The 54,884-nt window shown below is 71.3% G+C and carries 57 protein-coding genes (2 of these 57 cut by a window edge); 18 read left to right on the top strand and 39 right to left on the bottom strand.

Annotation, left to right across the window (positions count from 1 at the left end):
* The 4 genes in view from purU to FGX59_RS08305 are tightly spaced (at most 39 nt apart) and all read right to left on the bottom strand, a layout consistent with a single transcriptional unit that may run on beyond the window.
* Positions 1–496: the 5' portion of a formyltetrahydrofolate deformylase gene (gene purU, locus FGX59_RS08320; protein ID WP_138466060.1), read on the bottom strand. Its footprint begins 449 nt before the window's first position; only the first 496 of its 945 coding nucleotides appear in the window; it begins with the start codon at positions 494–496; its stop codon lies beyond the left edge, outside the window.
* Positions 497–499: 3 nt separating this feature from the next.
* Positions 500–1,669 carry an NAD(P)/FAD-dependent oxidoreductase gene (locus FGX59_RS08315; RefSeq protein WP_138466059.1) on the bottom strand — a complete coding sequence of 390 codons (1,170 nt, stop codon included), beginning with the start codon at positions 1,667–1,669 and terminating at the stop codon, positions 500–502.
* The gene (locus FGX59_RS08310) at positions 1,666–1,980 is read right to left on the bottom strand and encodes a MocE family 2Fe-2S type ferredoxin (protein WP_138466058.1); all 315 of its coding nucleotides are present in this window, start codon (positions 1,978–1,980) and stop codon (positions 1,666–1,668) included. Before FGX59_RS08310 ends, FGX59_RS08315 begins: the two co-directional genes overlap by 4 nt.
* Before the next feature lie 39 nt (positions 1,981–2,019).
* Positions 2,020–3,159: a fatty acid desaturase family protein gene (locus tag FGX59_RS08305; protein WP_138466057.1), complete on the bottom strand. Its 1,140-nt coding sequence runs from the start codon at positions 3,157–3,159 to the stop codon at positions 2,020–2,022.
* 176 nt (positions 3,160–3,335) lie between these two features.
* Between FGX59_RS08305 and FGX59_RS08300 the strand changes: the two genes are divergently transcribed.
* The gene (locus FGX59_RS08300) at positions 3,336–4,376 is read left to right on the top strand and encodes a LacI family DNA-binding transcriptional regulator (RefSeq protein WP_138466056.1); all 1,041 of its coding nucleotides are present in this window, start codon (positions 3,336–3,338) and stop codon (positions 4,374–4,376) included.
* On the opposite strand, the gene FGX59_RS08295 is transcribed toward FGX59_RS08300, so the two are convergent.
* From FGX59_RS08295 to FGX59_RS08265, 7 genes are all read right to left on the bottom strand, one after another.
* Positions 4,355–5,179, bottom strand: a complete 825-nt coding sequence (locus FGX59_RS08295; protein ID WP_138466055.1) for a 3-methyl-2-oxobutanoate hydroxymethyltransferase — start codon at positions 5,177–5,179, stop codon at positions 4,355–4,357. The genes FGX59_RS08300 and FGX59_RS08295 overlap by 22 nt on opposite strands.
* A gap of 63 nt (positions 5,180–5,242) precedes the next feature.
* A complete protein-coding gene (locus FGX59_RS08290) occupies positions 5,243–6,256 on the bottom strand; it encodes a sterol desaturase family protein (protein ID WP_138466054.1) in 1,014 nt (337 codons plus the stop codon).
* A 51-nt stretch (positions 6,257–6,307) separates the two neighbouring features.
* The gene (locus FGX59_RS08285; RefSeq protein ID WP_171060562.1) at positions 6,308–7,141 is read right to left on the bottom strand and encodes a TIM barrel protein; all 834 of its coding nucleotides are present in this window, start codon (positions 7,139–7,141) and stop codon (positions 6,308–6,310) included.
* Between the two features lie 4 nt (positions 7,142–7,145).
* Complete coding sequence (locus FGX59_RS08280; RefSeq protein WP_138466052.1) at positions 7,146–8,342, bottom strand: Gfo/Idh/MocA family protein; 1,197 nt, start codon at positions 8,340–8,342, stop codon at positions 7,146–7,148.
* A gap of 13 nt (positions 8,343–8,355) precedes the next feature.
* Positions 8,356–9,147 carry an ATP-binding cassette domain-containing protein gene (locus tag FGX59_RS08275; protein ID WP_138466051.1) on the bottom strand — a complete coding sequence of 264 codons (792 nt, stop codon included), beginning with the start codon at positions 9,145–9,147 and terminating at the stop codon, positions 8,356–8,358.
* 11 nt (positions 9,148–9,158) lie between these two features.
* The gene (locus tag FGX59_RS08270; protein ID WP_206078322.1) at positions 9,159–10,232 is read right to left on the bottom strand and encodes an ABC transporter permease; all 1,074 of its coding nucleotides are present in this window, start codon (positions 10,230–10,232) and stop codon (positions 9,159–9,161) included.
* A 70-nt stretch (positions 10,233–10,302) separates the two neighbouring features.
* Positions 10,303–11,271 (bottom strand): substrate-binding domain-containing protein, encoded by a 969-nt coding sequence (locus FGX59_RS08265; RefSeq protein ID WP_138466050.1) that lies wholly within the window; start codon positions 11,269–11,271, stop codon positions 10,303–10,305.
* 778 nt (positions 11,272–12,049) lie between these two features.
* On the opposite strand from FGX59_RS08265, the gene FGX59_RS08260 reads away from it, so the two are divergent.
* From FGX59_RS08260 to efeO (FGX59_RS08235), 6 genes are all read left to right on the top strand, one after another.
* Positions 12,050–12,298 carry a hypothetical protein gene (locus FGX59_RS08260; protein WP_138466049.1) on the top strand — a complete coding sequence of 83 codons (249 nt, stop codon included), beginning with the start codon at positions 12,050–12,052 and terminating at the stop codon, positions 12,296–12,298.
* Between the two features lie 2,854 nt (positions 12,299–15,152).
* A complete protein-coding gene (locus tag FGX59_RS08255) occupies positions 15,153–15,620 on the top strand; it encodes an aminoacyl-tRNA deacylase (RefSeq protein WP_138466048.1) in 468 nt (155 codons plus the stop codon).
* A gap of 2,497 nt (positions 15,621–18,117) precedes the next feature.
* Positions 18,118–18,966 carry an iron uptake transporter permease EfeU gene (gene efeU, locus FGX59_RS08250; protein WP_138466047.1) on the top strand — a complete coding sequence of 283 codons (849 nt, stop codon included), beginning with the start codon at positions 18,118–18,120 and terminating at the stop codon, positions 18,964–18,966.
* Between the two features lies 1 nt (position 18,967).
* Positions 18,968–20,134 (top strand): iron uptake system protein EfeO, encoded by a 1,167-nt coding sequence (efeO, locus tag FGX59_RS08245; RefSeq protein ID WP_138466046.1) that lies wholly within the window; start codon positions 18,968–18,970, stop codon positions 20,132–20,134.
* 1 nt (position 20,135) lies between these two features.
* Positions 20,136–21,440 (top strand): iron uptake transporter deferrochelatase/peroxidase subunit, encoded by a 1,305-nt coding sequence (efeB, locus tag FGX59_RS08240; protein WP_138466045.1) that lies wholly within the window; start codon positions 20,136–20,138, stop codon positions 21,438–21,440.
* 37 nt (positions 21,441–21,477) lie between these two features.
* Positions 21,478–22,305: an iron uptake system protein EfeO gene (efeO, locus tag FGX59_RS08235; protein WP_138466044.1), complete on the top strand. Its 828-nt coding sequence runs from the start codon at positions 21,478–21,480 to the stop codon at positions 22,303–22,305.
* Positions 22,306–22,411: 106 nt separating this feature from the next.
* Here efeO (FGX59_RS08235) and FGX59_RS08230 read toward each other — a convergent pair whose 3' ends face one another.
* Entirely contained in the window at positions 22,412–23,290 is an 879-nt protein-coding gene (locus FGX59_RS08230; RefSeq protein ID WP_138466043.1) for a LysR family transcriptional regulator, read from the bottom strand.
* A gap of 136 nt (positions 23,291–23,426) precedes the next feature.
* On the opposite strand from FGX59_RS08230, the gene bla reads away from it, so the two are divergent.
* The 6 genes from bla to FGX59_RS38120 all read left to right on the top strand — a co-directional run bounded on the left by bla (position 23,427) and on the right by FGX59_RS38120 (position 27,550).
* Positions 23,427–24,311 carry a class A beta-lactamase gene (gene bla, locus FGX59_RS08225; protein WP_138466042.1) on the top strand — a complete coding sequence of 295 codons (885 nt, stop codon included), beginning with the start codon at positions 23,427–23,429 and terminating at the stop codon, positions 24,309–24,311.
* 282 nt (positions 24,312–24,593) lie between these two features.
* Positions 24,594–24,815 (top strand): biotin/lipoyl-binding protein, encoded by a 222-nt coding sequence (locus FGX59_RS38140; RefSeq protein WP_206078321.1) that lies wholly within the window; start codon positions 24,594–24,596, stop codon positions 24,813–24,815.
* Between the two features lie 242 nt (positions 24,816–25,057).
* Positions 25,058–25,516, top strand: a complete 459-nt coding sequence (locus tag FGX59_RS38135; RefSeq protein ID WP_206078320.1) for an HlyD family efflux transporter periplasmic adaptor subunit — start codon at positions 25,058–25,060, stop codon at positions 25,514–25,516.
* A gap of 465 nt (positions 25,517–25,981) precedes the next feature.
* Positions 25,982–26,428 (top strand): hypothetical protein, encoded by a 447-nt coding sequence (locus FGX59_RS38130; protein ID WP_206078319.1) that lies wholly within the window; start codon positions 25,982–25,984, stop codon positions 26,426–26,428.
* Complete coding sequence (locus FGX59_RS38125; RefSeq protein ID WP_370295888.1) at positions 26,365–26,685, top strand: hypothetical protein; 321 nt, start codon at positions 26,365–26,367, stop codon at positions 26,683–26,685. The genes FGX59_RS38130 and FGX59_RS38125 overlap by 64 nt, the downstream gene beginning before the upstream one ends.
* A gap of 400 nt (positions 26,686–27,085) precedes the next feature.
* On the top strand, positions 27,086–27,550 hold the full coding sequence (locus tag FGX59_RS38120) for a hypothetical protein (protein ID WP_206078317.1): 465 nt from the start codon (positions 27,086–27,088) through the stop codon (positions 27,548–27,550).
* On the opposite strand, the gene FGX59_RS38115 is transcribed toward FGX59_RS38120, so the two are convergent.
* Both FGX59_RS38115 and FGX59_RS38630 read right to left on the bottom strand, forming a co-directional pair.
* On the bottom strand, positions 27,543–27,857 hold the full coding sequence (locus FGX59_RS38115) for a hypothetical protein (RefSeq protein ID WP_206078316.1): 315 nt from the start codon (positions 27,855–27,857) through the stop codon (positions 27,543–27,545). The two genes, FGX59_RS38120 and FGX59_RS38115, sit on opposite strands and share 8 nt — an antisense overlap.
* Before the next feature lie 11 nt (positions 27,858–27,868).
* Complete coding sequence (locus FGX59_RS38630) at positions 27,869–28,111, bottom strand: hypothetical protein (RefSeq protein WP_240722321.1); 243 nt, start codon at positions 28,109–28,111, stop codon at positions 27,869–27,871.
* Positions 28,112–28,584: 473 nt separating this feature from the next.
* On the opposite strand from FGX59_RS38630, the gene FGX59_RS38625 reads away from it, so the two are divergent.
* Together FGX59_RS38625 and FGX59_RS08205 are read left to right on the top strand one after the other, a co-directional pair.
* A complete protein-coding gene (locus FGX59_RS38625) occupies positions 28,585–29,052 on the top strand; it encodes a hypothetical protein (RefSeq protein WP_240722319.1) in 468 nt (155 codons plus the stop codon).
* A 122-nt stretch (positions 29,053–29,174) separates the two neighbouring features.
* Positions 29,175–29,990 (top strand): universal stress protein, encoded by an 816-nt coding sequence (locus tag FGX59_RS08205; protein WP_171060561.1) that lies wholly within the window; start codon positions 29,175–29,177, stop codon positions 29,988–29,990.
* 1,018 nt (positions 29,991–31,008) lie between these two features.
* Here the strand turns inward: FGX59_RS08205 and FGX59_RS39625 are convergent.
* The 6 genes from FGX59_RS39625 to FGX59_RS08190 all read right to left on the bottom strand — a co-directional run bounded on the left by FGX59_RS39625 (position 31,009) and on the right by FGX59_RS08190 (position 33,910).
* On the bottom strand, positions 31,009–31,464 hold the full coding sequence (locus tag FGX59_RS39625) for an aspartate/glutamate racemase family protein (RefSeq protein WP_370295880.1): 456 nt from the start codon (positions 31,462–31,464) through the stop codon (positions 31,009–31,011).
* 14 nt (positions 31,465–31,478) lie between these two features.
* The gene (locus FGX59_RS39620) at positions 31,479–31,712 is read right to left on the bottom strand and encodes a hypothetical protein (RefSeq protein WP_370295879.1); all 234 of its coding nucleotides are present in this window, start codon (positions 31,710–31,712) and stop codon (positions 31,479–31,481) included.
* A complete protein-coding gene (locus tag FGX59_RS39615) occupies positions 31,712–31,885 on the bottom strand; it encodes a hypothetical protein (RefSeq protein WP_370295887.1) in 174 nt (57 codons plus the stop codon). The genes FGX59_RS39620 and FGX59_RS39615 overlap by 1 nt, the downstream gene beginning before the upstream one ends.
* Before the next feature lie 14 nt (positions 31,886–31,899).
* The gene (locus tag FGX59_RS08195; RefSeq protein WP_370295878.1) at positions 31,900–32,670 is read right to left on the bottom strand and encodes a M24 family metallopeptidase; all 771 of its coding nucleotides are present in this window, start codon (positions 32,668–32,670) and stop codon (positions 31,900–31,902) included.
* A gap of 78 nt (positions 32,671–32,748) precedes the next feature.
* Entirely contained in the window at positions 32,749–32,874 is a 126-nt protein-coding gene (locus tag FGX59_RS39610; protein WP_370295877.1) for a hypothetical protein, read from the bottom strand.
* On the bottom strand, positions 32,867–33,910 hold the full coding sequence (locus FGX59_RS08190) for a pyridoxal-phosphate dependent enzyme (RefSeq protein WP_138466040.1): 1,044 nt from the start codon (positions 33,908–33,910) through the stop codon (positions 32,867–32,869). The genes FGX59_RS39610 and FGX59_RS08190 overlap by 8 nt, the downstream gene beginning before the upstream one ends.
* Positions 33,911–34,086: 176 nt before the next feature.
* On the opposite strand from FGX59_RS08190, the gene FGX59_RS08185 reads away from it, so the two are divergent.
* Entirely contained in the window at positions 34,087–34,548 is a 462-nt protein-coding gene (locus FGX59_RS08185; RefSeq protein WP_138466039.1) for an Lrp/AsnC family transcriptional regulator, read from the top strand.
* 7 nt (positions 34,549–34,555) lie between these two features.
* On the opposite strand, the gene FGX59_RS08180 is transcribed toward FGX59_RS08185, so the two are convergent.
* Positions 34,556–35,572 carry a GlxA family transcriptional regulator gene (locus tag FGX59_RS08180; protein WP_138466038.1) on the bottom strand — a complete coding sequence of 339 codons (1,017 nt, stop codon included), beginning with the start codon at positions 35,570–35,572 and terminating at the stop codon, positions 34,556–34,558.
* A 113-nt stretch (positions 35,573–35,685) separates the two neighbouring features.
* Between FGX59_RS08180 and FGX59_RS08175 the strand changes: the two genes are divergently transcribed.
* Complete coding sequence (locus FGX59_RS08175) at positions 35,686–36,849, top strand: S-(hydroxymethyl)glutathione dehydrogenase/class III alcohol dehydrogenase (RefSeq protein ID WP_138466037.1); 1,164 nt, start codon at positions 35,686–35,688, stop codon at positions 36,847–36,849.
* A 9-nt stretch (positions 36,850–36,858) separates the two neighbouring features.
* On the opposite strand, the gene FGX59_RS08170 is transcribed toward FGX59_RS08175, so the two are convergent.
* The 7 genes from FGX59_RS08170 to FGX59_RS08140 form a co-directional block, all read right to left on the bottom strand.
* Positions 36,859–37,923 (bottom strand): GTP-binding protein, encoded by a 1,065-nt coding sequence (locus tag FGX59_RS08170; protein WP_138466036.1) that lies wholly within the window; start codon positions 37,921–37,923, stop codon positions 36,859–36,861.
* Complete coding sequence (locus tag FGX59_RS08165) at positions 37,920–38,270, bottom strand: VOC family protein (RefSeq protein WP_206078315.1); 351 nt, start codon at positions 38,268–38,270, stop codon at positions 37,920–37,922. Before FGX59_RS08165 ends, FGX59_RS08170 begins: the two co-directional genes overlap by 4 nt.
* Positions 38,271–38,323: 53 nt before the next feature.
* Positions 38,324–40,270, bottom strand: a complete 1,947-nt coding sequence (gene thrS / locus FGX59_RS08160; RefSeq protein ID WP_138466034.1) for a threonine--tRNA ligase — start codon at positions 40,268–40,270, stop codon at positions 38,324–38,326.
* A 34-nt stretch (positions 40,271–40,304) separates the two neighbouring features.
* Positions 40,305–41,645, bottom strand: a complete 1,341-nt coding sequence (gene cysS, locus FGX59_RS08155) for a cysteine--tRNA ligase (protein WP_138466033.1) — start codon at positions 41,643–41,645, stop codon at positions 40,305–40,307.
* 79 nt (positions 41,646–41,724) lie between these two features.
* The gene (locus FGX59_RS08150) at positions 41,725–42,783 is read right to left on the bottom strand and encodes a GTP-binding protein (RefSeq protein WP_138466032.1); all 1,059 of its coding nucleotides are present in this window, start codon (positions 42,781–42,783) and stop codon (positions 41,725–41,727) included.
* 378 nt (positions 42,784–43,161) lie between these two features.
* Positions 43,162–44,106, bottom strand: a complete 945-nt coding sequence (locus FGX59_RS08145) for a glyoxylate/hydroxypyruvate reductase A (RefSeq protein ID WP_138466031.1) — start codon at positions 44,104–44,106, stop codon at positions 43,162–43,164.
* Positions 44,103–44,996: a polysaccharide deacetylase family protein gene (locus FGX59_RS08140; RefSeq protein WP_138466030.1), complete on the bottom strand. Its 894-nt coding sequence runs from the start codon at positions 44,994–44,996 to the stop codon at positions 44,103–44,105. Before FGX59_RS08140 ends, FGX59_RS08145 begins: the two co-directional genes overlap by 4 nt.
* A 117-nt stretch (positions 44,997–45,113) precedes the next feature.
* Between FGX59_RS08140 and FGX59_RS08135 the strand changes: the two genes are divergently transcribed.
* Entirely contained in the window at positions 45,114–46,082 is a 969-nt protein-coding gene (locus tag FGX59_RS08135; protein WP_171060560.1) for a LysR substrate-binding domain-containing protein, read from the top strand.
* Here the strand turns inward: FGX59_RS08135 and FGX59_RS08130 are convergent.
* The 11 genes from FGX59_RS08130 to FGX59_RS08080 form a co-directional block, all read right to left on the bottom strand.
* Complete coding sequence (locus FGX59_RS08130; protein WP_240722317.1) at positions 46,059–46,925, bottom strand: aspartate dehydrogenase; 867 nt, start codon at positions 46,923–46,925, stop codon at positions 46,059–46,061. The two genes, FGX59_RS08135 and FGX59_RS08130, sit on opposite strands and share 24 nt — an antisense overlap.
* Positions 46,922–47,899 (bottom strand): substrate-binding domain-containing protein, encoded by a 978-nt coding sequence (locus tag FGX59_RS08125; RefSeq protein ID WP_138466028.1) that lies wholly within the window; start codon positions 47,897–47,899, stop codon positions 46,922–46,924. Before FGX59_RS08125 ends, FGX59_RS08130 begins: the two co-directional genes overlap by 4 nt.
* Before the next feature lie 30 nt (positions 47,900–47,929).
* A complete protein-coding gene (locus tag FGX59_RS08120) occupies positions 47,930–48,391 on the bottom strand; it encodes a Rid family hydrolase (RefSeq protein WP_171060559.1) in 462 nt (153 codons plus the stop codon).
* A gap of 37 nt (positions 48,392–48,428) precedes the next feature.
* A complete protein-coding gene (locus FGX59_RS08115) occupies positions 48,429–49,406 on the bottom strand; it encodes an ABC transporter permease (RefSeq protein WP_138466026.1) in 978 nt (325 codons plus the stop codon).
* 4 nt (positions 49,407–49,410) lie between these two features.
* Entirely contained in the window at positions 49,411–50,919 is a 1,509-nt protein-coding gene (locus FGX59_RS08110; RefSeq protein ID WP_138466025.1) for a sugar ABC transporter ATP-binding protein, read from the bottom strand.
* A gap of 291 nt (positions 50,920–51,210) precedes the next feature.
* Complete coding sequence (locus FGX59_RS08105) at positions 51,211–52,263, bottom strand: serine hydrolase (protein ID WP_171060558.1); 1,053 nt, start codon at positions 52,261–52,263, stop codon at positions 51,211–51,213.
* 174 nt (positions 52,264–52,437) lie between these two features.
* A complete protein-coding gene (locus tag FGX59_RS08100; protein ID WP_138466023.1) occupies positions 52,438–53,043 on the bottom strand; it encodes an ATP-dependent Clp protease proteolytic subunit in 606 nt (201 codons plus the stop codon).
* Between the two features lie 58 nt (positions 53,044–53,101).
* Entirely contained in the window at positions 53,102–53,446 is a 345-nt protein-coding gene (locus FGX59_RS08095; protein ID WP_206078314.1) for an SRPBCC domain-containing protein, read from the bottom strand.
* A complete protein-coding gene (locus FGX59_RS08090; protein WP_138466022.1) occupies positions 53,443–53,757 on the bottom strand; it encodes a helix-turn-helix transcriptional regulator in 315 nt (104 codons plus the stop codon). The genes FGX59_RS08095 and FGX59_RS08090 overlap by 4 nt, the downstream gene beginning before the upstream one ends.
* 138 nt (positions 53,758–53,895) lie before the next feature.
* Entirely contained in the window at positions 53,896–54,366 is a 471-nt protein-coding gene (gene cynS / locus FGX59_RS08085; RefSeq protein WP_138466021.1) for a cyanase, read from the bottom strand.
* 98 nt (positions 54,367–54,464) lie between these two features.
* Positions 54,465–54,884, bottom strand: the final stretch of a protein-coding gene (locus FGX59_RS08080; RefSeq protein WP_138466020.1) for an ABC transporter ATP-binding protein. It continues 486 nt past the right edge of the window; the window shows 420 of its 906 coding nt (coding positions 487–906); its start codon lies beyond the right edge, outside the window; it ends in the stop codon at positions 54,465–54,467.

The following is a 54,884-nucleotide window of genomic DNA, read 5'->3' as shown; positions in this document are numbered from 1 at the left end:
TGTCGGCCTTCGTCACCTCGACATGGTGGAAGGGGATGTCGTGGTTCACGACCAGCTTCTGGTAGGTCATGTGGTTCGACACCACCCCGGCGATCTCGACCGGCAGCGCGCCGATCCGCCAGCGGTAAAGCAGGTCGTTCAGGCAATGGCCGAAATTCGACACCATCAGCAGCACCCGGACCGGCTGCGCCTCGTCATGGATCCGCGCCTCCATGCGGAAGCGCGCGGCGGTTGCGGCGAAGCTGCGGGAGAGGGACTCGGGGCTGGCGCCGTCCCCCGGGGCGAAGGAGATGCGCATGAAGAAGCGCCCGGTGCCGGGATCGTCGAACTGCGCGCTGTCGGTGATGTTGCAGCCCGCCTCGGCCAGGAAGCCGGCGATGGCGGCAACGATGCCGCGCTGCGCGGGGCAGGTCACGGTCAGGCAGTAGCTCGGCGCGGATGCGCTGCCGCTGCGGGCGGCGGCGGGGCGGGGGGCTTCGGCGAGGGTGTCGGTCATGGCTCAGAGCCTCTTGAGGGATTGCGCGGGATCGGCGAGCGCTTCGGGCGCGGGGCGGGCGCCGCGCAGGATCAGCCGCTCGGCCAGCTTGATGTCCTTCGACAGTGCCGTGCCCGTGCCCAGCCCCGAGACCGAGGCGAGCCGGCCGTCGGGGGCGGTCTGGAACAGCAGGCGCCCGCCGGGCAGCGTCCGGGCGACCGAAGGGGCGGCGGGATCGGGCAGCCCCGCGACCTGCAGGCACAGATCGTACTGGTCGGACCAGAAATAGGGCAGGGGCGCGGCCATCGCCGCGGCGCCGAGCATCGCGGCGGCGGCGCGCTCGCCCTGGTCGCGGGCCATCCGCCAGCTTTCCAGCCGCAGGCTGCGCCCGTCCTGGCGGATCGCGCAGCAATCGCCGGCGGCAAAGACATGCTCGGCCGAGCTCCGGTGCCCGGCATCGACGAGGATGCCGTCGGCGACCTCCAGCCCCGCCGCCTCGGCCAGATCGGTCCGCGGCGCGGCGCCGATCCCGGCGACGATCATGTCGGCCGCGACCATCCCGCCATCCTCGAGCCTCAGCCCGCCCGGAACGGGAACCGCGCCCTGGCCGGTGACCAGGCGCACGCCCTCGGCGGCATGGCGCTCGGCCAGCAGCTGCGCGAGCTCGGGCAGGACCGCGCGGCCGAGGATGCGCGGCGCCGTCTCGATCACCGTGACCTCGGCGCCCTTCGCACGGGCGGTGGCGGCCAGCTCCAGCCCGATCAGCCCGGCGCCGATCACCGCCAGCCGCAGCCCCGGCTCCAGCCGGGGCAGGATCCGCGCGGCATCGCTGTCGCGGCGCAGGTAGAGCGCTTCGGGACAGCCCGCGAGCCGCCGCGCCTCGGCGCCGGTGGCGATCAGCAGCCGGTCGTAGCGCTCGCTGCCCGCGGATGTCTCGAGCGCGCGGCCGTCGAGGTCGATGCCCTCGACCTTCGTGCCGAGCCGCAGCTCGATCCCCTGTCCGGCATAGGCCTCGCCCGGCATGATCGGCCGCGCCGCGCCATCCGTCTTCGACAGGGGCGGACGCTCGTAGGGCAGGCTCTCCTCCTCGGAATAGAGCCGGACCGGCCCGCCATAGCCCTGCTCGCGCAGCGCGAAGGCGGCGCGCACGCCGGCCTCGCCCGCGCCGATGATGGCCATGCCGGGCGCGCTCATGCCGGGACCTCGATCAGGACGTCGCCATTCTCCACCTTGACCGGATAGGTGCCCAGGTCCTTGCAGACCGGCGCGCGCATCGCCTCGCCGGTGCGGTAGTCGAACTGGCCGTTATGCTTGGGGCATTCGATCACGTAGTCGATCACCAGCCCGTCGGCGAGATGCACGTCCTCGTGGGTGCACAGCCCGTCGGTGCAGAAGAACTCGCCATCGGGGCTGTGATAGACCGCGAAGCTGCGCCCGGCATGGTCGAAGCGGACCAGATCCTCTTCGTCGATCTCGCTGGCGGCACAGGCCTTGATCCAGGGCATGGGATGCTCCTTTCCTTGTCGTCGTCTCGGGAATGGGGGTCACTCGGCGGGCAGGGCCGCGCCGGGGGGCGGGGCGGCATAGCCGCCGATGCCGGGGGTGGGCTGTCCGGGCTCCAGATCGCCGTGGAATTCCGGCCGGTAGGGCTTGGCGGTGGGCGGCAGCGCGCGCTTCACGAACCAGTCGGGATCGGAGAACTGCCGCGCCAGCGCGGGCAGGATCTCGCGATAGGCCGAGAGCATCGAGGGATGCGCGGGCGGCAGGTCGTGGCGGATCCGTTCGTGCAGGTCCTTCAGCCGGTGATAGGGGACCATCGGGAACATGTGGTGCTCCACATGGTAGTTCATGTTCCAGTAGATGAAGCGGCTGACCGGGTTGATCAGCACGGTGCGCGAGTTCAGCCGGTGGTCGAGCACGTTCTCGGCGAGCCCCAGATGCTGCATGTAGCCGGTCAGCACCATGTGCCAGGAGCCGTAGAAGACCGGCAGCCCGACCAGCATGAAGGGCAGGACCGAGCCGGTGGCGAGCGCGATCGCGGCGACGCCGGCATAGATCGCCAGCCAGATCCGGGCGATGCGGTAGGCCGCGGGGCGTTCGCTCTCGGGCACGAAGGAGCGGTCCTCCTCGGACATCCGCCCGGCGGCGAGGCTCAGCATGGCCCGCGCATTGCCGGCGAATTCGAAGATGCCGAAGAGGTTCAGCACCAGCCGGGCGACCACGGCGGGGCGCATGGCGATGATCTCGGGGTCGTGGCCGACGATGATCGTGTCGGTGTGGTGGCGGGTGTGGCTCCAGCGCCAGAGCACCGGGTTGCGCATCATGCAGAAGCAGGCCAGCTGGTAGAGCGCGTCGTTCATCCAGCGGGTGCGGAAGGCGGTGCCATGGCCGCATTCATGCCAGCGGCTGTCCATCGCCGAGGCGTAGAGCACGCCGTAGACGGCCCAGAACGGCACCGAGGCCCAGCCCGGCCAGAAGGCGATCCCCCCGGCCGCCGAGGCGATCATTGCCGCGAAAAGGATCGCGGTATCGCGGATTGCGGGCCCGTCATGGCGCTGCATCAGCGCCTTCATCTCCTTGCGCGGCACGTCGGTATGGTACCACCGGGCCGAGACCAGGCCGATTTCCTCTGCCAGCCGGGCATCGCGGCCCAGCAGGGCGTAGTCGCGGCTGCATTGCGGCATCGCGCGTCTCCTCCTGTCGTCTGCCGTCCTGCCACGGGGCGGGACGGGCCTCCTCGGGGTCCAGCTAGGGGCAGGGGGCGCGCATAGGCAATTGCCGGGTGAAAATCTTCGCATCAAATATTGCAAAACACCTCATCCTGGGGAAAGGATGCTGAGGGGAGATGAGGGAGGAGAGGATGGGCAAGCGACCGACGATCCGCGATCTGGCGGAGGAAAGCGGCGTGTCCGTGGCGACGGTGGACCGGGTGCTGAACGGCCGCCAGCCGGTGCGCGAGGGCACCGCGCTGCGCGTGCTGGAGGCAGCGCGGCGGATCGGCTATCACGCGACGCCCCTTTTGAAACAGCGCATTGCCGGGCGGGTGCCGGTGCTGACGCTTGGGCTGCTGCTCTTGTCGACGGACGAGGAATTCTACTCGCATTTCTTCGAGGTGGCCGAGGAGGCGGCGCGGGCCAGCCAGTCGCCGCGGCTGCGGCTGGTGACCGGCTACCTGCCCTCGGCAGTGCCCGATGACATCATTTCCGCGCTGAGGGACATGGCAGGCAAGGTGCAGGCGATCGGGCTGGTCTCGATCGACCATCCGCGCATCACCGAGGAGGTGGCGCGGCTGCGCGATGCCGGCATCCCGGTCTTCTCGATCCTGTCGGATTTCGCCCAGGGCGTGCGCGCCGCCTATATCGGCACCAACAACCTGAAGGTCGGGCGGACGGCGGCCTCGATGCTGGCGCGGGCGCTGCCCGAGAGCGATCCGCCGCGCGAGGTGGCGCTGTTCGTCGGCGGCTACCGCTGGCACGGTCACGAGCTGCGCGAGACCGGCTTCCGCACCTGGTTCCGGCTGAACCGGCCCGATCTCCGCGTGCTGGAGACCCAGGTCAATCTCGACACGGCCAAGCTGACCTACGAGGCGACCCTGTCGCTGCTGTCGCGCCATCCGCGGCTGGCGGGCATCTACTGCGCCGGCGGCGGGCGCGAGGGGCTGATCCAGGCGCTGCGCGACGAGCGGCCTAAGACCCGGATCGAGGTGGTGGCGAATGAATTCACCGAGGCGACGCGGCGGGCGATGGCCGACGGCGTCGTCTCGATGGTGATCCATTCGCCGGTGGAGCAGCTGGCCCAGAGCTTCTTCCGGATGGCGGAAGAGGCGCTGCGGACCGGCCCGGCGGAGACGGTCGGGCAGAAATTCCTGCCGATGCAGCTCTATCTGCCGGAGAGCTTCTGAGCCGGGGCCAGCGGGTCGAGCCGGGCGAGGAAGGCGTCGAATTCCTCGTCGGCGATGGCGACGGTGTGTTCGGGCCCGGGATAGGCCCCCGCGGCGACATCGGCGCGGAATTCCGAGAAGGCGGCGATGCGCTCCTTCTGCAGCCGCGCGTATTCGGCGGAGAAGTCGCGATAGCTGCGGGCATGGCGGGGCCGGTGGCCGCGGGTGCAGCCGAGCACGTCCTCGGCGAAGAGGTACTGCGCATCCGCGCCGGACCCGGCGCCCATGCCGAGCATGATCAGCGGCGAGCGGCGGGTCAGCTCGGCGGCCACCCGGTCGGGCACGACCTCGAGCTCGGCGCCGAAGGCCCCGGCCTCTTCCAGCGCCTGCGCCTGCGCCCAGATCTGCATCGCGGCATCGGCGGTCTTGCCGACCGCGCGGAACCCGCCGGTCCAGGTGCAGCGCGAGGGGATCAGCCCCAGATGGCCGACCACCGGCAGGCCCTCTTCGGCCATGGCGCGCACGGTGGGCAGCCCCGCGGCGCAGTAGAAGGCGTCGCCGCCGGTCTTCAGCGCCGCGAAGCCCGCGCGCAGGTAGTCCTCCGTGGTGACGAGCTCGCCATAGAGCAGCCCCACCTGCACGAAGCAGGGTCCGGCGGCAGCGCGCATCTCATCGCTCCAGAACGGGGCGATAATCGAGAGCATGTCGATCCCGGCCGCGGCGGCGGCGGCGGCTTCCTCGGGGGTCTCGACATAGAGCATGCTGAGCTGCCGCACGCCCTTGAGCGCGCGGATATCGGCAACGGTGGGTCGGGTCTGGGGCATGGGACGCGTCCTTGAGCGGAAAATGCCCGCAGCCGGAGGGGGCCGCGGGCGGGAGGAAAGGGGTCAGCCGGCCTGGCGCTGGCTCTGCATCCGGCGGCGGCGGCGCGCATCCATCGCCCGGTCGCCCTCGGGCGTGCCGTCATGGAAAGTGCCGAAGACGCGGTCCAGGGGGACCAGCCCGTCGCCGTAATTCACCTCGAAGAACTTGTGGTGCAGGTAGTGGGCATAGGCATGCGTATCCATCGCCGAGCGGTCGCCGGTGACCACCTTGTCAAAGCCGATATGGCCGATCAGCGAGCCGAAGGCGGCATGGTGCAGCGAATAGAGCGCATGCAGCGGATGGCTGGGCAGGATCACGTGGATCAGCACCACCGAGAAATAGAGCGCATGTTCCACCGGATGCATCGACAGGCTCGACCAGGGGCCGGGATTGACGTTGTTGTGGTGCAGCTTGTGGATCCAGCGGTAGAACGGGCCCCAGTGGATCAGGCGGTGGATGCAGTAGAAGTGGAACTCCCGCCAGATCGGGATCAGCGCCATGAAGAGCACGAACCAGACCGGGCTGTCGGCGAAGCTCAGCCAGGGCAGCTTGCCGGAGGCGAAGAGCCAGAGCATAACCACCTCGTAGGCGGTCCAGATCGGCACGCCGCTGCACAGCGTCCAGAACACGTTCTCGCGGGTCTGGCTGCCGAAGAGGAATCCCCGCTGGCCGGCCTTCTCGGGGAATTTCGGGTTGTACTTGAAGGCGCTGCCCTGCTTCTGCTTCATGTAGAGCCGCAGGTGGAAGGCGCCGAAGAACAGCGTGATCAGCACGGCATTGCGCGCCAGCAGGTAGAGGATCCATCCCGGCGACAGCGTCGCCATGGTCTCCATCGGCGGGGTCAGCAGCACCCAGATCCCGGCGGCGATGGCAAAGAGCACCGCGTTCCAGGGGAACAGGTAGCCGTCATGGCCGACCAGCCAGGAGAGCACCCGCTTCGGGCGCGGCGGCATCGCGTAGACCGGGGGGGATGCGATCGGGTCCTTGGGGACATAGTGGCCGCGCCGGTCGCGCGTGCCGAAACGGGTCTCGTCCATGAGCCTCCTCCTCTCGTGGGGTCATGTCCGGGGGCGCGGCCCCCGGCGGTTTCAGGACGCCGCCAGCGCCGGGTCCGGCACGGTGAGCCGGACATAGTCGATGCTGGCGGCCAGATGGCTGGCCAGGCGCGGGTCGCGCTGCACCTCTTCGGCGAAGGGCTCGAAGGACACCGCGCCCTCGTAGCCCGCCGCCAGGATGCGGCGCAGCTGGGCGACATTGCCCGCCCGGTCGCCGGGGAAGATCAGCCCGCGGTCGGGCTCGGACAGCGCCTCGGGGGCGGGGCCTGCGCGCGAGATGCCCGAGACATGGACCATGCCGAAATGCTCGGGGAACATCTGCGTGTCGCCGCAGCGCCAGAACTGGAACGTGTCGTGGCAGAGCGCGAAGTTCCGCCAGCCGCCCGAGGCCTCGACCGCCGCCACCGCCATCAGCTGGTGCTTCAGCGTCGAGCCGGCCATGCCCAGGGGCTCGACCAGCCCCTTGACGCCGGTCCCCTCGAAAAGCGGGCGTAGCGCGGCCAGCCCCTCGCAGATCCGCGCCTGCGCCTCGGCGGGCGACCAGTCTAGCGCGGGATCGACCACCGGGCAGAGCACGATCCCCGGCGCGCCGAGCGCCTGCGCCGCCGCGATCAGCGCCTGCGCCTCGGCGGCGCGCGCCGGGCTCCAGTCGTTGAAGCGCTGCAGCGCGTTCAGCGAGGCACAGCGCAGCCCCGCGGCATCGAGCGAGGCGCGGATCTGCGCCAGCGGCACGCCGCCGCCGAGCTCGCCGCCCATGTCGTTGCGGATCTCGACCCCTGCCGCGCCGGTCTGGCGGGCCAGCGCGAGGAACTCTCCCCAGGGCAGCTGCGGCGCGCAGGTGCGGTTCAGCGCGAAGGTGAAGGCCATCGGCTCAGACCTCCGCGTCCAGGTCGACCCAGGTGCCGCCGGCCTCGTGGCTGTCGGCGCAGGCATGGACGAAGGCCACCCCCCTGGCGCCCTCGGCCACGTCGGTCAGGTGCAGCCCCATGTCGTTCGGCCGCTGGCCCGTGCGGCGCGCGGCGACGGCCAGCCCGATCTCGGCATAGAGATTGGCCCAGGCATCGCTGAGCGCCTCGCCATGGCCGCGCGGCAGCACGATCAGCTTCTCCGCCTCGGGCAGCATGCCCGCGCCCGCGCCGCGGGTCAGGATCTGCACCGGCGCATCCAGCGGGGCGAAGCGCAGCTCTTCCGGCGTCTCCTGGTCCCATTCCAGCGCGCCGGTCTCGCCGAAGACGCGCAGCCGCAGCCCGCAGAAATTCCCCGGCGCCGCCTGCGTGACCCACAGCAGCCCCGGCGCGCCGTTGGCGAGCGCCAGATTGACGAAGGCCGTGTCCTCCAGCGCCTTCTCGGCGCCGCAGACATGGAAATCGGCGCGCAGCCGCGCGACGTCCTCGCCGGTGACGTATTTGAGGATGTGATAGGCATGGGTGCCGATATCGCCGGTGGCCGAGGCGCGCCCGACCTTGGCGGTGTCCCGCCGCCAGGCCGCGCCCTTGAAGGCCGGATCCGCGGGGCCGGTCGCCCAGTCCTGGACGTATTCGACATGGACCTGGCGCACCTTGCCGATCATGCCTGCCGCGACCATCAGCTTCGCCTGCCGCACCATCGGGTGGTAGGTGTAGGGATAGGTCATCGCCAGGACCAGACCGGTCTCGCGCTGGAGCTTCACCAGCGCGCGGGCATCCTCCAGCGTGTTGACCATCGGCTTGTCGAGGATGACGTCGATCCCGGCCTTCAGGAAGGTCTCTGCCATGTCGAAATGCGTCCAGTTCGGCGTGCAGATCGTCACCGCCTCGATGCCGTCCGCGCGCGCGGTCTCGGCCGCGGCCATGGCGCCGTAGGTGCCGTAGGAGCGGTCCTCGGCGATGCACCAGTCGCGCGCCGAGGCCGCGGCATTGGCCGGGTCCGAGCTGAGCGCCCCCGCGACGATGTCCCAGTGGTTCGACAGCCGCGCGCCCGAGGCATGCCATTCGCCCACCAGCCCGCCGCGGCCGCCGCCGACGAAGCCCAGCCGCAGGCGGCGTCCCAGGGGCGGATGGCGGAGATTTGCGGTTGCACTGAATCCCATCTGTCAGGTCCTTTCAGGTGCGGATCACGTGATAGGTCACCTCGTCGATCGAGGTGTCGGCCTTCGCGGCCTCGAAGACCTTCTGGCCATGGCTCATGACCACGAAGCGGTCGCAGACCTGGAAGGCATGGTAGATGTTGTGGGTGACGAGCACCGAGGAGGTCCCCTGGCCGCGCAGCTCGCGCAGATAGGCCAGCAGATGCTCGGTCTCGCGCACCGACAGCGCCGAGGTCGGCTCGTCGAGCAGCAGGATGTTGCGCTTGAAATGCACCGCGCGGGCGATGGCGACGGCCTGCTTCTGCCCGCCGGAGAGGAAGCCCACCTCCTTCTCCGGGTCGTCGATCCCCGAAATCTGCACGGCGGAGCCGAGGATCTCGATGGTCTTCTCCTCCATCGCGCGGTGGTCGAGGAAGCCGCCGGGCTTCACGATCTCGCGGCCGAGGAAGATGTTGCGGGTGATCGACATGGCATCGACCAGCGCGATGTCCTGGTAGATCGTTTCCACCCCGGCCGCCTCGCTGTCGGCGCGGCAGCGGAACTGCACCGCCTTGCCGTTCGCCAGGATCTGCCCGGAGGTCGGCGGGTTGATCCCCGACATCATCTTGACGAGGGTCGATTTCCCCGCGCCGTTGTCGCCGAGGAGCGCGACCACCTCGGCCTTGCCGACATGGAAGTCCATGCCGTCGAGCGCGGTGAAGCTGCCATAGCGCTTGACGATGTCGCGCATCTCCAGAAGCGGCGTGCCCGCGGGGGCGGTGCCCTTGACCGGGGGTTCCGACGGGGCGATGGGTTCGATGGCGTTCATGCTGTCCTCCCTCAGCCGCGGCGGCGGATGGCCATGTTCATGATCACGGCGACGACGATCAGCGCGCCCACGAACATTTCGAAATAGAAGCCCGGCGCGCGCATCAGCAGCAGCACGTCCTGGATCGTGAACATCAGCGCGGTGCCCAGCACGATGCCGAGGATCGAGCCGCGCCCGCCCATCAGCGCATGCCCGCCGATCACGCAGGCGGCGATGGCGACGAGCTCCAGCCCCTGGCCGCCGCCCGGCTGGATCGAGCTGACCCGGGTGCCTGCGATGATGCCCGCGAAGGCCGCCATGAAGCCGGTCAGCCCGAAGGCGATCAGCTTGGTCTTCACCGGGTTGATGCCGATCGCCACCGCGGCCTGGCGGTTGCCGCCGACGGCGAAGAAATGGTTGCCGATGCGGTGGTGGTGCAGCATCGCCCAGAACAGCACGGCGGCGATCAGGAACCAGATGATCGAGGCATGCACGATCCCGACCGAGCCGCCGAAGAGCGTGGCGAAGGGCTCCGACGGCTTGAACCTCAGCGAGGTCGCGCCGTGATAGAGCAGGGTGACGCCCTTCCACATCAGCATCGCGCCGAGCGTGGTGATGAAAGAGGGGATATTGAATTTCAGCGTGACATAGCCGTTGAGCAGCCCGGCCCCGGTGCCGACCGCCAGCCCGATGGCCGCAGCCGCGAAGGGCGCCCAGGCGACCGCATCGCCGCCCGCATCGCCGCCCCATTGCGCCGAGAGCGTGGCGGTGACGATGGCGCAGAAGGAATAGAGCGAGCCGACCGAGAGGTCGAATTCCCCCGCGATCATCAGCACGCCGACGCCGAGCGCCATGATGCCCAAGGGCGCGATCGCCTTCAGCATGACGGCGATATTGGCGTCCGAGAGATAGCGGAACTGCGGATTGGCCAGCGCCGCGGCGATCACCACGATCTGCACGGCGGCGAAGAGCACGGCGATGCCGCCCTCGGGGCGCGAGGTGATCCAGTCGCGCAGCTTGACGAGGCCGCCGCGCTGGTTGCGCAGGTCGACGGCCCTGCGGATATGGTCGGAAGAGGCGGCAGTGTCGCCCTGGGTCATGGACATGGCAAGGTTTCCCGGCTTGGAGTTGCGAGCCGGGGGCGGCCTGGGCCGCGCCCCGGGACGGGCGGCACGCTCAGCGCGTCCGGCCGGACCATTCGACGGCGGAGGCGAAATTGGCCTTGTCGACCAGCCCCATGCCGCCTGTGTCCATCTCCGAGGGGAAGAGCCCGTATTTCACCGCCAGCGCCGCCTGGGTCACCGCGTAGTAGCCCTGGCTGTAGGGCTGCTGGTCGACCGCCGCGGTCAGCACGCCGTCGCGGATATCGGCGAGGATCGATTCCGAGATGTCGAAGCCGCCCGCCGGGATGTCGAGCCCGGCATCGCGGATCGCCTGTCCGGCCTGGCTGGTCGGCGTCTGGCCGAGCCCGATCACCGCCTTGGTGTCGGGATGGCCCAGCAGGTACTGGGTCATCAGGTTCAGCGCCGTGCCATGGTCATTGGTGGTGGCCAGCATCTCGGTGGTGGCGCCGACCTCCTCCATCGCCTGCGCCACGCCCCGGTGGCGCAGCACCGCATAGGTGCCCTCGGGCGCCTCGACCGGGGTGAAGACCAGGTCGCCCTCGCCCAGCCCGTGCTCGGCGATCATCCGCTGGCCCAGCACATAGCCCGCCGAGACGAAATCCTGCCCCATGAAGGCCAGCCGGCAGGTGCCCTCACGGCCCTGGCTGTCGTCGATATTCATGCTGACGACGACGATGCCGGCCTCTGCGGCGCGGCACAGGATGCCGTCATAGGCATCGTCATCGGCGATCCCCAGCGCGATCGCGTCGACGCCGTTGGCGATGGCGGTCTCCAGGATGTTCGAGGTGACGACCGGGTCCTCCTCGCCGAACTGGATGTCGATCCGCACTCCCTGGTCCTCGGCGGCGTCCTCGGCCCCGGCATTGACCGGCCCGAAGAACGGGTTCGAGGATTGCGACCAGTGCAGCACGAGAATGTCGATCCCGCTCCAGTCGTTGTCGCTGTCTGCGGCCATGGCGGGTCCGGCCATGGCGATCGCGGCCGACAGCGAAATGCCGGCCAGCATGTCCCTGATGGTCATGCGCTCCTCCCTGATGTCGAGTATGCATCGCGGCCGGTTCGTCCCGGCCGTCCTGTGCGGCTCTGCCCGCGGCTCCTTCCGCGGACCGGGCGCTGTTCCGCCCGCCTTCCGGGATCGCACGGAATGTTCTTCCGGTCAAAATGTTGCAATTACCATTGCCAATAATCCCTCAAAATCGCTCAGTCCCGTGCGCCCCGCAGATGACGGATCCCTCATTGGGCCATGCTGCAAACGCGAAAACGGCCCGGCAGGCGCGCCCGCCGGAGGGCTGGCAAACAGGCTGCCATTGCTGCCGGTTCGGCGGGGTCGCGCGCACGCCGCGCCTCCGGGGCCATGCACGCGCCACAAGGCGGGGTTGCGCGCGTCCCGGGTTGCTGCGCCGCAGCGCCACCACTAGGTTAGCGCTACCGAATTCAACGGTTTCCCGCGGTTCCTCCTCCTCCCTGAACCCCGGGATTTGAGCGGCGGCCCGTCCTCCTCCCTGGGCCGCCGCTCTATCTTCTCCCTCCATCCCGGCCGCCGGACATCCGCGCCTCCGGCCACGTCCCGGTCCCCGCAGACGGCGGCCCGGACCTGCAGGCTGGCCCGATCCGGCTGCGGCCGGGACTCTGTCCTGCGGGCGGCCGAGTCGGGCCCTTGCTGCCACCGGGCGGAGCGTCCGGCAGAGCGGAATTATTTCCATAATGTCGCTTATCGAAAACGGGAAAGGCAGTTCGGGTACATTCTATCCTGGCTTGCGACATCTCCACTATTCTTCGGGAAAACAGGAGATTGCCCGATGGCGCATGTCGAGCTCGGCCACCGGGAACGCCGGATCATCCAGACGCTTTCCGGCCAGAGCATGCGCATGGCCGGGCTCGCGCAGCAGGTCAGCCGCCACCGCTCCACGATCTGCCGCGACCTCAAGCGGAACTGCTGCCGCTTCGAGGCCGAGCACGAGCTGAACGGATGCTACGGCTCGATCGCCCATGGCTTTGCCGCCGATCCCGGCCTCGCTCTCCGCGAGGAACTCGCCAAGCCAACCTGACCCGGAACCGGTGTCGCGACTTGCGGTGGCCGACGACTTCACCTGGTCTCGAAATGCGCCGACCCTGCCCCGGACAGCGTCACCTAGTCCTGTCCGCCGGAGGCCGCCATTGCCGAGCAGAGAAGATCGTCCTCGGTCGCGTGGCGATACGCCGCCGTGAAGCGCCGGTCCTTCCCGCCATGGCTGGCTTGCCAGCCCGGCAGTGTCTTGCCGACCCGGATCCAGGATCGGCAGCGTCGCTCTCTAGGAGCGCCCGCGCCCTCCCTGGCCGCGCTCGGGCGGCGGAAACATTGCCGCTGGGCCAGCTGGTCCACTTGGCAGCGCTCGATACGCTCTATGTAGAGGCCGGTGCGGCTCCTGACGCGACCGGACACGAGCTGGGTGTTGCCGGGGATTGGCGCGAATGAAAGTCGCCGCACATTCGCAGCTCAAGCGCGGTCTTGCTGCCCGCGCGCACCCGCTGGTCCAGCGTCGTTTCAAGACGGCGGCGCAATTCCGCTTCGAACGGCGCCCGGTCCCGATCGCGCGGCCTCGTGGCGCTCGACCAGCGCTTTGGCACAGGCAAAGGCGCCGCTGCTGAAGCAGATGGAGGGTTTGCGGATACCCATGGGTCCCGGCCCCGGCGCGCTACTTCGACGGAATGAAATGAAGCCGAGTCGCGGACGGGGTCGGCGGACAATCCGAAATCCCGGAACCGAGCGAACAGGCAATGCGGGCGCGAAGCTTCGCGGACCAACTCTCGCGCCTGTGCTCGTCCTGGCTGCCTGATGCGAGTGAAGGTATTTCCCTCCGGCCATTCGCCGGGCCGGTCCATCCGGCGAAGAGCGCAGTTTCCGGCTGGCGGCAATCTGGTCCTGCCCGGCGCCTGGCTCGGCCATCGCCTCCCGGTCCGGCCGTACTTCGGGCCGGGCTGCGGGGCTGCGGAGGCACCGAAACCAGCCGCTCGGGACTTGCCGCAGACGTCGCCGGCCAGCGCCAGCCGGTGGCGCAAGACTGCAGCGCGGGGATAGCCCGCACCTGTGGCAAGCGGAGGTGTTCGGGGAGTTCGCCGGGGCCTGTCCGGCGAGGCTCTCGGAACCGGCCCGGACGGCAGGCCCTGCGACGGTCCGTGTCAACCTGGCGGGCACCTGTCCTGCCGGTCGCAAGCGCTGCCTGACGCATGCCACCGGCACTCGACCATCAAGGGGAGGTCCGGAAGACAGATCGCGAAGGACACGGGGAATGTCCGCTTTCCAGAGGCACAGGCGGCGGCTCACATCCCTCATCGGTGCGCGCCGTGGCGTCTCTGCCAGATGGTCATTGCCGCGGACCGGCGCCGGGGCGAGACCCGCGGACCCTTCGCCGAGCTCCGGGAAGAGGTGGCCAAGGGCCGTCGCGGGGTCCGGACTGACCTTCGGCCGTCCGGAATGCGATGCCCGGGACATGTCACTGGATTCAGGGGGCTCCGGGGCCAGACACCGTTGCGCAGGTAAGCTGCCGTCGCAGGAAGGCAAGACCGCAGACCCGGGTTCAGAGGGCGGCTGTCAGGCCCTCGACGCAGCCGCAGGACCAGACGTGGTCCGGGCGCTCCGGCCGGAGGCGGACGCATGACATGCAGGCCTTCGCGGTGCCACAGGTGCCACGGTCGCTTGAACTTCAGCCAGGGCCGTATTTTCTTCGGCTGGCTTGCGCGCATGTCGCACTTCGCCGGGGATGCGATCTCGCGGATCGCGTCCTGGTCCTCTTCGGTCCCGCCGCCAGATGCATTCGGCCCGCTTTGCGTTCGCTGCCCGCCCGGTTTCCCGGATGAGAGCGGCGTTGCGTCGGTGCCCATGTGGCCCGCGCTTGCGGGTCAGCGCGGTGATGTCTGCCGTCCGCTCATCCTGGGCGGCACCTCCGCGGGATGGCCAGGGCTGTCCGAGGATGCAGCAGGACCGTCGTTCCGAAACCTGCAGCATGGTCCGGACCAGATCGTTGCAGGCACGGTGGCAGTCGGGGCGCAGTGGCGCGCCCGTTCAGCGCTGAAGCGGCCCGCCGGACCGGTTCCGGGAGGCGCACATCCCGCGAGGCGCTCGCGCGGTCGGTCGCACCGTGGCAGCCTCTTCCGACAAGGTGCGCCGGCCGGCTGGCCGATGCCGCGATTACCCCCTCGGGAGCCGTCGGGGGCGCTCATGACGCGGCCAATGGACTGGCCGAACCTTTTTGGGGCCTGTTCAAGCCCGTGGTCTTCCAGAAGCGCGGCGCCCGCCAGATGGCCAGGGACGTCGCGTGAAAAACGTGTTCTGGGCGGACTGGCCGTCTGGCGGGTGCCGCGAGCCGGGGCCGGCGGCCGATGCCGCGAAGCCGGCAGCGCCGCGGGCGAGATGGCGCGCGGCGCTGAACCAAGCGCTCTCCGGGAAAGCCGGGCAGTTCAACCCGCGCGGGAACTTGGTGGTCGGCCATAGGGCTGCAAGGGCCCCCGTGACGAAAAGTTCGCGCAGGCTGCGCGGCTTGTGCCCCTGCGCCGGCTGCTGCCATTGTCCTCAGACCAGTGAACCGCGTCAGAGCGGCGTCTTCAGCGGCTCCCCTCTAACTGTTTTCCGGCCAGGCGGACCGATGCGATCCATCTGGGCCCCGGCCGACCGGAACAGCTTCATCATCCGCCTCCAGAGGAGACCCGAAAGGATCCACGGGTGCCTCTCCCCGACCCACGTGCGGATATGCGAAACCCGGAGGCAGGTCACAACTTCGAATTGACATGCAGTCGGCCTTGCATGGCCAGGGTTGCGGGTGGCATGATCGGAGGCACCTGCCCAATGCTTCCGGCGCCTCGGTTGCGTCTCTCGACATGGCAGGTGATCGGGCAGCCGCGGCGCCTCCGTCACAGGAGGATAGAATGGCCATTTCATCCCGTCTCAAGCATCATCTCGATGCAAGGCGCCTGCCCTACGACATGCTTGCCCACGCCTATTCCGCAACTTCCAGCGGAACGGCCGCGAGCGCTCATATTCCCGGTGACCATCTCGCCAAGTCCATCCTGATCCACTCGGAGAGGACGCCCATCCTCGCGGTGGTTCCAAGTTGCCACATGGTCGATCTGCACCGGCTTCAGGTGATGCTGGAAAGCCGTCTCGGGCTCGCCGGCGAACATGAACTGGCGGAGGTGTTCGACGATTGCGATTTCGGCGCAGCGCCGCCGGTGGGCGACGCCTACGGCATCCCGACGGTGCTCGACCGGGAGATGTACGGGCTGGACGAAATATGGTTCGAGGCCGGCGATCACCGTTCGCTCGTCCACATGAAGGGCCATCACTTCGACCGGCTGATGGGCAGTGCGAAGCTCGGGTCCTTCTGCTGCAATTGAGGTCCCGAGCCGCGCTCCATCGCCGTATCCCGTCGGGTCCGCCCGCAGCGTCGGCAAGGCATCGACTGCGCAAGATGGGGCGGACGCCCTGCTGATGGTCCTCGGGCTCCGGCCCGGGTCGTCCATCGGGACATGAGCCGCGCGAAGGCTGGCCTGCCCCGCCGACGCGCCAGCCCGTCTGGACGTTTCTCCGTCCCGGCACTTGCCGGGAGCGGTCGCGCGATCCGCGCGCTGGCCGGCCCTGCGACGCTGATGTCCCCGGCCAGGATCGCTTCGATCGATATCGGGCCCCTTCAGATCCCCCCTTTTCCGAGGCAGGGTCCCGCCCCCGCCAACAGCCGGCCGCGGCGGCTGGCCACCGGGCGGGTCGCGGGCATGGCAGGAGCTTGCCGCCTGGCCGGGACTTGCGCCGGGACGGAGGCCCCGCGGCGGCAAGAGAGGCGGCCATCGCCTCCGCGCGCCGAGGATGCGTGATCCGCTCCGGGCCGGCCGCGTCGACGGGCATGCAGCCAAGCGCGCCGGGACCCGCATCTTCGCGGCCCGGTCATTGCCGCCACACAGCAAGCAGGCAGGCTGGCCCTCTCCTTGGCGCAGGGGGCGCGGCCTCTGGGCCATTTCAACTGCCGGGCCGGTCTCGGCGGAGGCGCAGCGGGGCGGGCACCGCGCGACATGGCCGCCGCTGGCGTCCGTCCGTGCAACAGCGCGCCCGGCTTCCGCCAACTGGGCTGCGCCTGCCCGGACGACGTCGCGCGCGGCGCCGGCCATGTCTTCGGAACGGCTGCGGTCCACGACCTCTTCCAGCTGCACCCCATGGCCGATCTGCGCGCTGGCATGGTGGTCGGCATCATCTTCGCGCCTCGGACACGGCGATGTCCGGAGACCTCTCGCGCGACGGGTCCGATCGCAGCGGAGGCTGCCGCCGGGTGCTCATGCGACAGGGGCGCGTTCAGCCCGGCCTCGGCTGAAACGGGCAGGTCCGTGTCTTGCTGCAGCAGATGCACGCCACGAACCGCGGCAGTGCCGGTGCTCCTGGCGGGCCGGAAAACGGGTGCGCCGGCGAGATCGTCACGAGCTCCGCTATCGTGGATGAGGGGCCGACGCGATCGCAGAGCGGTACCGCATCGTCCCTCGCGAGAAATGTCGGCGCGACCCGGGAAATGCCGCCGGGAAGCAGACCGGTTTTGTCGCCGGCGAGGGCCGGTACGGCAAGGCCAGCCTCCGGCAAGGCGAAGCTCCGCCCGGAACAGCCCGCATGTCCGTTCGCCGAGAAGCCGCCGTTGGACGGTCTCGACGGCGCAGCCTTCGCGCTTTGCCCTCAAGCCCGGAAAATGACGGCGGTTCATCTTCGGGTCCAAGGTCGGGCCCAATCGTGCCGCCACTTGCAGCCGCAGGCATATCGCCTGGCAAATGCGGGTCTGGTGCGTCGGGATGGCCGGTCGGATCCGGTCTGGCACAGGACGGAGCCGATAGCCCGGCCTCTTCCGCGGGAACCGTGGCGAAAGCCCGGCATGCGGGCCCCGCGCAAGGTAGGGTCCTGCCATCTTCGCGCGGCAGCGCCCGATGACTATTCCCGCAACGCGGAAGATCGGCTGTGCCGGGTCGCCATGCACCCGGGCGCCCCATGCCGTCATGCGCTCGGCAACCGCCCGGACATTTCCCGATTGCCTCTCCCGCCAGCGGAAACGCGGTGGCCGGGGACATCGGCCGAATGGCACGTGCCGCGACCGGGTCCGGCGACTGGCGGGAGGCCGCATATCGGCACCGTGCCGTGGGCAGCGATCCCGGCTCCGGGGCATTGCCCCGGACGTCGATCGAAATGGCTTTGGCGCGACCCGGAAATGGGCGGAAGCGGGCTGCCGACCCGGCCGCCTGCGGCGAGGGCAAGGCTCCGGACTGGCACGTCCTCCTCGGGCGATGGCAATGCAGCGGCGATCGGAGCGGTTCCGGCCAGCGAAGAGGCCCTCTCCGGCCGGGGATGGCACCAGCCCGGCGACGGGATCGAGGGCAGGTCCGGCGCCCGGTCCGGAGACAGGAGCGAAGAGGACGGCAGCTGCAGACGCCGTCCTTCGGGCGATTGCCGGGTCTTGCCCGCTTGTGTTGCGGCCGTCGGTGCCGAGAGGCTTCGCGAGGACGGCGGCAGCGCTTTCCGAGGCTCCGGATGGACCGCATCGCCATCCTGCGCGCATCGGGTCTGCCGGACCGGACAGGACCCGAACGACAGGCCCCGAACGACAGGCGCTGCATCTTCAGACCTGGTTGCAGCCCTTCCAGGAACCGCGTGCCAATACGCCCTTCGCCGCCGCGCGCGGGCAACGCCATGCAAGCTCACGTTTTTTTGACGCCCGCTAATTCCGATTAATTCAATCGGATTTTGACAAGGCACCATCCCGCCCTCTAGATGCCGCCAGACCGAAACCAAGACCGCTGTCTTTGCCGCGACATTCCCAGCCCGGGCCGCCCGCCCGGACATGCCACGACAGAGCCGAGGAGACACGGGATGCTCGCACCATTTCTCATCATGCTGCGCGAAGGGCTGGAAGCCGCCCTGATCGTCGGGATCATCGCCGGATACCTGCGCCAGACCGGCCGCCGCGACTGGCTGCCCGCCATCTGGATCGGCGTCTTCCTGGCCCTGGCCGCCGCGCTTTTCGCCGGGGCCGCGCTGCAGCTGGCCAGCACCGGATTCCCGCAGAAGGCGCAGGAGCTCTTCGAGGCGGCGATCGGCCTTCTCGCTGTTGCCGTGCTGATGTCGATGGTCTTCTGGATGCGCCGCGCCGCGCGCTCGATGCGCGCCGACCTGCAGGCCTCGATCGACACGGCGCTCGGCGCGGGCCGCATGGCGACGCTGGCGCTGATCGGCATGGTCTTCTTCGCGGTGGCGCGCGAGGGGCTCGAATCCGTGTTCTTCCTGCTCGCCATCCTGCAGCAGAGCCAGGACGCGCTGGCGCCGCTGGGCGCGCTGCTCGGGCTCGCCCTCTCCGCCCTGGCGGGCTGGGCGATCTATGCGGGCGCCCTGCGCATCGACCTGGCGCGGTTCTTCCGCTGGACCGGCGTCTTCCTGATCTTCGTCGCCGCGGGCCTGCTGGCGGGCTCGGTCAAGGCGCTGCACGAGGCCGGGCTCTGGAACGGGCTGCAGGGCGTCGTGTGGGATCTTAGCGCGGAACTGCCGGAATCGGGGCCGCTCGGCACCGTGCTCGGCGGGCTCCTCGGCTATCGCGACACGCCGGTCCTGGGCGAGGTGATCGCCTATGTCGGCTTCCTGGTCCTGGCGCTCTGGGCCTTCCTGCGCCCGCCTGCCCGCCAAGGGCTGCGCCGGGGCGGCGCCGCGATCGAGGGGCGGAACTGACATGGCCCGGACGAACCGCACGCTGCTCAATCTCTGCGTGGCCGGATCCGCGCTTCTCGCGGCCGCGGGCGGCGGGGCCTTCTGGTACGCGGTGCAGCAGACCGCGGACCGGCCCGCCGCCGCCGCCACCCGGGTCACGGTCAGCGCCGGGGCCTGCACGCCGAACACGCTGACTCTGCCGGGCGGGACCCGCCGGTTCGAGATCGTCAACGCCTCGGACCGGCCGATCGAATGGGAAATCCTCGATGGCGTTATGGTCGTGGCCGAGCGCGAGAACATCGCGCCGGGCTTCCACCAGCAGATGGAGGTGCCGCTCCAGCCCGGCGACTACGACATCACCTGCGGCCTCTTGTCGAACCCGCGCGGGCATCTGCATGTCACCGTCTCCGAGGAGGCGAGCGCCGCCGCGGCGAACGTCACGCTGAAGGATTTCCTCGGCCCGCTCTCGGAATACCGCGTCTACCTGGTGCTCGAGAGCCGCAAGGCGGTGCAGGCGGCCGAGGCGCTGCGCGCGGCGATCGCGGCGAACGACCTGCCCGCGGCGCAGGCGGCCTGGCGCGCGGCGCGACTGCCCTACCGCCATGTCGAGCCGCTGGCCTACCGGCTTTCGGATCTGGAGAACGCCATCGACCCCTCCGCCGCCTATCTGGCCGGGCGCGAGGCCGATCCGGGCTTCACCGGCTACCACCGGATCGAATACGGCCTCTTCGCCGAAGAGAGCACCCAGGGGCTCGCCCCCGCCGCCGACCAGTTGGTGGCCGATCTGGAGACCCTGGGCGCGCGGCTGAAGGAAATGACGCTGACGCCGGAGCTGCTGATGTCGCTGCCGGGGGCGATGGCCGGACAGCTGGCCGAGGCGCAGATCCCGGCGGGCGAGGACGCCTATGCCGGGGACGACCTGCCGGAATTCGCCGCCAGCCTCGAGGGCATCCGCAAGATCGCCGGGCTGCTCGGGCCGATGCTCGAAGGCGCCGATCCGGCGCTCGGGACCGAGATCGGCGATGCGCTCGGCCGGGCCGAGGCGGGGCTGGCCAAGCTTCGCGGCGCCGATGGCGGCTATCCCCCCTATGGCAGCGTCCCGCAGGAGGCGCGCGACGCGCTGGCCCGGGACATGGCCGCGCTGCAGGCGGGGTTCGACAGGATTGAACCGGCAATCGGGATGAATTGAGATGAGCAAGGCAGATCACGGGGGCCGCGGCTGCCCCTTCGGGCCCAGCCGCCGCAGCGTGCTTCTGGGACTGGGCGCGGGCGGGATCGGCGCGATGGCCGCGCAGGCCGGGACCGCCGCGGCGCCACAGGTCAATGACGCCCCCGATGCCTCGGCCGAGGCGGCCGCGCGCCGCGTGCCCTATCTGGGCCGCCACCAGGCCGGGATCGTCACGCCCCGCCCCGAGGCCGGGCTGGTCGCCGCCTTCGACGTGGTCGCCTTCAGCCCCGACGAGGTCGAGCGGATGCTGAAGACCCTGACGGAGCGGATCGCCTTCCTGACCCAGGGCGGCGAGGTGCCCGGCCGCGACCCGCGCCTGCCGCCGGCGGATTCGGGCATGCTCGGCCCGGTCGTCTCCCCCGACAGCCTGACCGTCACCGTCGGGCTCGGCCGCTCCTTCTTCGACGGGCGCGACTGGCTTTCGGGGCTCGCGCCGGTGCATCTCGCGCGGATGGCCGAATTCCCCAATGACGCGCTCGATCCGGCGATGTGCCATGGCGACCTGTCGATCCAGTTCTGCGCCGGCCTGCCCGACACGAACATCCACGCCCTGCGCGACATCGTGAAATCGCTGTCGGAATTCCTGGTGCTGCGCTGGACGATGGAGGGCAGCGTGCCGCCGGTCGTGCCCGCCCCGTCGGGCGAGACCCAGTCGGCGCGCAACTTCCTGGGCTTCCGCGACGGCTCGGCCAATCCCGACTCGAACGACGCCGCGGCGATGGACCGGCTGGTCTGGACCCACGCCGCCGGCGAGCCGGGCTGGGCGCAGGGCGGCAGCTACCAGGCGGTGCGGCTGATCCGCAACTTCGTCGAGCGCTGGGACCGCTCCGCGCTTGCCGAGCAGGAGGCGATCTTCGGCCGCCGCAAGGTCTCGGGCGCGCCGCTCGACGGCGGAGAGGCCGCCACCGAGCGCGACGTGCCGGACTATGCCGCCGATCCCGACGGGCTGGCGACGCCGCTCGACTCGCATATCCGCCGCGCCAATCCGCGCAGCAAGGGCAGCGAAGCGAACCTGATCCTGCGCCGCCCCTTCAACTATTCCCGCGGCGTCAGCGCCAATGGGCAGCTCGACCAGGGGCTCCTGTTCATCTGCTACCAGGCCGATCTCGAGGCGGGGTTCATCACCGTCCAGACCCGGCTGAACGGCGAGCCGCTCGAGGAATATCTCAAACCGTTCGGAGGGGGGTATTTCTTCGTCCTTCCGGGCATCCGCGACGCCGGGGACCATCTCGGCGCCACCCTGCTAGACGCCGTCCGCCACGCCTGAGTGCCAGCCAGCCCGGCCCATCCGAAGGAGAAGAAGAATGACCGGCAACTTCCTGAAGACCACTGTGCTGGCCGCGGGACTCGCGGGCTGGGGCCTCTCCGCCCTGGCCGCCTCGCCCTCGCTGGAACTCGTCGCGCCGCTGGCCGACTACAAGATCTACGTCGCCGAGAACACCGCGCAGCTCGTCGCCGACACGACCGGCCTGGTCGACGCGATCAAGGCGGGCGATGTCGAGGGCGCCAAGGCGCTTTTCGCCGCCACCCGCACCAGCTACGAGAAGATCGAGCCGATCGCCGAGCTCTTCGCCGATCTCGATGTCTCGATCGACGCGCGGGCCGATGACTACGAGAAGGGCGAGGCGGATCCCGCCTTCACCGGCTTCCACCGGATCGAGTACGGGCTCTGGGTCGAGGGCTCGACCGACGGGATCCAGGACTATGCCGACGGTCTGCTGGCCGATGTCACCGATCTCGACAGCCGCATCGCCGCGCTGACCTTCCCGCCGGATGCCGTCGTCGGCGGCGCCGCCGCGCTGATGGAAGAGGTCGCGGCGACCAAGATCTCGGGCGAGGAAGACCGCTACAGCCGCACCGACCTGTGGGATTTCGACGCCAATTTCGCCGGCGCCAAGGAGATCTACGAGCTGCTGAAGCCGCTCCTGGCCGAGGGCGACAGCGCCTTCACCGCCAAGGTCGACGGCAATTTCGGCACGGTCGAGGAGGTGCTGGCCAAGTACCGCACCGAGGATGGCGGCTTCGCCTCCTACGAAGAGCTCTCGGGCAGCGACCGCGCGCTCCTCTCGGCCAAGGTCAACACGCTGGCCGAGGATCTCTCGACCCTCGAGGCGAAGCTCGGCCTCGGCTGAGCTGGAAGGGCGCCGGGACGGGCGGTCCGCCCGTTCCGGCCCTTGACTGGCGCGCCTTTCAAACCCGGCACGGAGGGCGCCGCCTGATCCTGTCCGCCGGGGCGGCTCAGCCGCCTGCCCCGGCGCATTCCGCCTCGATCCAGGCGGCGAAGCGCGCCATCGCGGCGGTCTGCGGCCGGTCCGAGGGCCAGGTCAGGTGGTACCCCCCGGCATCGACCTCGGCGGCGAAGGGCCGGACCAGCCGCCCGGCTCCGATCTGGCGGGCGAACATCGCCACCGGCAGGAGCGCCGCCCCCGCCCCCTCCGCGGCCAGTTCCGCCAGGGCGACCGAGGAATCGAAGACCGGGCCGGTGACCGGCGGGCACGGCGTCCCGGCGGCCTCGAACCAGCCCGGCCATTCGGCGCTGCGGTAGCTGCGCAAGAGCACGACCCGCCCCAGATCGGCAGGCTGCGACAGCCCGGCCGCCAGCTCCGGCGCGCAGAGCACCGAGAGCGGCGTCTCGGCCAGCGGGACGGACTCGCTGCCGGTCCAGGCGCCGCTGCCGAAGCGGATCGCCATGTCGAGCCCCTCGCGCAGGATCTCCACCCGGTTGTTGTTGGTCGAGATCCGCAGGTCGATCTCGGGATGGGCGCGCTGGAACCCCGCCAGCCGCGGCATCAGCCAGCCGAGCGCGAAGGTCGTGTTGACCCCCACTTTCAGGATCTCGGCATCGCGGCGGCCGCTGATCCGGTCGAGGCTGCGCGAGATCGCGTCGAAGCCGTGCTCCAGCACCGGAAACAGCAGCCGCCCCTCGTCGGTGGGCACCAGCCCGGCCGAGGTCCGCAGGAAGAGTGCCGCGCCCAGCAGATCCTCGAGCCGCGCGATCTGGTGGCTGACCGCCGCCTGGGTGACGCGCAGCTCGGCCGCGGCTTTGGTGAAGCTGCCCTGGCGCAGCGCCACCTCGAAGGTGCGCAGCGCGTTTAGGGGAAGATCCGGTCGGTCCATGGGTATGAATTCTTCTAATGGGTGGCCATAAGATTTGTCGTTTGATGGGCCATTTCAAGGGGATCTATAGTTCCCGCATGACATCAGCTGATGTTCTGCCGGGACGACCCGGCCAGCCCTCACGGAGGATCCCGACATGACTGCCCGTCCCTTCTCCCTGCCGCGCCTCGCGGCAGGGCTCGCCCTCGGCCTGTCCCTTGCCGTCCCCGCCCTGGCCGAAGATCCGGGCGCCCGGCTCGGCGCCACCCTCGCCTCGCTGGAGGAGCGGCTCGGCGCCCGCGCCGGCGTCGTGCTCGTCGATACCGCCACCGGCCGCCGCTGGGGCTACCGCGCGCAGGAGCGCTTCGCGATGAACAGCACGGTCAAGGTGCCGGTCTGCGGCGCGATCCTCGAGCGGGCCGAGCATGGCAGCCTGGCGCTCGACGACGTCCTGCCGGTGCCCGAAGAGGAAATCCTCGACTATGCGCCGGTGACGGAAAAGGCGGCGGGCGGCGGCATGGCGATCGGCGATCTCTGCCTCGCCGCGCTCGACATGAGCGACAACACCGCCGCCAACCTGCTGATCGACCGGCTCGGCGGGCCGCAGGCGGTGTCCGCCTTCCTGCGCGCGCTCGGCGATCCGGTCAGCCGTCTGGACCGGCGCGAGCCCGCGCTGAACGACGTCCCGCCGGGCGAGCTGCAGGACACGACGACCCCGGCGGCGATGGCGGCGAGCCTGCAGGCGCTCTTCCTCGGCGACGCGCTCTCGCCCGCCTCCCGCGCGCAGCTTGCCGGCTGGATGAGCCATGGCGGCGTGACCGGCGCGCTCGTCAGGGCCGAGGCGCCGGCGGGCTGGCAGATCGCCGACAAGTCGGGCGCCGGGGCGCAGACCCGCAACCTCGTGGCGCTCGTCACGCCTCCGGGCCGCGATCCCTGGGTGCTGGCGATGTATCTCGAGGCGCCGGGCCGCGACTTCGCCACCCGCAACGCGGCGCTGCGCGAGATCGGCGCGGCGGCGCTCGGGGTGATCGCGGGGCGGTGAATGGCGCGGCGGCGGTTTCCGTGGCTCCGGGATGTCGTAGGGCGGGGCTCCGCCGCGGGCGCGCCGCGCCTGCCCTGCAGGCGCAGGGCCCGGCCGAACCGGGTGGCTTGCGCCGGGGCAGGCGTCGACCGGCCGCGCCGGGGCTTTCCAACCTTGGCAGAGGTGACTGAACGGGAATGCATTTGGCATGGCGCGAGCGACGTCGAAGCGCCGTCTGGCCGCCCTTGCGGGCTGGCTGTCCCCGGCGTCCTTGCCGTCCTCCGCCTGGGCCTGCCCGAGGGCATGGCGGCCGACAATGGCCGGATCGGGGCGACCGAGGTCGGCATCTCGCCGCTCTCGGCCGGGCGGATCTCAGCGCGGGAGGGCCAGTACGTCGAGGCCGGGGACGCGCTGGTGCGGATGACTCCCGGCCAGCTCGAGGGGCAGCTGCGCCGGGCCGAGATCGGCGTTGTCACCGCGCAGAGCCGCGTGCCCCGGGCCCGGGCCGAGCTTCACGCGCCCTGAGCCGAAGTGGCGCGCGCCCGCGCCGGGCTGACCGCCACCGGGCGGCGCCTGGCACGCTCGCGGTCAGCCCGACCGTCTCGCAGCAGGAACTGGAGGAAAGTATTTCCGCCGCTAGACAGGCCGCCGCCGAAGCGCAGCTGGCGGCCGCCGAGGCCGGGGCCAGCGCCGCGGCGGCCGCCCAGGTCGATGCCGCCGCCGCCGAGATCGAGGCGATCCAGGTCTCGCTCGAGGATGGCGTTCCGGTGGTGCCGGTCGACGGGCGGGTGCAGTATCTCGTCGCCCGGGAGGGCAAGGTCGTCGGCGCGGGCAGCCGTTTCCTGATGCTGGTGCCGCTGAGCGACGTCTGCATGACCTTCGTCCTCGCCGCCGCCGAGACCGGCCGGATGCAGCTTGGCGGCGAGGTTCGCCAGGTGCTCGAAGCCGCGCCGCATTGCGCCATTCCCGCGGCCGTCACCTTCATTGCCGATGTCGCGCAATTCACCCCGGGCAGCGTCGAGACGCAGCAGGAGCGGGTCAAGCTGATGTTTCGCGTCTGCCTCCGCGCCCGCATCCCGCCCGAGCTGCCGGAGCGGTACGGCGCCGATATGAAGACCGGCCTGCCCGGCATGGCCTATCTGCGGCTCGAGCCCGGGCTCGACTGGCCGGCCGTGGCGACCAGTTCGCCCCCCTGCGCCGCTGACCGGGGAGTGACCGGGCGATAGACGCGATCCTGCGGGCCCGGGACCTGACCCGGCGCCATGGCCGCAAGCCGGCGCTCGACCGTCTGAGCCTGGAAATCCCGGCCGGGCGCATGGCCGGGCCGGTCGCCCCTGATCTCGCGGGTCTCCGGCGCGCTGGCGCTGCAGGAGGAGCGGCTCGGGGTGACGGGCCGCGGCATCTCCGATCCGGCGGCGCGGCGCGGGATGGCTCCGTCCATCGCCGTCATGCCGCGGGGGCTGGCCGCAACCTCTGCCCGACGCTCGGTAAGCTCTTACCCGGTTGCGACACCGGTTCGGGTTCAGATTAGCCTGGCGAGTTGCTCGCGGAAAGCCTCGGCCGGGGTCCGGTGGCCAAGGCACTTCCTCGGCCATGACCGGGCCGGGCGCGGCCGCGGGATCCTCCGCCTGCTGGGCGCAACCGGCAAGCTGCCCTTTCTCGACCGGCCCGCGGGCGAGCTCTCGGGCGGGATGAAGCAGAAGCTCGGCCCGTGCTGCGCACTGATCCTCGACGCGCCGGCCACCGACGTCGATCCGCTGTCGCGGCGGCGGTTCCGGGACCTGATCGGCCGCATCCGCGCCGAGCGGCCGGGGATGAACGTGCCGGTCTCGACCGCCCGCATGGAAAAGGCCGCGGGCTTTGACTTGCTGGTGGCGATGTCGGCGGTGCGGGTACCGGCCGAGCTGCTGAACCGCACCGGGCAGCGCGATCTCGACCGGGCCTTCGTCGCGCTGCTCGCGGCCGCGACCGGCGCCGGGACCGCCCCGCCGGCATGGCCGGGACCGCCGTCAAGGCGAAGGGGCGACCCGCCTCTTCGGCAGCTTCCACCGCGGTCGGGAATGTCGGCTTCCGCATCGAGCGCGGCGAGATCCACGGCTTCCTCGGCTGGAATGGCTGCGGCACGACCGGGACGATGAAGATGCCGACGGGGCTGCTGGAGCCCGGCGAGGGCGGGACCCGGCTCTTCGGCAAGTTCGACCCCGCAGACATGGAGGCGCGCCGCCGCGCCGGTTTCATGACCCCGGCCTTCCCGCTCTATTCCATGCTGTCCAAGCGGCAGAACCTGGAGCTGCAGGCCCGGCTCTTCGGCATCGCCGAGGCGGGGATCGCACGCGGGTGGCGGAGATGGCGGCGCGCTGATGGCGACAGCCGCTGGCGCTGGCGGTCGCGGTGATCCACCGGCCCGAGATCCTGATCCCGGACGAGCCGGCCCCGGGCGTCGATCCGGTCGCTCGCGACGGGGTCCGGCGCCTCCTCGGCGAGCTCTTGCGGCGGGACGGGGGACGATCTTCGTCTCGACCCATTTCATGAACGAGGCCGCGCCCTGCGACCGCATCTCGCTGATGCCTGCCGGGCGGGTTCTGGGTCCGCGACTCCGCCGCCGCGCTGAAGCAGGCGAAGGCGCGGCGCGGCTGGAGGAGGCCGTCATCGCCTATCTCGAGGAGGCGGCCGGCCCGGCGGCGCCGTCCTGCTGGCGGAGCCCGGATCCGCGGCGCCCGCGCCCGGCCGCGGCTTCACGCCGGCGAGGATCAGGATCTGTGCGCTTCTCGAGGCGCTGCAGCTGATGCGCGACCATGGCGCTGGCCGGGACGCTGCTGCTCCTGGCGGTGACCGCCTATGGCACGAGCATGGATGCGGAGGACCCTTCCTTTGCCGTGCTCGACCGCGACCAGACCGCCGCCAGCCTCAGCCTGGTCCCCGGCATCGCGGGCCCGGCCCATTTCACCGAGGCGCCGCCGCTGGCCGAGCATGCCGATCTGGACCGGCGGATGCGCGACGCGGCGCCCGGCCCGGCAATCGAGCTCCCGCCGGATTTCGCCCGCGACCAGGCGCGTGGCCGCCGCGTCGAGATCGGCGCCTGGATCGACGGCGCGCCCCCTCGCTGGCCGAAACGGTGCAGGGCCATGCAAAGGAGCGCGCGCGGATGGCCGGCAGCAGCGCGGCGGCCGGCTTCCCGCTGGACACCCGCTTCCGCTGCAACCCCAATATCGACCGCATCGTCGCGATGGCCCCAGGCGCGATCACCAGTTTCTACCTGACGCCGGTGACGCGGGCCGGGTTTCTCTTCGGCAAGGAGCTGCGTTGTGCCCTCCTGGCGCTGGCGAATTTCTTCATCCTGCCGGCGGTCACGGTCCTCGGCTTCGGCGCGCTGGCGGCGGGGCTCTGCGTGCCGACCGTCACCGGGATCCGGCTCGGGATCTCCTCCGTCCTCCCGAGCCGGATCGCGGCGATCTTCGCTACGGTGCTGCCGAGCATGGTGCCCGCCTCGCTTTTCTCGGGGCTGACCGATCCGGTCTCGGCGCTCGACGGCGGGGCGCGGGCGATCTGCGAGCTGCTGCCGGCCACGCATGTCATCACTATCGCGGGGCCCCTATTCCAGGAGGCTCGGCCTTGCCGATCTGGGCAGCGCATTCCTGACCCTCGCGCTGGCCCTGCCGGTGCTGGCGGCGGGGCTCTTGCGGCTGCGCAAGCGGGAGCGCCAGGCGATGAAGCGGCGCCATGTCTGGCTTCTCTGGGTGAAGAAACGGCGCGGGCCCGGCCGCGACACCGCGCAGTTCCTTCATGCTGTCGATCTGCATGCCGGCCTCGGCCTTCGCCATGTCGCCCAACCGCGCCGCCATCGGCATCGTGGACGAGGACCGCTCGCAGCTTTCCGTGCGGCGGGGCCAGGCCCTCTACGCGCCCAATTCCCTCGAGCGGAGGAGATGGACGCGCCGATGGAGACCGGGCGAGGCACCTTCGCGCTGGCCATCCCGCCCTCCTTCGAGCGCGACCTGCCGACCGGGCGCAGCCCCGGAATGCAGCTGAATGTCGACGCCATCCGGTCGAGCCAGGCCGTCAACGGCGCGGGCCATATCGGCCAGATCGCCTCGGCCGAGATCGCCGAATTTCTGGCTGGGCACCGCGGCACGGAGGAGGCCGGTCCCGTGCCGGGGCTGCGCAACCGCCTCAACCCGGCCCGGTTCGGTACCGTCAGCCAGGTGATCGACAACATCTCCATGCTCTCGATCACCCTCGTCGGCGCAGCGCTGATCCCCGGCAAGGAGCATGGCGCGGTGGAGCACTCCTCGTCATGCCAGTCAGCGGGGTGGAGATTCTGCTGCCGAAGGTCTGCCCGATGGGCGCGGTGGTCTTCGCCGCCGCCATGGCCGGCCTGCACGCCGTCACCGGCATGCTGCTCGGCGGCTCTGTCTGGCTCTTCGCGGCGGCCGCGGCGCTGATGCCCTTCGCCACCACCTCGCTCGGGCTCTCCCCGGCGACGGTGGCGGGCTCGGTGCCGCATTTCGGCCCTCTCCCGATGCTCCTGCTTTTGCTCCTGCAGATGCTCTCGGACGGCATGGCCCCGCGCGAGAACAGGCCCGAGGCGATCCAGGCGGTGATGCCAACTGCGCCGAACATCCATTTCGTCATCCTCTCGCAGGCGATCGGGTTCCGCGGCGCGGGGCTGGCGACGGTCTGGCCGCCACTTGCCGCGCTGGCCGCGATCGGAGGCGCGCTGTTCCTACCGACGCTGCGGCAGTTCCGCAGGTTCCTGCGCTGATCCCCCGTGCCGCCATGCCGCGGTCCGGGGCGGAGTGCTTGGAATCACGACAAATCTGCATATCTTGGTTCCGAAGGCGGCGGACCGGTCCGCGGGCCTTCCAGAAGAGAAGGACTATCCGCGTGAAGACGATTCTGCTTGGCTCCGATCTTTCCCTGCGCTCCGAGCGCGCCCGGCGGCGGGCGGAGCGTCTCGCCGCGGCCCATGGCGCGAAGCTCGTCGTCTGCACCGTCGTCGATGACGACCTGCCGAAGCAGATGTCGGGCGCGATCATGGAAGAGGCGCGCGAGGAGCTGTCGCGCCAGTCCGCGGGTGGCTGCGAGACCGAGATCCGCGTCGAGATCGGCGAACCGGTGGAGAAGCTCGCCCAGGTGATCGAGGAGGTCCAGCCCGACCTCGTCGTCATGGGCGTCCACCGCGCGCGGCCGATCTGGGACATGTATGCCGGCACCACGGTAGAGCGGATCGTGCGCGCCACCCCCCGCCCTGTGCTGCTGGTCAGCCAGGCGGTCGAGGACGACTATGCCCGGGTGCTCTGCGGCGTCGACCTCTCCCACAGCTGCGCGGCCGCGGCCCGCTGGGCGGCGGCGCTGGCACCCGCGGCCGAGTTCCGCAGCTTCCACGCGCTGCATGTGCCCTTCCGCGGCTGGATCGCGCCGGGCGGGCGGCCCGAGGCGGTGGCGCCCTTCCTCGCCGAGGCGCGCGAGCGGATCGCGGAATGGTGGGCGGAGGAGGAGCTGCCCGCACAGCTGCCGGTGCCCGAGCCCGAGGCAGCCGCGGTCTCCGAGGCTTTCCTGCGGGCGCGCGAGGCGCAGGCGCCGGATCTGATCGCGGTGGGCGCCCATGCCCGCGGCCTGTTCGCCCCGACGATCCTCGGCAGCTTCACCGAGACCCTGATCCGCAACGCCCCGAGCGACATCCTGATCGTCCGCGCCTGAGGCCGCAGCGGCGCGTCCCCGGCCTGCCATGGCGCCGCGGAACGCTGCCGGCTCCGGGGCGCCTCCGCGCGGGCGGAGGGCGCCTTGCCGTGCCGTGGTTCGGCGGCCGCGATCCGTCCGTCCAGACGGGGCTCCGCAGGTTTCGGGCAGCGCGCAGCCCCCTTTTCTGGACGCGCTGCGCGTTGCCCGAGACCTGCAGAACGGGCTGGCCGGCGCGAGCCGGACCGCGCCGGGATCGGCGGTCCGGGCTCTGCTGCCGATCCGGCCGCCCGTGCAACCTCCTAGGCCGCGGTGGACGCCGCCATCCCCCCCGCGGCACGCCCTGCCGGGAGCCGGGTAGCGACGGCCCGGGCCGGTCGGGTGCCCCGCCGGGTCACGGTCCGGTTCTTCGGCGCGGGCGTCCATCCGGACGGTCCGCATCCACGTCTGCTGCATGCCGTCAGCCATTGCCGGCCGGGATGTGACGCCGGGCGCGCGCCCCTCGCCGAAGTGCTGCGGCCGGGGTTGTCGGCTGCGGCCGTGCCGAATTCCGCATCGGCAGAGGGGGCGTCGATTTCAGTCCAGCCCTCGGCCCCGGGCTCCGGGGGTTGCCGCCTTCCCGCGATAATCGTCCGGGGCCCTGCGCCGGGCGCCAGCCACTCTCCGGGATGCCGTGGAATGGGCTGACTGTGGTGGCCGGGCCGGCCCGCGCTTTGGCGGTTCGGCGCTGAACTCGATCCGGGGCTGTCCGCCCGCGGAGACAAGGTGCGCCATCAGCCATCGTCGGCCGGGATGCAACGCCGGGCGTGTGCAGGAAGCGGAAAAGCGGCGGACTGGGCTGGCCGCTGCGGCCTTTCCGAACCATGAATCCGCAGACGGGCTGCTGCCCTCGGTCCGGCACCCGCGCCCGCGCGCTCGATCAGCCAATGGCGGCCGCCATGCAGCGCCGGGCGCTTGCCGCATCCCGGAATGCTGCCGGGCGTGCAGACCGGCAGATGCACTGCCCCGGGGGTCGGCCTCGCCGTCCGGGGGCCTTGGGTCAGCGCGTCCTTGCCAGCCGGCACGTGATGCCGGGGGCGAGCGGGGCGCCAGAGAGCTGTGCCATGTGCCAGCCGAGCACCAGGTTGGAGCTGAGCACCGGCAGGCCGAGCGCCGCTTCGAGCGGGGCGATGATGCCGAGCGTGCGCAGGTTGGTGCAGGACAGGAAGACCCCGTCGATCCCGCCGCGACCGGCCAGCGCCGAGGCCGCCCGCGCGATCGAGGCCGGGGCGATGCGGGCGGCGCGGGCCTCCTCCGCCTCGCCGAAGGAAAGCGTTTCGGGCACCGCGATGCCGCCCGCTTGGAAGGCCGCGCGGAACGGCCCTGCGACCGGCGGGATATAGGGCGAGAGCAGGCCGATCCGGCGCAGCCCCAGCGCGCGGCAGGCAATCAGCGCGGCGCTCAGCGGATCGGTCGCCGCCCGCGCCTGCACCGCGCCGGTCAAGAGCCCATGCACCCGCCCCGCGCCGATCAGCGCCGTGCCCGAGGTGCAGCCATAGCCGAGCGCGTCGAACCGGTCGCCACGGACAGCGCAGAGTCCATGGCGGCGGGCGTCAGTTTGGCGCCCGAGGGCACACGGCTGACCTGCAGCCGCGCGGTGCCGGGGGCGAAGAGGTGGCGGAAATCATTCTCGATGGTCTCGTCCATCTGCAGCACCACGAGCCCCGGCCGCGGCGCCTCCAGATCATGGGGAAAGCCCGCCATCAGCCGGGCTCCGGCAGGTCGCGATGCGCGCGCGGCGATGGGAACTCGGCGCCGGTCCCGCGCAGCACGATGTTCTCCTCATGCACCAGGAGCCGCCCGTCGCGGGTCGCGTAGCCGGGCTCCAGCGCCAGCACCATCCCCGCCCGCAGCAGCGTCGTGTCGCGCGGGGCCAGCGAGGGCCATTCGGTCAGCGCGATCCCCAGCCCGTGGCCCAGCCGCTCGCCCGGGGGCCCTGCCCGCGGCGCCGGATCCCCTCGGCCAGCATCGCGTGGAGATCGCAGGCGCGAAGGCCCGGGCTCAGCGCAGCCATCGTCTCCTCCGTCGCCTCCCAGAGGGCGGCCAGCGCCCGCCGCGCGGTCTCCGAGGCCGGGCCGATCGCTAAATTGCGGTCGAAATCGCCGAAATATCCGTCTTTTACCGCGCAGGTATCGAGCATCAGGATGTCCCCCGGCGCGAGCGGGTCCGGCCCGGCAGGCGAGATCACGTCGCCATAGCCGTCCGGCGCCGCGCCGCCCGCGACACAGCTCGCCCAGTCGGCGCCCTCCTCGAGAAGCGCGATCTGGAAGTCGCTGAACACCGCGTCGAGCGGCCGGCCCGGCAGGGCGAAGCCCGGCACGCGGACAAAGGCGCGCCCGGCAATCGCGCAGGCCGTGCGGAGGCGGGCGATCTCGGCTTCGGACTTGATCTCCCGCACCCGCTGGAGGCAGGCGGTGGCGTCCTCGAAGCGGCGCGGGTCGAGCCGCGCGCGGAGCGCCGCGAAATCGCCGGGCGGCATGCGCAGTTGCGTCTCCGCCCCCATCGACAGGCCGAACCGGCCGCGTTCGGGCACCATGCCGGACAGGGTTTCGGCGAGAAGGCCGATGCCGTCGTCGCGCGGGTCGGGCGCGTCCCGGCTGCGGATGTCCTCCAGCCAGGTCCGGCCCGTCAGCGCGGCGCAGATCGACGGGATCACCGCCACCCGAGGGCCCGCGGCGGGCAGCGCGACGACCCAGGGCCGCGCGGCGCTCTCCCGGAAGCGGGTGAGAAAGCCGGTGACCTAGAAGATGTCCGCGGCGCCTGTCAGGAGGAGCGCGTCGAGCCCCGCGGCGGCCATCCCGGCCTGCAGCCGCGCGGTCCGGCCGCGGCATTCCCCGGCCGGGAAGATCAGCGAGCGCTCAGCCATCCTCGGGCCCCTCGCTGATCACCGCCAGCACCTCCGCCCCGGGGGGCAGGACCATCCCGGCGGCCAGCGGCGCCAGTCCGGCCGCACCCGAGGGCGTCGTCGGCAGGCCCGCCTCGGCGGCAAGCGCGGCGGCCGCCTGCCCCTCGGCCTCGCTGACGGTGACGAAAAGGTCGGCATCGCGGGAGAGGCCCTTGAGCGCGATCACCGAGGGCGTCTTGCAGTCGAGCCGCCCCATCGAGGAGGCCGGGCCGGCGGTCTCGGCGATCCGGCCCGCGCGGATGCTCTCGGTCAGGGCCGGAGCGGCTTCGGGCTCGACCACGGCGATCTGCGGCGCCTCCCCCCAGGCGCGGCGGACCTGTGCGGCGAGCGCGGCGGCGAGCCCGCCGACCCCCGCCTGCACGAAGACATGGCTGGGCGGCCGGCCGATTCCGGCCACGGTCTCGGCGGCGAGCTGGAGATATCCCTCCATCACCCGCAGCGGCAGTTCCGCGTAGCCCGGCCAGGAGCTGTCGGAGAGGAGCGTCCAGCCCTGCGCCTCCGCCGCCGCGGCGGCCGCCGCCATGCTGGCCTCGTAGCTGCGGCCTGCGCGGACCACCTCGGCCCCCTTGGCGGCGAGCCGCCGGGCGAAGCCCGCGGGCACGTCCTCGGCGAGGTAGATCACCGCCCGCGCCCCGAAGAGCCGCGCCCCGGCAGCGACGGAAAGCCCGTGATTGCCCGCGCTGGCGGTGACATAGACCCGCCCGGCCAGCGCCCGGCGCAGATCGGCGGCGCGGGTTGCGGCGGCCTCGCGCGCGATGGCATGGGCGGCGCCGAGCGCCTTGAAGCTGCCGAGCCCCATCCGGCCGCGCTCGTCCTTCACGACGAGCCGGGCGACACCGAAGCGCGCGGCGAGCGCGGGCAGCTCGACGAGCGGCGTCGCCGCATGGGCCGGGCAGCGCGCCAGCAGCGCCCCCGCCCCGGAAGCATCCGCCAGCGGCCAGGGCGCGTCGAGCGCCATCCCCGTCCCGCGCCAGGGGTTCTCCAGCATCTGCGGCATGCCCGGTTCCTTTCCCGTCTCTGCCGCCCAGCTTAGCGCGGCCGGGCGCCGCTTTCCCGGATACTTCCGGGACGGATGGTCCTGTTTCCGGCCTGATAGGGACAAAGACCGCGGTTTTCCGGACCATCGTCCTTCCATGGCTTCGCCCAAGGCGGGTTCTGCGCCATTCTGGGGCCATGGACAGATTCGACGCCCTCCTGCTTGCCGCGCTCCAGAAGAATGCCCGCCAGACCGCCGAGGCGCTTTCGGCGGAGGTCGGGCTCTCGGCCGATGCCTGCCGCAAGCGGCTGGCGCGGCTGCGCAGCTCCGGCGTGATCGAGGCAGAGATCGCGGTGCTTGATCCCGGCCGGATCGGCCGCGGGCTGATGCTGGTCGTCGAGGTCACGCTGCTCAACGAGCGGACGCAGGATCTCGACGGGTTCAAGGCGCGGATGCAGGCGGCGGAAGAGGTGATGCAGTGCTACTACGTCACCGGGAATGCCGATTTCGTCCTGCTGGTCTCGGCACGCGACATGGCAGAATACGAGGCCTTCACCCGCCGCGAGTTCTTCGCTGAGGAGAATGTGCAGCGCTTCCGCACCAGCGCGGTGATGGACCGGGTGAAGACCGGCTTCGCCATGCCGGTCGCGCCCGGCTGAGCGCCGCTCAGCCCCCGGCGGTGCGGAACCGCTCGCGATAGGCGCGCGGGGTCAGCGCATAGCGGCGGGCGAAGACCTTGCGCATCTGCGCGTCCGAGCTGAACCCCGCGCGGAAGGCGACGCTTTTCATCGGCAGCGCGGTGTCGAGGAGCAGCGCCTTGGCGCGCTCGCTGCGGGCGAGCTCCAGATAGGCGGTGGGCGTCATGCCCAGCTCGGCCGAGAAGGCGCGGGTGACGTGGCGCGGGCTCATCCCCGCCTGCGCCGCCATGTCCCCCAGCTTCAGCGGCCGCGCGAGATTGGCCATGATCCAGGCCTGCAGGTCGCGCATGCCGGGCGAGCCGGTCATCTGCGAGGTCAGCGCGGCGGAGAATTGCGACTGCCCGCCGGGGCGCTTGAGGTAGATGACCATGTCGCGGGCGACTTCCAGCGCCAGGTCGCGGCCGAAATCCTGCTCGACGAAGGCCAGCGCCAGGTCGATCGCGGCGGTCACCCCGGCCGAGGTCCAGAGAGCGCCGTCCTGCACGAAGATCGCGTCGGCATCGACCCGCACCCGCGGAAAGCGCCGCTCCAGCAGCGCGGCATGCGCCCAGTGGGTGGCGGCGCGGCGGCGGTCCAGCAGCCCCGCCGCGGCGAGGAAGAAGGAGCCGGTGCAGAGCGCGGCGAAGCGCCGGGCCTGCGGCGCGCGGCGGCGGCACCACTCGACCAGCCCGGGCTCGGCAGAAAGCGCCGCCTCGATATCGGCGGCGCCCGCGACGATCACGGTGTCGAGGTCGCCGTCGCCGGGCAGCGGCAGGGCGGCCTCCAGCGCCAGGCCTGCCTCCGACGGCACAGGCCCCGCCTCGGGCGCGGCCAGCGTCACCGCGTAGCGCCTGGGATCGCCGCGGCTTTCGAGATGGCGGTTGGCGGCGGCGAGCACGCTGGCCGGGCCGACCGCCTCCATCGCCTTGAAGCCGGGATAGATCACCAGGAGCACCGGCAGCGCCCCTGCCGCGCCTGCCTGCCCCGCCGCCCTGCCCTCGTCCATGCCCCTGCTCCATTGCCGTCAAGCTTGTCCGGATCCGGCCGCTTTCCGCCGCCCCGCTCCGGAAATGAGATGGTATAACGTCACATCACGACCTGCAATGCATGGAGCCAAGCATGAAGACCCGCGCAGCCATCGCCTGGGAGCCGAACCGCCCGCTGGAAATCGAGGAGATCGACCTGGAGGGTCCGAAGGAGGGCGAGGTGCTGGTGCGCATCGTCACGACGAGCCTCTGCCACACCGACATGTTCACCCTGTCGGGCCGCGACCCCGAGGGGCTTTTCCCGGCCGTTCTGGGCCATGAGGGCGTCGGCATCGTCGAGGAGACCGGCCGCGGCGTGACCTCCGTCGTGCCCGGCGACCACGTGATCCCGCTCTATACGCCCGAAGACCCGGACTGCCCCTATATCCGCTCGGGCAAGACCAATCTCTGCCAGACCATCCGCGAGACGCAGGGCCGCGGCGTGATGCCCGACGGCACCTCGCGCTTCTCCTACAAGGGCCGGATGATCCACCACTACATGGGCACCTCGACCTTCTCGGAATACACCGTTCTGCCCGAGATCGCGGTGGCGAAGATCTCGAAGGAGGCGCCGCTGGCCAAGGCCAGCGTCATGGGCTGCGCCGTGCCGACCGGCATGGGCGCGGTGCGCAACACCGCCAAGGTGGAGCCGGGCTCCACCGTCGCGGTCTTCGGTCTGGGCGCGGTCGGCATGGCGGTGATCCAGGGGGCGAAGATGATCGGCGCGTCTCGGATCATCGGCATCGACACCAATCCGGCCAAGTTCCCGCTGGCCCGGAGCCTCGGCGCCACCGAATGCTTCAATCCCGCCGATTTCGCCCAGCCGGTCCAGCAGGTGATCGTCGAGATGACCAATGGCGGGGTCGACTATTCCTTCGAATGCATCGGCAATGTGAATGTCATGCGCGCGGCACTGGAATGCTGCCACAAGGGCTGGGGCGAATGCACCGTGATCGGCGTGGCCGGAGCGGGCGAGGAGATCGCCACGCGGCCCTTCCAGCTGGTCACCGGGCGGGTCTGGCGCGGCTCGGCCTTCGGCGGGGTGCTGGGGCGCAGCCAGCTGCCGGGCATGGTCGACGAGTGGCTGCGGGGCGATTTCGACGTCGATCCCTATATCACCCACAACATGGCGCATGAGCAGATCAACACCGCCTTCGATCTGCTCCATGCCGGCAAGTCGATCCGCTCGGTGATCCATTTCCGCCCCGATGACACGATGCGGGTCAATACCCTGCCCGGCATCATCCTGCCGGGCTGAGCCCGGCGCTCAGGCCAGGAAGGGCGCGCGGGACGCCGCCGCGGCGCCGAGCGCGGCGAAGCGGCGGCGCAGGCCGCGCTCGTCGAGCCGGGTGCCGATCACCACGATCCGGCTGGCCGCCTGTCCCGGCGGCCAGCCTTCGAGCCGCAGCAGTGGATAGAGCCGGTGCTGCACCGCATGGATCACGGCCGGGCGCGCGGGATCGTCGGCCAGCGCCGCCAGCCCCTTGATCCGCAGCAGCCCGCTCTCCGGCGCCGCGGCCAGCCCGGCGAGGAAGCCCTGCAGCGCATCGGGATCGAGCGGCGCCTCGGCCACCAGCGGCACCGCCTGCACCGCGCCATGGCGGTTCAGGTCATGCATGTGCCCGCCATGGGCCCCGGGACCGCGGGCGGTCTCGGTCTCCAGCCAGGCCTCCACCCCCTCGCCCTTGCCGAAGGCCGAATAGCTGCCCGGCGCCAGCAGCGCCGCCGGATCGAAGCCCGGATCGCCGGCGTCATGGACCGCGATGCCGGGATTGAGCGCGCGGAGCCGTGCCGTCCAGTCCTGTCCCCGGGCGCGCGTCACCACCGCCTGGTCGGCGAAGGCGATCTGGCGCAGGCTCTCGGGATGGGCGGCAAGAGCCGCCTCGATCCCCTCGGCATCGACCACCGCGATCACGCCCGAGAGCCGGAAGGCCCGCGCCACCGCATGGTCCGACAGCGACCGCGCCGGGATCCCGCCGGGGATCAGGCTGTTGACGATCGGCGCGGGATCGGCGAGCCCGGTCGTCTCGACGATCACCCGCGAGAAGGGCGGCAGCCCGCCCTTGCGGCGCAGCGCCAGCAATTCGTCCAGCGAGGAGCGCAGGTCGCTGCCCGCGCTGCAGCAGATGCAGCCCGTCGTGGTGACCGAGGCGCGCTCGCTGCCCTTGCGGACCAGGTCGTGATCGACCGCCACCAGGCCGAATTCGTTGATGACCAGCGCGGTGTCGGCCAGGGCCGGGTCCTCCAGCAGGCGGTTGAGCAGCGTGGTCTTGCCGGCGCCGAGGAAGCCGGTCAGCAGGAAGACCGGGGTCTGGGGGAGGGATGGGCTCATGGGGTCGCTCCTTCTCTGTCGGTGTCCTTGCCGCGGGCGGCGAAACCCGCGGCAAGGACGAAGCACGGCTTGCTGCCTTCGGGATCGCGGCAATCGGCGCCGCAATCATCCGGGGCGTGATGCGGGCGCGGTCCGGGAGGGCCCTTGTCCGTCCCGCCCGTTTGGACCGCCGCCTGCCAGGGCGCATCGAAACCCGCCTGGCTGCCGTTTCCGGTGCTGGCCGCCGCGCCGTTCTGGAGCCGCTTCAGCCAGATTTGCGGCCAATCGCGGCCCAAAGGCCCGCCATTCTCCGCCGCGCGCCGCACCAGCTCGACGGGCGCGAGCACCTTGGCACAGAAGGCGGCCAACCGCTCCAGATCGCGGGCGCCGAGGATGACATGGCTGAATATTGGACCTGCTGTCATGCCGGTTCGCTCTCGCGCAGGGCGTCGGCCGCGCGGGGCCCGGCCGCCTCCGCCGCGATCATCGCCACCGCCTCGGCCAGAGGCATCGCGCGGCTGCCCTTCTGCCCGAGCCGCCGCAGCGACACCGTGCCCTCCGCCGCCTCGCGCGCCCCGACCGCCAGCACCAGCGGCGTCTTCTGCAGCGAATGCGCCCGCACCTTGTAGGCGATGGTGTCGTTGCGCAGATCCGCCGCGGCGCGCAGGCCCTGCGCCTCCAGCGCCGCCAGCACCTCGCCCGCCCAGGCATCGGCCTCTGCGGTGACGGTCGCGACCACCGCCTGGCGCGGCGCCAGCCAGAGCGGCAGATGACCGGCGAAATGCTCGATCAGGATGCCGGTGAAGCGCTCCAGCGAGCCGAACATCGCCCGGTGCAGCAGCACCGGCACCTCGCGCGCGCCGCTGGCGGCGACATAGGTCGCGCCGAAGCGTTCGGGCAGGTTGAAATCGACCTGCAGCGTGCCGCATTGCCAGTCCCGGCCGATCGCGTCGCGCAGCACGTATTCCAGCTTCGGCCCGTAGAAGGCGCCCTCGCCCTCGAAGATCTCGTGCGGCTGGCCCGCCACTGCCAGCGCCTCGCGCAGCGCCTCCTCGGCGCGGTCCCAGCTCTCGTCCGATCCGATCCGGTTCCCGGGCCGGGTGGAAAGCTTGATGCGGATGCCGGAGAAGCCGAAATCGCGGTAGATCGACAGGATCAGGTCGTTGATCTTGACGCATTCCGCGGTCAGCTGCGCCGGCATGCAGAAGACATGCGCGTCGTCCTGGGTGAAGGAGCGCACCCGCATCAGCCCGTGCAGCGCGCCCGAGGGCTCGTAGCGGTGGACCTTGCCGAATTCGGCGATCTTCATCGGCAGGTCGCGGTAGCTGCGGCTCTCGTGGCGGTAGAGCAGCATGTGGCCGGGGCAGTTCATCGGCTTCAGCGCGAAGTCGCGCGCGTCCCGGGTGCGGGTGAAGAACATGTTTTCGCGGTAGGTCTGCCAGTGCCCCGAGGTCTCCCACAGGCCGCGGTCGAGGATGTCGGGCGTGTTGACCTCCTCGTAGCCGGCCGCCGCCTGGGTGTCGCGCATGTAGCCGATCAGCCGCTGGAAGAGCTGCCAGCCCTTCGGATGCCAGAAGACCGCGCCCGGCGCTTCCTCCTGGAAGTGGCAGAGATCCATCTCGCGGGCCAGCCGGCGGTGGTCGCGCTTTTCGGCCTCGGCCAGCATGGCCATATGCGCGTCCAGCTCGGCCTGGCTGGCAAAGGCCACCCCGTAGATGCGCGAGAGCATCTCGTTCGACGCATCGCCCCGCCAGTAGGCCCCGGCCACGCGGGTCAGCCGGAAGGCGCCGCCGATCTGGCCGGTCGAGGCCAGGTGCGGCCCGCGGCAGAGATCGCGCCACGCGCCCTGGCTGTAGATCCCGACCGGCCCGTCGCCGGGAATGGCGTCGATCAGCGCCTGCTTGTAGTCCGCGCCCTGCCCGGCGAAGTGGGCATGCGCCCGCTCGCGGCTCCAGTCCTCGCGCACGAAGGGCGCGTTGCGGGCGATGATCTCGCGCATCTTCGCCTCGATCGCGGGCAGATCTTCGGGGGTGAAGGGCCGCTCGGCGGCGAAATCGTAGTAGAAGCCGGTTCCGGTCGCCGGGCCGATTGCCGCCCGGGTCCCCGGAAAGAGCGCCTGCACCGCCTCGGCCAGCACATGGGCGCAGCCATGGCGGATCAGCGGCAGCAGGCGCGGGTCGCCGCGGGTCAGGATCTCGGCCTGCGCGTCCGCGGCGATTGGCGCCGAGAGATCGGCGATGCGGCCGTCGATGGCGGCGGCGGCGGCCCGGCGGCGCAGCGACGGCGCGATGGCGGCGGCAAGCTCGGCCCCGGTCGGCGGCGTCTCGAAGCTGCGCATGGCGCCGTCGGGAAGGGTGATGCGGATCATGACTGTCTCCTGGAATGTGCTGCGGGGCAGGCGCTCAGGCGGGGCCGTCGGCCGTGCCGGCCCCGAGCTCTGCCAGCTGGTCGCGGAGGCGGTCGGCGGTGGCGAAGTCGCGCCTGGCGCGGGCGGCCGCGCGGGCGCGGCGCAGCGCGGCGATGCCGGCGGTGTCCCCGGGCTCCGGCCGGGCGATCCGGCCGAGCGCCTCCGCCCAGCCCGCCCGCGGCAGCCGCAGGAGCCCGAGCGCCGCCCCTGCCCCGCGCAGCGCCGCGCGCCGCGTGCCGCGCCCGGCGGGCCCCGAGCGGCGCGCCTCCTCCCCCAGCCGGTAGAGCTCGGCCAGCGCCGCGGGGGTGTTCAGGTCGTCATCGAGCGCCGCGTGCAGCGCGCCGAGCGCCGGATCGTCCGGCGTCACGGCGGCGTCGTCCTCGCCGAGCGCCGCATAGAGCCGGGAAAGCGTGCGGGTCGCCCGCGGCAGCGTCGCCGAGCTCCAGCCCAGCGGCTGGCGGTACTGCGCCGAGAGCAGCGCCAGACGCACCGCCTCGCCCGGCGCCTCCGCCAGCAGGTCGCGCGCCAGCAGCACATTGCCGAGCGATTTCGACATCTTGCGCCCCTCGACGGTGACAAAGCCGTTATGGATCCAGAAGCGCGCCTGCGTGCCCTGGGCGATCTCGTTCTCGTGATGGGGGAATTTCAGGTCCATCCCGCCGCCATGGATGTCGATCGGATTGCCCAGATGCTCTTCGATCATCGCCGAACACTCGATATGCCAGCCGGGCCGCCCGCGCCCCCAGGGGCTGTCCCAGCCGGGCTGATCCGGCGCCGAGGGCTTCCACAGCACGAAATCCGCCGGATCGCGCTTGAAGGGCGCGACCTCGACCCTGGCGCCGGCGATCATCTCGCCGCGGTTCCGCCGCGAAAGACGGCCATAGGCCGCAAAGGACGGCACGTGGAAGAGTACGTGGCCCTCGGCGCAGTAGGCATGGCCCCGGGCGATCAGCCGTCCGGCCAGGTCGATGATCTGCGCCATGCTCTGAGTGACCTTCGGCTCGACCGTCGGCGGGCGCACCCCGAGCGCGGCCATGTCGGCGCGGTAGGCCGCGGCGTAGCGCCCGGCTACGGCCGAGATCGGCACGCCCGCCTCCGCCGCGGCGGCGCTGATCTTGTCATCCACGTCGGTGAGGTTGCGGGCATAGGTGACGCGGCCGAAGCGCCGCTCCAGCACGCTGCGCAGGAGGTCGAAGACCACGCCCGGCCGGGCATTGCCGATATGGGCGAAATTGTAGACGGTCGGCCCGCAGACATACATCTTCACGTGGTCCGGGACGCGCGGCTCGAAGACCTGCTTGCGGCCGCCGAGGCTGTTGGTGAGGAGAAGCGGCATCAGGCCCCCTGTCTGACGGAATGTCTGGCGGAATGTCTGGCGGAATTTCTGGCGGGATTGCGATGGGCGGCGGGTCGGGTCACTCGGCCGTCTCCGCCGCGAGGTAGCCGCCCGGACGGCCATGCGGCGCCACCCTGAGCGCGGCGAGCCCGGCGAAGAGCTCCTCCAGCTCGGGATCGGTGAAGTCGCGGACGATCAGCACGAATTTCGTGCGCCGGTCGCTGCCCTGCCAGTCCTTCAGCAGGACCGGCGGGTGGAAGATGTGCTGCACGCCATGGACGACGAAGGGATGCGGCACGTCCTCGAGATGGACGAGCGCCTTCAGCCGCAGGATGTCGGCGCCGCGGCGGATCATCAGGAGCTCCATCCAGAGGTCGAACTGGTCGGCGGTGACCGGCGCCTCGACCACCCAGGAGACCGCGCGGATCTCGTCGAGATGGCGCTGCGCGGCGAGTCCCTTGCGCGTCGGCACGGGCACCGCCGCCTCGCGCAGCCAGCCGGCCACGGCGGCGGGCTTCATCTGGGGGTCGAAATGGCCGAGCCCGGTCAGCGCCGCGGGATCGACCTGCCCGCCAGTGACCTTCAGGACCGGCGCGGCCGGGTTCAGCTCCGCCAGTGCGGCGCGCACCGCCGCCTCCTGCGCTTCGGGCAGGTCGGTCTTGGTCAGCAGGATCAGGTCGGCCACGGCCGCCTGGCGCCGCGCCTCCTCGTGGCGCTCCAGCGTGCCGGCCCCGGCCGCGGCGTCGAGCGTCGTCACCACCCCGTCGACCGCATACTCGTCGGACAGCGCCCGGCTGGTCAGCAGCGTGTGCAGGATCGGCGCGGGATCGGCCAGCCCGGTGGTCTCGATGGCAACCCGGTCGAAGCCGAGCTCGCCTGCCTCGCGCCGCTCTGCCAGGTCGGCCAGGGTCTCGAGCAGGTCGCCGCGCAGCGAGCAGCAGAGGCAGCCCGACTGCAGGAGCACCATGCTGTCCGAGCTGGAGACGACCAGCTCGTGATCCAGCCCGATCTCGCCGAATTCGTTGACTATCACCGCGGTGCTGCCGAAGGCCGGATCGCGCAGCAGGCGGTTGAGGACGGTGGTCTTTCCGCTGCCGAGGAAGCCGGTCAGCAGGGTGACGGGGACCGGCCCGGTCATGGCGCCGCTCCGGCGGGGCGGCGGGCGGCGCAGGGGACCGGCGCGCGCGCGGCCCCGGCCCGGCGGGCCGTTCCCTGCCCCGCTTCGCCATGGGGCCCCGCCGGGACGACGGCGCGGCGGCGCTTTGGCCGCGGGACGGCGGCGCGGCAGCTTGCATCTGGCGGCACGGGCCTGCCCGTCCGGCGCCCCGGGATCCGGGTCTGGCGCATCGGCGGGACGCGCAACGCATGGCAGGCGCAGCTCCGCGCCGCTTCCGTCTCGGTCTGCGCGCCTCCCGGCGCCCGGTTTCGTCCCTGCATGGCCTGGCTCCCTTTCGACGTAGTGTTATAGTATAACACTTAGGGAGTGCAAGCCGCCATGCGATCCGCGGCCCGACAGTCAGTAGCCGGCGGCGCGGTCCACCCCGCCGGGGCGCTGGCCATGGTCGAAATAGCGCGCGAGGTTCTCCAGCACGATCTGCCCGGCGCTGTCCGGATCGGTCAGCGCGGCGACATGCGGCAGCAGCGTCACCGACGGGTGCCGCCAGAGCGGCGATGTCGCGGGCAGCGGCTCCTGCGAGACGACGTCGAGCACCGCATGCCCGACCTGCCCGCGGTCGAGCGCGCCGAGCAGCGCCGCCTCGTCGATCAGCGCGCCGCGGGCGACATTGACGATCCGGATGCCGGGCCTGCACTGCGCCAGCCGCTCCGCGTCGAGCAGATGCCGCGTCGCCGGGGTCGCGGGCAGGAGCAGCACGGCGATATCGGCGCCGCTCAGCACCTCCGCCAGCGCCGCCTCGCCATGGCGGCAGTCGATGCCGGGCAGCGCGTGCGGACGGCGCGACCAGCCGGTCACCGCGAAGCCCTGCGCCGCGAGCAGCCCAGCCGCCGCGCGCCCGAGCGCGCCGAGCCCCAGCATCGCGACGCGCCGCTGTCCCGCCGGCACATGGGGGAGCTGCTGCCAGAGCCCCGCGCGCTGCTGCGCCAGGTATTCGGGCAGGCGCCGGTGGAGATAGAGCACATGGCCCAGCACCGCCTCCGCCATGCTGTCCGCCAGCGCCGGATCGACCATCCGCACCACATGCAGGCCGCGCGGCGCGAGGGCGGGCATCAGCCCCTCCACCCCGGCCCAGAGGCTCTGCACCCAGTCGAGCGCGGGCAGCCCGTCGAGATCGGCCGGATCGGGATCGGCGACGATGGCGACCCGCGCGGCCTGCGCCTCTGCCGCGCTCAGCTCGGCGCGCGGCACCACGCGGATACCGGGCCCGGCGCGGGCGAAGGCCTCCAGCCAGGGCGCGGCGCGGGCGGCGGGCAGCCGGCTGCAGAAGGGCACGGTCTCGGTCACGGCTGCATCTCCGCGGGCGCAGGGAAGAGCCCGGCGTAATGCGCGGCGATCTCGCCGGTCGTGGCTAGCCAGACGCGGTCGCGCTGCGCGGCGACATGCGCCAGCGCCCGCCGCAGATGGACCAGCCGGTGCGGCTGGCCCATCAGGAAGGCGTGGATCGAGATGCCGTAGACGAGCGGCTGCGCCCGGCTCTGGACCAGCATCTCGTCGAAGGCATCGGTGATCGCCGCGGCAAAGGCGCCGGGCTGGCCGTGATGCAGCGCGATGAAGGGGATGTCGTTGATTTCGTGCGGATAGGGGACCGAGAGGATCGGCTTGTGCCGGGTCCGCATCCAGACCGGCTGGTCGTCGATCGGCCAGTCGAGGATGTAGCCGTAGCCCGCCTCGGACAGCAGATCCGGCGTCGCCTCGGACGGGTTCACCCCCGGGCTGAGCCAGCCCCTGGGCGGCACCCCTTCGGCGGCGGCGATGGCCGAGGTGGCCTCGGCGATCAGCTGCGCCTCGCCCGCCTCTTCGAAATCGTTCTGGTGCTCGGAATTCGTCCGGCCATGGCCGACGATCTCGTAGCCGCGGGCGCGGATCGCCTCCATCACCTCGGGGCAGTGGTCGTAGATCTCGCTGTTGAGCAGCACCGAGACCGGAAAATCCAGGCTGTCGAAGAGCTCCATCAGCCGCCAGACCCCGACCCGGTTGCCGTATTCGCGCCAGCCCCAGTTGTAGCTGTTCGGATGCGGCAGCCCGGGCGAGTAGCTGAGCCCGAGCCCCTCGTTGAAGGCGAAATGCTCCAGGTTCAGGCACAGGTGCACCGCCAGCCTGCGCCCGCCGGGCCAGTCGAAATCCGGCCGCCGGGTGATGGCGGAATAGGCAAAGCGCCCGGGTTCGTTCAGCATGTCGTCATCCTCGCAATTCCATGAGTTATCCGCAGACTAGGCAGAGTGAACCCGCTGGACAAACGAGGTTTCCGCCCCGATAGGATGAGCCCGGATCATTTATGGAAGGAGCAGGCCATGCGCCGCAGGCTGCCATCGCTGAATGCGCTGCGGGTCTTCGAGGCGGCGGCGCGGCACATGAGCTTCACCGAGGCCGCGGCCGAGCTGCATGTCACCCAGGGCGCGGTCTCGCGCCAGGTCAAGGCGCTGGAGGAGGAGCTGGGCACGGCGCTGTTCATCCGCCACATCCGGCGGCTGGAGCTGACCCGCGACGGCGAGACGCTCTATCCCGGGCTGCGCAGCGCGCTTGACGAGCTGTCGCGCAGCGTCGCCAGGGTCGACCAGCGCCAGACCAGCGGGGTGATCACGGTCAGCGTGCTGCCGACGCTGGCGATGAACTGGCTGATGCCGCGGCTCGACGATTTCGTGCGCCAGCATCCCGAGATCGAGGTGCGCATCGTCACCACCATCGGCGCGGTGGATTTCGCCCGCGAGGATGTCGACCTGGCGATCCGCGTCGGCACGCCCGGGGCGGAGGCGCCCGAGGGCGGCGCGCCGCGGATCGACCTGCGGATGACCCAGGACTGGGAGAACCTGCGCAGCGAGAAGCTGATGGAGGACGAGCTGGTGCCGCTGGCCGCGCCCGGGCTCCTGCGCGAGGGGCCCGCGATCCGCGAGCCGGCCGACGTGCTGGCCTATCCGCTCTTGCATCTGGGGACGCGCATCCATGCCTGGCCGGACTGGTTCCGCGCCATGGGGATCGAGATCGAGGTCTCGCCCGAGGAGCCGCAATTCGGGCATTTCTTCATGGAGCTGGCCGCAGCGCGACGGGGCGACGGCATTGCCATCGCCCCGAGCGTGCTGGTCGAAGAGGATCTGGCGACCGGCCGGCTGGTGCCTGCGCTGCGCCGCAGCGTGCGCAGCGCAGGCGCCTATCACGTGCTCGGGCGCGACCACCAATGGTCCCTGCCCAAGGTCCGCAGCTTCCGCAAATGGCTGGGCGAAGAGGCCGCGAAGCAGCGCCTAGCCGACCGCCAGTGGCGCTGAGAGCCGGCGCAGGGCGGCGATCACGCTCAGGGGCGTGATCAGCCCGGTCTTGGGGTTCTCCGGCGAGGGCACGTTCTCGATCTTCAGCGTCAGCTCGGCGCTGTCGGAGCTGACATGGATCTCGTGGGTGTTGCGCGTGACCTCGGGCGAGGCCCAGATCTCCAGCTCGGTGCGCTCCGGCCCGATCCCCGCGAGCCCCAGCGAGACCGCGACATTGAGATTGGCCGGAAAGCCCGAGATCGCCTCGGCCGCGCTGCCGCGGAAGAGGAGCAGCGGCTCGGTCAGCGCCTCCAGATCGAGCCCGGACTGCGCCACATGCGGCGCGCCAACGAGCCCGCGCGGCGGCTTGCGGGTGACCATCCGGACATGGTGCACCTCGCCCTCGGCGGCTGCGCGCACCGCGTCGAGCCCGAGAAGCGCGCCCGAGGGCAGCACGATCCGCGCGCCGGTCTGCCGCGCCCGCTCGACCAGGTCGAAATTGGCGTAGAGCGCGCCCGAGCTGATGACGACCAGCGTCCTGCCGGCGGCGATGGCGGGCTCCGCCAGACTGCGGAACTCGGCCGCCGGGCAGCATTCGACGACGATATCGGCCTGCCGCGCCAGCGCGCCGAGCGGCAGGACCGGGCGCGGGCGGGAGAGCTCGCCGGCCATCCGCTGCCGCGCGGCCGCCGGATCGCGGGCCGAGACGGCGGCCAGCTCCAGCCCCGGGATGCCGCGGTCGAGCGCCTGCGCCACCCGCCGCCCGATCGCGCCATAGCCGCCGATCGCCACTTTCAGCGGTCCGGTCCGGTCCCGGCCGTCCTGCGCGGCCGCCTCCGCCATCGCGGTCTCCTCCGCGCTCACGGCTGCCACCCCGCGGGCTGGCGGATCTCGCCGAGATCGACGTCCTGCAACGAGGCCGCGGTTACCGGCACCACCGGCACCACGATCTCCTGCGCCTCCGGTGTCGCGCCGGCGGCGAGCTCCAGCGCCATGGCCAGCGCCTGGCGCGCGATCAGCACCGGCTTCTGCGCGACGACGTAGTCGGCGCAGCCGCGGCGCATCATGTCCTCGGCCGCCTCGCCCAGCACCGCCATCAGCACCTTGACCTTGCCGCAGCCGCCGATCTGCTCGACCGCGCGGGCCGCGCCGACGCCATAGCTGTCATCCGCGCCGTAGAGCAGCGACAGATCCGGGAAGCGCTGCAGCATGTCCGCGGCGGTCGACATGGCCAGCGCCGTGTCCTGGTCGCCATTCTGCATCGCGACGATCCGGATGTCGCTGTCCGCGAGCGCCGCGGCGAAGCAGCGGTAGCGCTCGCCCGCCCAGAAGGCCCCGGCGGGACCGGCCAGCGCGCCGACCGTGCCACCTTCGGGCAGCAGCGCCCGCGCGCCCTCGGCCATCGCCCGGCCGAGATCGCAATGGCTGGAAGAGACCGATCCCGCGGCCGGGACCTGCGAGGCGACGACCGGGCTTGCCAGGCCCAGAAGCGGGATCCCCGCCTCGCCCGCCATCCGCGCCACGCCGTTCAGCGCATCCGGGTTGGTCGGATCGGCCAGGATCGCGTCGACGCCCTGGGCGACGAGATTGGCCATCTGGTCGACCTGCGTGCCGATATGGCCGTAGCCGCCGGCATCGGTCACGACCAGCTTGGCCCCCCGTGCGTCCGCCTCGGCCTCGAGCCCGTAGAGGATCGCGGTGTACCAGGGGCCCGCCAGCAGCGGCAGCGAGACGCCGATCCGGGGCGTCTCCCCGGCCGCGGCGGGCACGGCGGCGGCCGTCGAGAGCGCGCAGAAAATCGCCGCGGCGAGGCGCCGCGCCTTGTGTGGTCCTGTCATGTCAGTCTCCTTCAGGTCTTGGAAAAAGGGTCAGGGAACGCGCGCGGCGATCACCTCGATCTCGACCAGCCAGCCGGGATTCATCAGCCGCGCCACCTCGACGCGCGAGCGCGCGGGAAGCTGGCACAGGTCGCCGCCATCGCCGAAGAAGCGGCGATAGGCGCGGCCGAAGCCCTCGAGATCGAGCGTGCCCTGGCCGGGGGCGCAGCGCAGATAGGCGATCATCTTGACGATATCGGCCATCGCATAGCCCTTGGCGGCCAGCGCGGCCCGGATCACCGAAAGCACGCTGAAGGTCTGGCGCTCCATGTCGCCATGGCTTTCGATGGCCTCCGGGTCGGGCGCGCCGGGGATCATCTCCGGCCCCTGGCCGCTGAGGAAGAGGAGCCGCGCATTGGCGGGCAGCTCGACCGCCTCGGCCCAGGGGGCCTTGGCCTGGAAGGGCGCCAGCTCGGGCGCGTCATTGACGAAGCGGCGGATCGTGTCGGTCATCGGGATCGGTCCTTTCGGGGACATCATCTGCGCGGGATCAGCCGCGGGCGTCGGCCAGGAGCCGGTCGAGCGCGACAGCGGCGATCAGCGCCAGGCCGATCGCGACCATCTGCGCATAGGAGGAGACATTGAGCAGGTTCAGCCCATTGCCGAGCACGGTGACGAAGGCGACGCCGACCGCGACCCCGGCGATGCTGCCGCGCCCGCCGAAGAGCGAGACGCCGCCCAGCACCACCGCCGCCACCGATTGCAGCGCCAGCGCGCCGCCCAGCGTCGGCTGGCCCGAGCTGACCCGCGCGGTCAGGATCAGCGCCGCCACCGCCGCGGAGAGCCCGCAGATGGCGAAGGACATGACGCGGATTGCCGGGACCGGGATCCCCGCCAGCCGCGCCGCCGCGGCATTGCCGCCGACCGCGTAGACATCGCGCCCGGGCACGGTGAAGGCGAGGAAGAGCGCCGCGCCGAGGCCGAGCGCGGCGGCCAGCAGGAAGGGCGCGGGCAGGCCCAGGACGCGGGCGAAACCGAAATCGGCGAAGCCCGCGGGCAGGCCGACGACCGGGGTGCCGTGGCTCAGCATCAGCGCCGCGCCCTGAGCGATCGACATCATCGCCAGCGTCGCGATGAAGGGCATGACCCGCAGCCAGGTGACCGCGGCGGCATTGGCGAGCCCCAGGAGCAGCCCGGCGCCCAATCCGGCCGCGATCCCCGGCCAGACGCCCTGCGCCGCCATGACCGAGGCCATGACCACGCTGCAGAGCCCGACCGCAGAGCCGACCGAGAGGTCGAGATCGCCATTGAGCACGACGAAGGCCTGGCCGAAGGCGACCGCCGCCAGCGGCGCCGCCTGCAGGAGCAGGTTGCGCAGGTTCTGCGCCGTCAGGAAGACGTCCGAGAGCGCGGCGAAGACCGCCGCCATCGCCAGCAGCGCCGCCGCCAGGCCGAAGCGCCGGAAGAGCGCGCGGGCATCGATCCCGAGCCGCGGCATCGGCGGCGTGTCCGTGGTATTCACTGTCATCCTGTCAGGGTCCTTCAGCTTGGGCCGGGGCGGCAGGCGCGGTGCGGTGCCCCGCGAAGGCCGCCTCCAGAAGTTCGGTCTCGTCGTAATCGGGGCCGTCGAAGCGGCCGGTGATCCGCCCGCCCGACATGACCAGGATGCGCGCGGCGACGCCTGTCAGCTCCTGCAGCTCGGAGGAGATCACCAGCACGGCGGCGCCGGCATCGGCCAGGTCTCGGATCCGGCGGTAGATATCGGCGCGCGCGGCCGGGTCGACGCCGCGGGTCGGCTCGTCGAGCAGGAAGACCTCGGCGCCCGACAGCAGCGCGCGGCCCAGCAGGACCTTCTGCTGGTTGCCGCCCGAGCAGTGCCCGACCGGCGCGCCGAGGCGGCCGCGGAAGACCAGCCCCTGCCCCATCTCCGCGGCCTCCCGGCGCAGCGCGCGCCAGCGCGGCAGCCCGGCGCGGCGGCGGGTCAGGGTCATGTTCTCGGCACTGGAAAGCCCGGGAACCAGCCCCGCGCGCTTGCGGTCCTCGGGCACCAGCACGATGCCCTCTGCCAGCGCGGCGCGCGGCGAGCCGGGCGCGACCGGGCGGCCGCGCCGCAGGATCCGCCCCGTGCGCGCCGGGGCGGCGCCGAAGACCGCCTCGGCCAGCGCGCTGCGCCCGGCGCCGACGAGGCCCGCGAGCCCGGTGATCTCGCCCGCGCGCAGGCTCAGCGAGACATCCTGGAAATCCGGCGCCCGGCCCAGCCCTTCGAGCCGCAGCAGCTCCGGCCCCGGCGGGGCGGCAGGGGCCGGCAGGCGGCGGAGCGCGGCGCCGCCGGTCATCGCGGCGATCAGCGTCCCGGCATCGGCCATCTCGCGCCGCTCGAAACGGTGGGTGATCCGGCCGCGGCGCAGCACGGTGGCGCGGTCGGCGACCGCGAGCACCTCGTCGAGCCGGTGGGAAACGAAGACGATCGCCGTCCCCTCCGCCCGGAGCTGCCGCATCAGCCCGAGAAGCCGGTCCGCATCCGGGGTGGCGAGGCTGGCCGTCGGCTCGTCGAGGATCAGCAGCCCGGGACGGCCCAGCGTCGCGCGGGCGATCTCGACAAGCTGCTGCTCGGCGGTGGAGAGCGCCGCGCCCGCGCGTCCGGGCGGCAGGTCGATGCCGAGACGGCGCAGCGCCGCGCGGGCCGCGGCCTCCTGCCGCCGCGGGGCATGGAAGAGCGTGCCGCGCGGGCGGTGGCCCAGCATGACATTTTCGGCGACACTGAGGCAGCCGACAATGCTCAGCTCCTGATGGACGATGCGGATGCCGTGGCGCCGTGCGGCGGCGGGCCCCGCGAGCCGCGCCTCGCGTCCGCCGATCAGCAGCCCGCCCGTGTCCGGGGCGAGCTCGCCGGAGAAGAGCCGCAGCAAGGTCGATTTCCCGGCGCCGTTCTCGCCGATCAGCGCATGGATTTCGCCGGGGCGGATCCTCAGGTCGACACGGTCCACGGCGCGGAAGCTGCCGAAGCTCTTCGAGACATGGCTCAGGTGATATTCCCTCATTCGGCGCTCTGCCCTTCCCGGTTGTCATGCGGCGCTAACCGCACGGTTTCCGACAAGAAAGGCGAGTTTCCGGCGCCGCGCAAACCACATCGCCTGCCATCATGCATGATGAACCATCATGCATGGCGCGGTGCAGGCGACGACGCACAGCCGTCCGCGGCGCAAAAATGCGTCCCCGGCGCGCAAATTTCGGGCAATGGCAGAGAGGGGGCGGCCCCGGCGGCAGTTTCCGCTTGGCCGCAAGGGCGGCCGGGCCGGAGAGGGTCACCTCCGGTCCGGCCGCGGACAGGGTCAGTCCATGGCGCCGGGCAGCGCCGCCAGCATGCTGTTTGCCAGCGCGGTCATGGTCTCGTCGGCGTCGAAATCGTACTTGTTGATCATCATGAACACTGCCGCCTGCTTCTCGGGGGCGAGCGCGAGATAGGCCATGTAGCCGCCATGCGCCCCGGCCTTCTGCAGCGTGTAGGGCTGTGCCTCGGTCTCGTGCATGATCACCCAGCCCATGCCCATCTCGTCGAGATGGCCGGATTCATCCATCATCGACACCGAGCGGAAATCGGAGCGGTCCGCATGCGGGGCGTGGAAGATGTCGCGCACCGGATCGGGCTCCTGCGACAGGTTCCAGCGCATCCAGCGCTCCATGTCCTTCGCCGTGGTGAAGATCCCGCCCGAGGCGCCGAGCAGGTCGCCGGGCTGCATCAGCGGGAACTCGCTGTCGTCGAAGAGATAGCCGGGCAGAAGCCGGCCGAGCTTGTCCTCGGGGACGCCGATCGCGGTGTCCTCCATGCCCAGGGGGCCGGTCAGGTACTGCTCCAGCGCCGCGCCGTAGCTGCTGTCATTGGCCGCGCCGAGGGCGGCGCCGAGCAGCTGGTAGCCGAAATTGGAGTAGAGCAGCCGCGTGCCCGGCGCGAAGAACAGCGGCGTGTCCTCCAGATAGGCCGAGATCGCGGGCAGCGTCTGCATCTGGTCGGGATTGTCGTCCGGGCCCGGATCGACCGGCAGGTCGCGCGGCAGGCCCGCCGCCTGGCCGACCAGGTCGATCATCCGCATCGGCGTGCCGTCCGGAAAGACCGTGCCCGGCAGGTCGGGCAGGTATTCGGTGACCGGCGCCTCGGCCGCGACCTTCCCGTCCGCGATCATCCCGGCCATGACCTGGCCCGCCATCGCCTTCGAGATCGAGCCGATGCGGAAGATCGAATTCTCGTCCAGCGCGCCCCCGGCGCCGTTCTCTCCGTAGAAGCCGAAATGGGACGAGTCCCCCATCACCGCGACCAGCACCGAGGCGGGCGTCGCGACCTGGTATTCCATCAGCAGGCCGTACATCCCCGCGATGTCGTCGAGCATCGCCTGCTCCTGTTCCTGGGCCCCTGCCGGGAGGGCCAGGACGGCGAGAACCGGTGCAAGAAAACTGCCCCGCCGCACACTTAAATTGATCATAAGCCAACAAATCCTGTTTAGCATGTTACAGGATGCCACCATGGCCCAGAGGGAACGCGGCGGCAAGCACCGCGGGGCGCGTCAGGCGGCCTCGGCGCGCGGCTCCAGGATGCGGTCAATCAGCCCCCAGTCCAGCGCCTCCTCGGCCGTCATGAAGCGGTCGCGCTCCATCGCCGCGGCGAAGGCCTCGTAGCTGCGGCGGCAGTGCCGCGCATAGAGGCGGGTCATCAGCGCCTTCGTCCGCAGCGTCTCCTCGGCATGGATCTGGATGTCGGTGGCCTGGCCCTGCATGCCGCCAGAGGGCTGGTGGATCAGGATCCCGGCATTGGGCAGCGCCGCGCGGCCGCCGGGCGCCCCGGCCATCAGCAGGAAGGATCCCATCGAGCGCGCGGTGCCCATGCACAGCGTATGGACCGGCGCGCGGATGTACTGCATCGTGTCGTAGATTGCCATCCCGCTGGTGACGACGCCGCCGGGGGAGTTGATGTAGAACTGGATCGGCTTTGCCGGGTTCTCCGCCTCGAGGAAGAGGAGCTGCGCGCAGATCAGCGCTGCGACGGGGTCGTTCACCTCGCCATTGAGGAAGACGATCCGCTCGCGCAGCAGGCGGGAATAGATGTCGAAGGCGCGCTCGCCGCCGCCGGACTGCTCGACCACCATCGGGACGAGCTGCATCATGTCGCGCATCGGCGACCTCCTTTCGGTCTGTCGGGTCTGGGGGATGGGCCCGGACGGGGCCGGGGCGTCAGGCGGCGCGCATCGAGAGCGCCGCGTTGCAGTTGGCGGCCCCGGAAGTCGCCGGGCGCTGCAGGATCCGCAGCCGCGTGCCGCCATCGGGCTCCGGCAGCAGCCGGAAGGTGACGACGCTTTCGCGATGGGGCGGTTCGGGGTCGCGCAGCCGGTAGCTGACCGCCTCGCCCGGCTCGGCCGCGACCGGCGCCTCGGCGGCGAGTTCGGCCGAGGGCAGCCAGGCCTCGCGGAAGGCCGGAAGGCTGACCGCGCGCCAGACCTTGGCGGGCGGCGCATCCAGCCGGTATTCCTGCAGCAGGGCCCCGTCCGTGCCGGGCCGGGGCATGTCTTTCGCGCTCACTGGTCCATCTCCTTCAAGAGCGCCCGCAGCGCGTCGATCCGTTCGGGCCAGAAGGCGCGGTAGCGCGCCAGCCAGCCGGCGATGCAGGCGAGCCCGTCGGGATCGACCTGGTAGTTGATGTAGCGCCCCTGGCGCTCCTCGCGCACCAGCCCCGCCTGGCGCAGCACGCCCAGATGCTGCGACATGGCGGGCTGGCTGATCTCCATGCCCTCGCGCAGCGCGCTGGCATTCATCCGGCCATCGGCCAGCTTCTCGAAGATCGCGCGGCGCGTCGGGTCGGCCAGGGCCTTGAAGATCTCGTTCTCTGCCATGCCGTCAGATAAGCAGGTACTTATCTGAGTCGCAAGCGCCCAGACAAGCGCGCAGAATGGAAAGCGGCGCCCGCGGGACATGCCCGGGGCGCCGCGGAACGGATCGGGGGCTGCCCGGTGCGGGCGGCCGGCCGGGGCCTACCAGGCGTTATAGGCCAGGTACTTGCCGGACATCTCGACCTTGACGCGGTCGCCCTTGGGGTTGGGCACGCGGGTCACCTGCATGTCGAAATCGATCGCCGACATGATGCCGGTGCCGAATTTCTCCTCGATCAGCGCCTTGAGCGTGGGACCGTAGACGCCGACGATCTCGTAGAAGCGGTAGATGCAGGGATCGGTCGGCACGGACTGCTCCCAGACCTTGGTGGGCGGCTCCTCCAGCACGGAGGCGGCCTCCTGCGGCAGGCCCATCGCGGTGACGAGCAGCGCCGCCTTCTCGGCGGGGAAGGCATTCATCCCCATGCAGGCGGAATGGGTCCAGACCGGCGACATGCCGATCTTCTCGGCGATGCCCTCCCAGGTCATCCCGGCCTGCTTCCTGGCCGAGAGGATCATCATCGTCACGTCTTCCTTGGTCAGCATGGTCGGCACCTCGATCGTGTCCTTCATTTGGGTCCTCCTCTTCGGGTCGCTGGATGGGGGCGGGAACGGCCCGGGCAGGCCGGGCCCTGCGGTAGCTCGATGCCGCCGCGCGCGCGGCGGGGGCATCAGTCATTGACGGCGCGCAGCCGCCTCGCGGCCTCGGGGTCCGGATCGGCCCCGGGCGCGGTGCGGTCGATCACCACCCGCTCGGGCGGGGCGGCCGGGGCGTCGGAGCGCCCGGCCAGCTCCTTCGAGCGGTGGCCGAGGAACTGCACCAGATGGTTTCGGATCGCGTAGTAGTTCGGATGCTCGACGATCCCGGTGCGGCTGCGCGGCCGCGGGATGGTGATCTCCACCGACTCCGCCACCCGCGCATAGGGCCCGTTCGTCATCAGCAGGATGCGGTCGGCCAGCAGGATCGCCTCGTCGATGTCATGGGTGATCATGAACACCGTCTGCCTGGTGCCGCCCCAGATCTTCAGCAGCTCGTCCTGGATCGTGCCGCGGGTCAGCGCATCGAGCGCGCCGAAGGGCTCGTCGAGCAG

Source organism: Poseidonocella sp. HB161398, assembly GCF_005870025.1.
Taxonomy (GTDB): domain Bacteria; phylum Pseudomonadota; class Alphaproteobacteria; order Rhodobacterales; family Rhodobacteraceae; genus Mangrovicoccus.
This window is presented reverse-complemented; position numbering and strand designations above follow the sequence as displayed.

Excerpts from the sequence above, each read along its gene's own strand:
- FGX59_RS08315 (WP_138466059.1), bottom strand. The coding sequence starts at position 1,669 with ATGAGCGCGCCCGGCATGGCCATCATCGGCGCGGGCGAGGCCGGCGTG.
- FGX59_RS08310 (WP_138466058.1), bottom strand. The coding sequence starts at position 1,980 with ATGCCCTGGATCAAGGCCTGTGCCGCCAGCGAGATCGACGAAGAGGAT.
- FGX59_RS08305 (WP_138466057.1), bottom strand. The coding sequence starts at position 3,159 with ATGCCGCAATGCAGCCGCGACTACGCCCTGCTGGGCCGCGATGCCCGG.
- FGX59_RS08300 (WP_138466056.1), top strand. The coding sequence starts at position 3,336 with ATGGGCAAGCGACCGACGATCCGCGATCTGGCGGAGGAAAGCGGCGTG.
- FGX59_RS08295 (WP_138466055.1), bottom strand. The coding sequence starts at position 5,179 with ATGCCCCAGACCCGACCCACCGTTGCCGATATCCGCGCGCTCAAGGGC.
- FGX59_RS08290 (WP_138466054.1), bottom strand. The coding sequence starts at position 6,256 with ATGGACGAGACCCGTTTCGGCACGCGCGACCGGCGCGGCCACTATGTC.
- FGX59_RS08285 (WP_171060562.1), bottom strand. The coding sequence starts at position 7,141 with ATGGCCTTCACCTTCGCGCTGAACCGCACCTGCGCGCCGCAGCTGCCC.
- FGX59_RS08280 (WP_138466052.1), bottom strand. The coding sequence starts at position 8,342 with ATGGGATTCAGTGCAACCGCAAATCTCCGCCATCCGCCCCTGGGACGC.
- FGX59_RS08275 (WP_138466051.1), bottom strand. The coding sequence starts at position 9,147 with ATGAACGCCATCGAACCCATCGCCCCGTCGGAACCCCCGGTCAAGGGC.
- FGX59_RS08270 (WP_206078322.1), bottom strand. The coding sequence starts at position 10,232 with ATGTCCATGACCCAGGGCGACACTGCCGCCTCTTCCGACCATATCCGC.
- FGX59_RS08265 (WP_138466050.1), bottom strand. The coding sequence starts at position 11,271 with ATGACCATCAGGGACATGCTGGCCGGCATTTCGCTGTCGGCCGCGATC.
- FGX59_RS08260 (WP_138466049.1), top strand. The coding sequence starts at position 12,050 with ATGGCGCATGTCGAGCTCGGCCACCGGGAACGCCGGATCATCCAGACG.
- FGX59_RS08255 (WP_138466048.1), top strand. The coding sequence starts at position 15,153 with ATGGCCATTTCATCCCGTCTCAAGCATCATCTCGATGCAAGGCGCCTG.
- efeU (WP_138466047.1), top strand. The coding sequence starts at position 18,118 with ATGCTCGCACCATTTCTCATCATGCTGCGCGAAGGGCTGGAAGCCGCC.
- efeO (WP_138466046.1), top strand. The coding sequence starts at position 18,968 with ATGGCCCGGACGAACCGCACGCTGCTCAATCTCTGCGTGGCCGGATCC.
- efeB (WP_138466045.1), top strand. The coding sequence starts at position 20,136 with ATGAGCAAGGCAGATCACGGGGGCCGCGGCTGCCCCTTCGGGCCCAGC.
- efeO (WP_138466044.1), top strand. The coding sequence starts at position 21,478 with ATGACCGGCAACTTCCTGAAGACCACTGTGCTGGCCGCGGGACTCGCG.
- FGX59_RS08230 (WP_138466043.1), bottom strand. The coding sequence starts at position 23,290 with ATGGACCGACCGGATCTTCCCCTAAACGCGCTGCGCACCTTCGAGGTG.
- bla (WP_138466042.1), top strand. The coding sequence starts at position 23,427 with ATGACTGCCCGTCCCTTCTCCCTGCCGCGCCTCGCGGCAGGGCTCGCC.
- FGX59_RS38140 (WP_206078321.1), top strand. The coding sequence starts at position 24,594 with ATGGCGGCCGACAATGGCCGGATCGGGGCGACCGAGGTCGGCATCTCG.
- FGX59_RS38130 (WP_206078319.1), top strand. The coding sequence starts at position 25,982 with ATGAAGCAGAAGCTCGGCCCGTGCTGCGCACTGATCCTCGACGCGCCG.
- FGX59_RS38120 (WP_206078317.1), top strand. The coding sequence starts at position 27,086 with ATGGCGCTGGCCGGGACGCTGCTGCTCCTGGCGGTGACCGCCTATGGC.
- FGX59_RS38630 (WP_240722321.1), bottom strand. The coding sequence starts at position 28,111 with ATGGCGAAGGCCGAGGCCGGCATGCAGATCGACAGCATGAAGGAACTG.
- FGX59_RS38625 (WP_240722319.1), top strand. The coding sequence starts at position 28,585 with ATGCCAGTCAGCGGGGTGGAGATTCTGCTGCCGAAGGTCTGCCCGATG.
- FGX59_RS39620 (WP_370295879.1), bottom strand. The coding sequence starts at position 31,712 with ATGGCGGGCTTTCCCCATGATCTGGAGGCGCCGCGGCCGGGGCTCGTG.
- FGX59_RS39610 (WP_370295877.1), bottom strand. The coding sequence starts at position 32,874 with ATGGCTGAGCGCTCGCTGATCTTCCCGGCCGGGGAATGCCGCGGCCGG.
- FGX59_RS08190 (WP_138466040.1), bottom strand. The coding sequence starts at position 33,910 with ATGCCGCAGATGCTGGAGAACCCCTGGCGCGGGACGGGGATGGCGCTC.
- FGX59_RS08185 (WP_138466039.1), top strand. The coding sequence starts at position 34,087 with ATGGACAGATTCGACGCCCTCCTGCTTGCCGCGCTCCAGAAGAATGCC.
- FGX59_RS08180 (WP_138466038.1), bottom strand. The coding sequence starts at position 35,572 with ATGGACGAGGGCAGGGCGGCGGGGCAGGCAGGCGCGGCAGGGGCGCTG.
- FGX59_RS08175 (WP_138466037.1), top strand. The coding sequence starts at position 35,686 with ATGAAGACCCGCGCAGCCATCGCCTGGGAGCCGAACCGCCCGCTGGAA.
- FGX59_RS08170 (WP_138466036.1), bottom strand. The coding sequence starts at position 37,923 with ATGAGCCCATCCCTCCCCCAGACCCCGGTCTTCCTGCTGACCGGCTTC.
- thrS (WP_138466034.1), bottom strand. The coding sequence starts at position 40,270 with ATGATCCGCATCACCCTTCCCGACGGCGCCATGCGCAGCTTCGAGACG.
- cysS (WP_138466033.1), bottom strand. The coding sequence starts at position 41,645 with ATGCCGCTTCTCCTCACCAACAGCCTCGGCGGCCGCAAGCAGGTCTTC.
- FGX59_RS08150 (WP_138466032.1), bottom strand. The coding sequence starts at position 42,783 with ATGACCGGGCCGGTCCCCGTCACCCTGCTGACCGGCTTCCTCGGCAGC.
- FGX59_RS08140 (WP_138466030.1), bottom strand. The coding sequence starts at position 44,996 with ATGCTGAACGAACCCGGGCGCTTTGCCTATTCCGCCATCACCCGGCGG.
- FGX59_RS08135 (WP_171060560.1), top strand. The coding sequence starts at position 45,114 with ATGCGCCGCAGGCTGCCATCGCTGAATGCGCTGCGGGTCTTCGAGGCG.
- FGX59_RS08125 (WP_138466028.1), bottom strand. The coding sequence starts at position 47,899 with ATGACAGGACCACACAAGGCGCGGCGCCTCGCCGCGGCGATTTTCTGC.
- FGX59_RS08120 (WP_171060559.1), bottom strand. The coding sequence starts at position 48,391 with ATGACCGACACGATCCGCCGCTTCGTCAATGACGCGCCCGAGCTGGCG.
- FGX59_RS08115 (WP_138466026.1), bottom strand. The coding sequence starts at position 49,406 with ATGACAGTGAATACCACGGACACGCCGCCGATGCCGCGGCTCGGGATC.
- FGX59_RS08110 (WP_138466025.1), bottom strand. The coding sequence starts at position 50,919 with ATGAGGGAATATCACCTGAGCCATGTCTCGAAGAGCTTCGGCAGCTTC.
- FGX59_RS08105 (WP_171060558.1), bottom strand. The coding sequence starts at position 52,263 with ATGCTCGACGACATCGCGGGGATGTACGGCCTGCTGATGGAATACCAG.
- FGX59_RS08100 (WP_138466023.1), bottom strand. The coding sequence starts at position 53,043 with ATGCGCGACATGATGCAGCTCGTCCCGATGGTGGTCGAGCAGTCCGGC.
- FGX59_RS08090 (WP_138466022.1), bottom strand. The coding sequence starts at position 53,757 with ATGGCAGAGAACGAGATCTTCAAGGCCCTGGCCGACCCGACGCGCCGC.
- cynS (WP_138466021.1), bottom strand. The coding sequence starts at position 54,366 with ATGAAGGACACGATCGAGGTGCCGACCATGCTGACCAAGGAAGACGTG.